Origin of the sequence: Streptomyces sp. NPDC048473, assembly GCF_043200155.1 — a bacterium.
In the GTDB taxonomy this organism is placed as follows: domain Bacteria; phylum Actinomycetota; class Actinomycetes; order Streptomycetales; family Streptomycetaceae; genus Streptomyces.
The window spans coordinates 370,024-426,084 of sequence record NZ_JBICXE010000004.1; the positions used below are offsets into that span (position 1 = coordinate 370,024).

The following is a 56,061-nucleotide window of genomic DNA, read 5'->3' on the forward strand; positions in this document are numbered from 1 at the left end:
GCGAGCGCAGGTGCTTGTCGCGCATGTCGTTGCCGGTGTCGATGCTGGCCGCGCTGATGACGGCGTCGACCCGGGACTGCTGGATGTCCTGCGCGATCTCGATCCGGCCGCCGAACCCGGTGAACCGGCCGTGCACGCTGGAGATCCCCAGGTGCTGCGCGACCGCACCCACCGAGGAGTGCGCCGGGTCCAGCGACCAGGCGCCCGGCGGCGGCAGCTCCACACCGCCCTGGCGGGCCAGCACCACCGTGCCGGCCTCGACCCGCCCGCTCGCGGTGACGAGGGCGGTGGAGGCGGCGGGGGCGTACCCGACCGCCGTGACGATCACTGTGTACGCGCCGGCCTGCAGGGGAGTGTCGGTCCGCACCGCCCCGTCCTCGTCGGCAGTGGCCCGCAGCACCTGCGCGCCGGTCGTGTCGGTGACCGTCACGACCGCGTGCTGGACCGCCCAGCCGTCCCGCGTCCGTACCTGTGCGCGAAGTCCCATCCCGTTTTCTCTCCTTGCTCAATGACTCAATGAGTCGGGCCCCGGGGCAGGGGACGGCAGGCCGTCCCCTGCCTGCCGTCCCCGCCACCGGGGCCCATTTCCACCAGCCGGTACAGCGTCTCCGCTCGAAACGCCGACCCGCCAGGGGTCTGTGGTTACTCGCCGGGGTGGGCGAGCTCGATGTCGTGGCCGTCGACGCCGCGACCGGCCACGGTCAGCGCGCCGGCCACCGGCGGGTAACCGGTCGCGATGACCGAGTACTCGCCCGCGTCCAGGTCGGCGAAGGCGTACGCCCCGTCGTCCCCGGTCGTCGAGGTGGCGACCACATTGCCCGCCGCGTCGACCAGCGTGACCCGGGCGTCCGGCAGCGGCCGCCGGCCGGAACCGGCCCGCACGACGCCCTGCACCAGCGCACCGGACTGCAGTGCGGCCTCGATCCGGGTGACGCCCTGGCCACCGATCTCCACCGGCAGCGCCATCGGACGGAACCCTGCGGCGTTCACCGCGACGGTCACCGAACCGGGGACCAGCTCACCGAAGGTGAACTCGCCCGTCGCACCGGACTTGCCGGTGGCCAGCACATCGCCGCGCACATCGGTCACGATGACCATGGCACCCTCGACCGGCGCAGCGGTCTCGGCGGTCCGCACGATCCCGGCCAGGCCGCTCGTACCCGAGAGCAGGATGTCGTACGAGAGCGGCTCCTCACCGACGACCACGGTGGACGCCTGCGGCTGGAAGCCGTCGGCGGACGCGATCAGGACGTAGCTGCCGGAGCCCGGCGCGTCCAGACCGTAGCTGCCGTCGGCCTGGGCGACGGAGCGCCCCAGCTGCCGGCCGGCCAGCGAGATCAGCGTGACGGCGGCCGCGGCGACGGGTGCGCCCTCGGCGCCGCGCACCACACCGTGCACGGCGGTGCCCTGCAGGGTGGCGACCGGGGCTTCCAGGGTGGCGACCGAGGAGACCGGGGCGGACGGGGCCGTTGCCCGGGAGACCGGTGCGGCAGCGGCGGCCGGCTCCGTGACGGGGGCCTCGGCCGTGGCCGGGGCGTCGTTCGCGGCGTTCGTCCTCAGCGCGACCTCCTTGATGAAGATGGTGATCAGGAAGGCGAGCAGCGCGGCCGGAGCGGCGTACAGGAAGACATCGCCGACACCGTGCCCGTAGGCGCTCTCCACGACCGTACGGAACGGCGCGGGCAGCTTGTCCAGGTCGGGGATGCCCCCGCCGCCGGTGCCGCTGTGGCCCATGGCCGCGCCCTTGGGGCCGAGCTCGGCGAGGCCGTCCTTGACGTAGTGGGTGACGCGGTTCGCCATGACGGCGCCCAGCGCCGAGACGCCGATCGCACCACCGAGGGAACGGAAGAAGGTGACGACGGAGCTGGCCGAGCCGAGGTCGGACGGAGCGACCTGGTTCTGCGTGGCGAGTACCAGGTTCTGCATCATCATGCCGATGCCGAGACCCATCACGAACATGTAGACCGCGATGTGCCAGTACGTCGTGTCGTACCGGATGGTGCCCAGCATCCCGAGCCCGGCGGTGACCAGGAAACCACCGCTGACCAGCCAGGCCTTCCAGCGGCCCGTCTTGGTGATGACCTGGCCCGAGATCGTCGAGGAGAGGAAGAGGCCGGTGATCATCGGGATCGTCATGACGCCGGACATCGTCGGCGACTTGCCGCGCGCCAGCTGGAAGTACTGGCTGAAGAAGACGGTGCCCGCGAACATCGCGATACCGACGAACAGCGAGGCCAGCGAGGCCAGCGTGATGGTGCGGTTACGGAAGAGACGCAGCGGGATGATCGGCTCGCTGGCCCGGGACTCGGTGAAGACGAAGAGCAGGGCGAGGATCAGGGAACCCGCGAGCATCACGCCGGTCTGCCAGGACAGCCAGTCGTACTTGTCGCCCGCGAAGGTGACCCAGAGGAGCAGCAGCGAGACGGCGGCGCTGATGAAGAAGGCACCGGTCCAGTCGACCTTGACCTCACGCTTGACGACCGGGAGCTTCAGGGTCTTCTGGAGCACGATCAGCGCGATGACCGCGAACGGCACACCTACGTAGAAGCACCAGCGCCAGCCCATCCAGCTGGTGTCCGTGATGACACCGCCGAGCAGCGGGCCACCGACGGTGGCGACGGCGAAGACCGCGCCGAGGTAGCCGCTGTAGCGACCGCGCTCGCGCGGGGCGATCATCGCGGCCATCACGATCTGCGCGAGGGCGGAGAGGCCACCCACGCCGACGCCTTGGACGACACGGCAGGCGATCAGCATGCCGCTGCTGGTCGACATACCGGCGACGACCGAGCCCGCGACGTAGATGACGAGGGCTATCTGAACCAGCAGCTTCTTGCTGAACAGGTCGGAGAGCTTGCCCCACAGGGGGGTCGTCGCGGTCATCGCCAGCAGCGAGGCCGTGACGACCCAGGTGTAGGCGCTCTGGCCGCCGCCGAGGTCGGAGATGATCTCCGGCAGAGCGTTGGAAACGACGGTGGACGACAGAATCGCGACGAACATGCCGAGCAGCAGCCCGGCGAGCGCTTCCATGATCTGCCGGTGTGTCATCGGCGTGCCGTCGGAGGGATCGGATGATCCCCCGTGCTTGGCGTGGCCGCCCCGCACACCGGTCGGTGTGGTCGTAGCCATTGAGTTCCTTGTCTTTGCTTCTGTTACACGGGTGTACGGGTGTGCGAGTCGTTGTTGCTGTCGGCAGGCCGGGAACGGCAGTCGCCGGTGTGCTTCCCGGGGGCGCACCCTCCGGGGCCGCGACAGGCGAAACTGTCGCGCAGCCGGGCCAACAGCGTGTTGAGCTGTCCGACGTCGTCGTCGGACCAGTCGGAGAGGTTGTGGATGAACATTTCGGTGGTCCGGCGGTTCAGATCGCTGAGCACGTCGTGTCCGGCGGGGGTCAGCCGCAGGATGCGGGACCGCTTGTCCGCCGGGTCCGAGGACCGTTCGATCCAGCCGCGCTCTGCCGCGTGGGCGACATGACGGCTGGTCACCGACATGTCGACGGCCATCAGCTCGGCGAGTCCGCTGATCCGCATTTCGCCGTGCTCACGGAGAAGTGCCAGTACGCCGGCGGAGCCGGCCGGGCACTCGGGGGGCAGCATGCGGGCGAGACCCCGCTTGACGGCCCCGATGGCGCTGAGCTGCCGGGCCAGTTCCTCGTACTGACTTCGTACGGCCACGGGCCCCCCAGACATCTCACCGAGTTCATCTTGTTGCTTAGGGCAACCATAGAAGCTGTTGGTTGCTGCAGGCAAACGAAACGGGACTTGCAGAAGTAAAGGAAAGCAAAAGGCTGAGTAGGGCTCGGGTCAAAGCCCCAGCGTGTGGGGTGTGGGTCGTGACTGGTGTGTCTCGTGCCACACCGGAGGTGCGGACGGTGGCCTCGAAACGGCAGTAGGCCCCGAGCGTTACTCGGGGCCCGGCCGTCGCCCCGTAGGGGCATAAGGTGCCGCCGGACCGCTAGGGTCCTGACCCATGGCACACGACCGTTCTTTGGCGCCCGGCGCGAGGTGCTGTGCGTCTGGCGGGCCATCCCGAACGGTCTTGGATGACCTGGTTCTCCGCTTTCGCACCCCGGCGGCGGCACGCGTCACGCGCGTGATCCAGTCCGTGGCGGGCAGAGTCCCTGGTGCGAGAGGGGTCGAGCGTTGGCCGCAGGCCCCTCTCCCACGTGACGACGCTACAGTTCCACAGGCTTCATATCGCAGTATCCGACGAGCACTTCACCCGATCGAGTGGGAATGCATTCATGCGTAATCAGCCGCCGGTAAATGGCAACCCCCAGGGCCCCGAGGGCAATTACGACCCCGCGGGCAGCACCCAGATGTTCCGCGCCTTCGTCGACGAGGGCGAGCCGCAGCGCCGGCAGCAGCCGGCCGCCTCGTCCGGACCGAAGACCGGGGTGATCGTCACCGTCGTCGCGGTGATCGTCGTCCTCGCGGCGGTCGCCTGGCTCGCGCTCGGCTGACCGGCGCCCAGGTTCCTCCGTACCTCCTGCCTCCACCTGTCACTTCAATACGGCGGTGACGTCCCGGGTCTCGACATGCATACCCAGGGGCACCCGCCAGGCGTCCACGCAGACGGTGTACGTCTTCGTCCGCGCCGCTCCCGCGTCGATCGGCGCGGGCAGCGGCCCGGACGACTCGATGGTCGCCCAGTCGATCCCCAGCCCGCCGATGATGTGCGTGGCGAAGGTGACAGTGCCCGAAAGCGCCGGTGATCCGCCGGTGTTGCGGAACTCCACGGTCACCTTTTCGCACCAGCGCTCGTCCGCGGCCGCCCGCTCGGGGGCACCCACCACCAGCACGGCAGGCCCCGCGGGCGTGGTGGTGCCGGGTGCCGACGGGGTTGCGGGGGCCGTGGAGCCGCCTCCGGGGCCGGTCGTACCACCTGTACCGCCGGCTGCATCGCCTGCGCCCGGTCCGGTTGTGCCGGACGTGCCGGGCGGCCGGGAGGTCCCGCCGCCCGCAGTGCTCGTCCCTCCGGAAGCGCTCGTTCCTCCGGAGTCGTCACCGTCGGCCGAGACGCCCGGCGAAGGCGTGCCGCCGTCGGCCCGGCCTCCGGCACTCCCGCTGCCCTTGCCGCCCCTGTCCAGCGGCACCAGTGTCACCTTCCCCGACGGCGCCACGGCTCCCGACGGCGCTCTCTCGGGGCCCGTGCCCGCCGCGCCGACCGCCACATAGCCGTCGTCCGCCGTCCCGCCACCGCAGGCGGCCAGCGCGCCGCCCAGACACAGCACGGCCGCCGAGGCGGCGATCACGGTGCCCCGGCGGCCGGTCGAGTCGAGTATCTGACGTCGCATCGCGCCAGTGTGGCTGACGGCCCGTCAAATCGGAACCCTCGTGCCACGGTGCGGCAGTCCGCGGCGGTCAGTCGGCGATGAGCCCCTCCCTGAGCTGGGCGAGCGTACGGGTCAGCAGGCGTGAGACATGCATCTGAGAGATGCCGACCTCCTCGCCGATCTGGGACTGGGTCATGTTGGCGAAGAACCGCAGCATGATGATCTGGCGCTCGCGCGGCGGAAGCTTGGCCAGCAGCGGCTTGAGCGATTCGCGGTACTCGACACCCTCCAGCGCCGAGTCCTCGTATCCCAGCCGGTCCGCGAGGGAGCCCTCGCCGCCGTCGTCCTCGGGAGAGGGCGAGTCCAGCGAGGAGGCGGTGTACGCGTTGCCGACGGCCAGTCCGTCGACCACGTCCTCCTCGGAGACGCCGAGTGCCTTGGCCAGCTCCGGCACGGTCGGCGAGCGGTCGAGCTTCTGGGCGAGTTCGTCGCTGGTCTTGGTCAGCGCGAGCCGCAGCTCCTGGAGCCGGCGCGGGACGCGCACCGACCACGAGGTGTCGCGGAAGAAGCGCTTGATCTCCCCGACGACGGTCGGCATGGCGAACGTCGGGAATTCGACGCCCCGTTCGCAGTCGAACCGGTCGATCGCCTTGATCAGGCCGATCGTGCCGACCTGGACGATGTCCTCCATCGGCTCGTTACGGCTCCGGAACCGCGCCGCGGCGTAACGCACCAGCGGGAGGTTGAGCTCGATGAGTGTGTCCCGTACGTAGGCACGCTCCGGGCTGTCCGTTCCATCGGGGCCCGGTGCGGGCCCCAGCGCGGCGAGCCGCAGGAACAGGGAGCGGGACAGAGTGCGGGTGTCGATGGCTTCCGGCGAGCTGGTGAGCACAACGGGTGCGGGTGCGCTCTTCGTGAGCGTGAGCACCTTCGAGCTGCCCTGTTCTGCGGACATGCCACCCCCTTGAGGTCGCGGACGGTCGCGTTGAGCCGCGACCATCGGAGGAACGCAGCCTCCACCTGAATACCGGAGGCGAGGCCACGGCAAACGCGGTTCCCGCAGAATGTCACATGTCGGCAACACGCTGTAGTGACATGTCGACAAGTCTTTGTGGCGTCTGTGCAGTTAACAGGGGGTGCGCGGCATTTCGGCCGTCCCGAACCGGACTTCGAGTGATCTACCCGTTCCGGTTACGCCTCGATCCTGTTTGCGGATCGAAGTCGGGCGAAACTACGGGCCAGCAGCCTTGACACATGCATCTGGGAGACCCCCAGTTCGGCGCTGATCTGTGACTGCGTCAGATTGCTGTAGTAGCGCAGCAGCAGGATGCGTTGCTCGCGCTCGGGCAGCTGTACGAGCAGATGCCGGACCAGGTCGCGGTGTTCGACCCCGGCGAGGGCCGGGTCCTCGTAGCCGAGCCGGTCCAGCAGGCCGGGCAGTCCGTCGCCCTCCTGCGCGGCTTCCAGTGAGGTCGCGTGGTAGGAACGGCCGGCCTCGATGCAGGCCAGCACCTCGTCCTCGGAGATCCTCAGCCGCTCGGCGATCTCCGCGGTGGTGGGAGAGCGGCCGTGAGCGGTCGTCAGATCCTCGGTGGCGCCGGTGACCTGGACCCAGAGCTCGTGCAGCCGGCGCGGGACGTGGACGGTCCGTACGTTGTCCCGGAAGTACCGCTTGATCTCTCCGACGACGGTCGGCATCGCGAAGGTCGGGAACTGGACACCGCGTTCGGGGTCGAACCGGTCGATGGCGTTGATCAGACCGATCGTGCCGACCTGGACGACGTCTTCCATCGGCTCGTTGCGGCTCCGGAAGCGCGCCGCGGCGTACCGCACCAGGGGGAGGTTCGCCTCGATCAGCGCCGCCCGTACGCGGCCGTGCTCCGGGGTCCCCGGCTCCAGGTTCTTGAGCTGCCCGAAAAGGACCTGTGTGAGCGCCCTGGTGTCCGCACCCCTGGTCCTGGCGGGCGGAGTCGTGCTGTCGGGCGTCTCGGTCTGGACGGTCTGTGCTGCCTCGACGGTCTGCGCTGCCTCGACAGTCTGGACTGTCTCAACGGTCTGGACGGTCTGGGGAGGCACTTGAGGCGCTGTACTGGCCGGCACGGTGACGCCACCCCTTTGCGGTCAACTTCGGTCAACTCATCCGTCAAAAGCGGTCATAGCATCACAAGACATGTCCACTGTGTGCAAGCACCGTATAGCGTCGTGTTGGGGTCAACTTGGTTTAAACACTAAGAAAAGCCCCTCGCCGTGGTGGCGAGGGGCTCAGGAGACCGGTTGTATCAGGCGGTTCGGCCGGACCGGGCGGATCAGAACGGATAGTCGGCGATCACCCAGGTGGCGAACGCGCGCCACTGCGCGGCGGCGGCCTGATGGGCGGGGTGCTCGATGTAGCGCTTCAGGGCGTTCTCGTCGGCGACCGCGGAGTTGATGGCGAAGTCGTACGCGATCGGCCGGTCGGTGATGTTCCAGGCGCACTCCCAGAACTCCAGCTCGGGGACCTGCCCCGCCAGCTCCTGGAAGGCCTTCGCCCCGGCGACGACCCGCGGGTCGTCCCGCTCGACGCCGTCGTTCAGCTTGAACAGGACCAGATGGCGGATCATGGGGTACTCCTACTTCACGAGCTCGGACATGAAGTCGCCGACGCCCTGTGCGGCACTCGAAACGCCCTCGAACCCTACCTGGACAAGATCCGCCGCCCGGGCCGGGGACGTGATGATCGTGTACAGCACGAAGACGACTATCACGTAGAGAGCTATCTTCTTCGCTTGCACCATCAGCCCCTGCCTCGCCTTCGATCCCCTGTGCAGTCGGGCGATTCTATCCGCACGAATGGCCGTATCCCTCTGATGTTTCCGACCACTCACACAGCTTTTAAGGACCAAGGGCCCGGTGATCGGGGCCCTTTGCCCACTCCTGAGGACTTCTGCGAGGCCGCAGGATGGACGGTGAGCCCAGCGGATCCGGCAGGAATCCGCAGGGCGAGGAACAGGACCTCACTGTGGGGTTCTCGCCGCGATCTTCCCCCCTGACTGCGGCGGGGGCTTGAGGGGCCTGTTCTCATCGGGGGAAGCGGCTTGTCCCCCCGATGCCGCTTCCCCCGACCGGACTTCGCGGACTGTGGTCCCGGGTACGACGACCGTCGCGCCCGGGACCACAGCTGTACCCGTACCCGTTCCGTGTTCGCGAGTGTCGGTGCGGAAAACTCGAAGGGCCCGACGCGATGCGCCGGGCCCTTCACAAGAGCGGTAGCGGAGGGATTTGAACCCTCGGTGAGTTTCCCCACACTCGCTTTCGAGGCGAGCTCCTTCGGCCGCTCGGACACGCTACCGAGAGAGAGCTTAGACCATCCCGGCCGTCCGCCGAAATCCGATTCACCGCAGCAGGCCGCGGCCGCGGGAAAGCCTGGTCAGAGGTCGCGGAAGAACGCCGTCAGCCGGTCGGCGCAGACGTCCTCCAGCACTCCGTGGATCACCTCGGGACGGTGGTTGAGCCGGCGGTCGCGTACGACGTCCCAGAGCGAGCCCGCCGCGCCCGCCTTCTCGTCCCGCGCCCCGTAGACCACCCGGTCCACGCGGGACTGCACCAGCGCGCCCGCGCACATCGTGCAGGGCTCCAGGGTGACCACCAGGGTGCATCCGGACAGCCGCCATTGGCCGAGCGCCGCTGCGGCCCGGCGGACGGCGAGGATCTCGGCGTGCGCGGTCGGGTCGCCGGTCGCCTCACGTTCGTTGTGTCCCGTGGCGAGCAGGGAGCCGTCCGGGCCGAGCACGACGGCGCCGACCGGCACATCGCCGGCCCGCGCCGCCAGGTCGGCCTCGGCCAGGGCGCGGCGCATGTGCGCCCGCCACGGGTCTCTCACGGGATCGTGCGGGTCTTCTACGGGATCGTGCGATTCGGGCGGTCCTTGCGGGTGCGGTGGTTCGCTCACCCGCGGACCCTAACGGACGGTCTCCAGGACCTCGGCCGCACCCAGCGCGTCCGCGATCTCCACCAGTGCGTCCGTGCGCAGCATCAGCAGCTCCGCCTCGGGGAGCCCGAGGTCGGCCAGGACCCCGGTGTCACCGAGCGGGCCCGCCGGTACCGCGTCGGCATCGAGTTCGTCGTCGTCATCATCGTCGTTGTCGTTGTCGTTGTCGGGGGTGATGTCCGGCTCGCCGTCCTCCGTACCGTCCAGGCCGACGAGCTCTTCGAGGGCGGCAATCGTGTCCTCGGCCCCGGGTTCGCGGCCGAGCAGTTCATCGGTGAGCAGGATCTCCCCGTACGAGGAGCGGGCGGCGGCGGTGGCGTCCGAGATGAAGATCCGGGGGTCCTCCTCACCGTCCACCCGGACGACGCCGAACCAGGCGTCCTCCTGCTCGATGAAGACGAGCACCGTGTCCTCGTCCACCGAGGCTTCACGGGCCAGATCCGTCAGGTCGGACAGGGTCTCCACATCGTCGAGTTCCGTGTCGCTCGCTTCCCACCCGTCTTCGGTGCGCGCGAGCAGTGCGGCGAAGTACACCGTGACTCTCCCACTGGTCATAGGGGTGTCGGTCCGGCGGGAGGGCAGTCGGTGGCCCGGCTGTCCTGCGTCCCGCCCATCGGAATCGTGGCAGAAACATGGGCTTCGCGAGAGGAGTTCGGACGTTGCGTCGGCCATCAGTTCTCCTGGACACCGCCACCAGGGGGACACCGGGCCGCCGTCCGACCTACCAGCGGAAGGTCCGCATCCGCATGGCCTGGCGCATCCGGGCCGCCCTGGCCCGGCGCGGCTGGACCCGGTCGCGGAGCGCCTTCGCCTCATGGAGCTCGCGCAGGAACTGGGCGCGCCGCCTGCGGCGCGCCGCGTCGGCCTCTTGCGGGTTCTGCTGGACCTCCGCGTCCCGCGGGGCCGGCGTGTCCGGCTGGCCCCGCTTCCGCTGTTCCCCGTCCGGCATCGGCTCATCACCCCAAGGCTGGGTCCGTATGCCCCCACCTTCCCTCCGAACGTGCGGTTGATGCCAGCGCACGGGTGCGGGAGGCCCGGTTACTGTTGAACCCATGCGGATCCACGTCGTCGACCACCCGCTGGTCGCGCACAAACTCACCACCCTGCGCGACAAGCGCACCGATTCCCCGACCTTCCGGCGGCTCGCCGACGAGCTGGTCACCCTGCTCGCCTACGAGGCCACCCGGGATGTGCGCACCGAACAGGTCGACATCGAGACCCCGGTCACACCGACGACCGGTGTCAAGCTGTCGTACCCGCGCCCCCTGGTCGTACCGATCCTGCGGGCCGGTCTCGGCATGCTCGACGGCATGGTGCGGCTGCTGCCGACCGCCGAGGTGGGCTTCCTGGGCATGATCCGCGACGAGGAGACGCTCCAGGCGTCCACGTACGCGACGCGGATGCCGGAGGACCTCTCGGGCCGCCAGGTGTACGTCCTGGACCCGATGCTGGCCACCGGCGGCACGCTGGTCGCGGCCATTCAGGAACTGATCAAGCGCGGTGCGGACGATGTCACCGCGGTCGTGCTGCTCGCGGCGCCCGAGGGCGTCGAGGTGATGGAGCGCGAGCTGGCGGGTACGCCGGTGACCGTGGTCACCGCCTCGGTCGACGAGCGGCTCAACGAGAACGGCTACATCGTCCCGGGCCTCGGTGACGCGGGCGACCGGATGTACGGCACGGTCGACTAGAGCTCCGAGCGGGATGTGCTGGGCTGCCGGGCCGACCCGGCAGCCGTCAGCAGGACGGTGCGGATGCCGGCTTCGCCAGGGCGGCGAGGGCCGCGGCGGCCGACCGGGGCGTGCTGAACGCCTTGAACTTCGTACCGAGAATCAGATCGACGTCCGCCGTCCTGCGGGCGTCGGTCTTCGGAACGACCCCCTGCAACTGCGTACCGAGGACCGGGAACGAGCCGTTCGTGGCCGACGGGGCGCCCAGCAGCACCCCCGGACCGGCGACCTTCTTGTCGTACGCGGCCGAGGCGTTCCCCACCTTGCCGATGGTGAAGCCGCGCTTCTTCAGCTCGTCGGCGGCCTGCTTGGCGAGCCCGCTGCGCGGTGTCGCGTTGTAGACGTTGACGGTGATCTTCGCGGGATTCGGCAGCGCCTTGGCGGGCGCGGACGGCTCGGCGGACGGGCAGTCCGTCCTGTGGTCGGCGGCGCCGGCTTTCCTGTCGCCGCCCGTGAAGACATCGATGAGCTGCAACGTGCCCCATCCGGCCAGCCCGAGGGCAACCACGGAAGCGGTGGCAGCGAGGATCAGTTTGCCGCGACGCCGGGGGCGGCGCATGCGCGGGTACTTGTCGCCCGTGATGCGGTACTTTCCGCCCATGCCGGGGGGAGTGAGCATGCTCATGGGCGCAGCGTAGTGCGACCCGGTGATGATGCCTACTAAATGATCAATGGATCGCACCCGTCCGGGTGTGAAAGCACCCGAACGAACCCGGAGCGGCCCGCAGGACTTGCGGGTCCGTGGACGGAATTCGCCGGGCTCCGTCAGCCGAGTTCGAGTACCCGGGCGTGCAGTACCTGGCGCTGCTGAAGCGCGGCGCGGACCGCGCGGTGCAGTCCGTCCTCCAGGTAGAGGTCGCCCTGCCACTTCACGACGTGCGCGAACAGGTCGCCGTAGAACGTCGAGTCCTCGGCGAGGAGAGTCTCGAGGTCCAGGTTGCCCTTGGTGGTCACCAGCTGATCGAGGCGGACCGGGCGCGGCGCGACATCCGCCCACTGTCGGGTGCTTTCCCGGCCGTGGTCGGGATAAGGCCGCCCATTTCCGATGCGCTTGAAGATCACACGGAAAGCCTACCGGGCAAGAGCCTCCGGGCGCAGCCATGGGGCGGGACTGCGATGCTGGCAAGAACGCTACAAAAGCGGGCATTCCGGAATAGGGGCCGTGATGAGTGACAGCGACAACGTGGGCGGAGGCACGGGTTCGGACACCGGCGGCGGTTCGGACGCGGTCGCGCCGGACACGGGCGTGGCGTCGGGTGTTGGTGCGGCGTCGGACGCGGGCGTGGCGTCCGGAGCAGGCGGCGGCGCAGGTGCCGGGGTTCTGCCGCAGCCGGCGCAGGAGATCGCTGCCGGGTATGCCGTCTCCGGGACCGACCTCGATCTGGGCGCGTTGCTCTGGGACGGTGCGTGCCTGCCGGATGCGCAGATCCGGATTCCGTTGGCGATGCTCAACCGGCACGGACTCGTCGCGGGCGCCACCGGCACCGGCAAGACCAAGACGCTCCAGCTGATCGCCGAACAGCTCTCGGCCAACGGTGTTCCTGTCTTCCTCGCAGACATCAAGGGTGATGTCTCGGGCATCGCCGCCCCCGGCGCACCGGGCGACAGGGTCACCGAGCGGGCTGGGCAGGTCGGACAGAAGTGGCAGCCCAAGGGTTTCCCGTGCGAGTTCTACGCGCTCGGCGGCATCGGGCCCGGCATTCCGCTGCGGGCGACGGTCACCAGCTTCGGCCCCGTTCTCCTGGCCAAGGTGCTGCAACTCAACCGGACACAGGAGCAGTCGCTCGGCCTGATCTTCCATTACGCCGATGCCAAAGGCCTGGAGCTGGTCGATCTCAAGGATCTGCGGGCCGTCGTCGCCTTTCTCGTCTCGGACACGGGCAGGGCCGAACTCAAGGAGACCGGCGGGCTCTCCACGGCAACGGCCGGAGTGATCCTGCGGTCGGTCACCGCCTTCGAGCAGCAGGGCGCGAGCGACTTCTTCGGCGAACCGGAGTTCGACACGGCCGAGTTCCTGCGGCAGGCGCCGGACGGGCGCGGGCTGGTCTCCGTACTGGAACTGGCGGCCGTGCAGGACAAGCCGCAGCTCTTCTCGACGTTCCTGATGTGGCTGCTCGCCGATCTCTTCCACGATCTGCCGGAGGTCGGCGACCTCGACCGGCCGAAACTCGTCTTCTTCTTCGACGAAGCACATCTGCTCTTCAACGGGGCCTCGAAGGCATTCCTGGAGTCGATCACCCAGACCGTGCGGCTGATCCGCTCCAAGGGCGTGGGCATCTTCCTCGTCACGCAGACGCCGCGCGACGTGCCCGGCGATGTGCTGGCGCAGCTGGGCAACAGGGTGCAGCACGCGCTGCGCGCCTTCACTCCGGACGATGCGAAGGCTCTGCGGTCGACGGTGAAGACGTTCCCGAACTCGCCCTACGACCTGGAGGAGTTGCTGACTCAGCTGGGCATCGGCGAGGCCGTGATCACGGTGCTGAGCGAGAAGGGCGCGCCGACTCCGGTCGCCGCGACCCGGCTGAGGGCGCCGCAGTCGCTGATGGGGCCGTATCCCGCCGCCGAGCTGGACGCGGCGGTGAAGGGCTCGTCGCTGTATGGGCGTTACGCACAGGCGGTGGACCGGGAGTCGGCGTACGAGAAGCTGAGCGCCGGACAGGAGGCGAAGCAGCGGGCCGAGGCGGAGGCCGCGGACAGGGCGGCGGTGGAAGAGGCGGTGAGGGGCGGGGGAAGGGCTTCATCGGCCGGGGGAAGGACTTCTTCGGGCAGGGGAAGGACTTCTTCGGGCAGGGCCCCGTCGGGCGGGTCCGGGAAGGCGTCCAAGGAGGATGCCTCGCTGGTCGAGCAGGTGGTGGCGAGCGGGATGTTCCGGTCGCTGGCACGGTCCGTCGGGACGCAGCTGGGGCGGGAGATCTCGCGGTCGCTCTTCGGTACGGCCCGCCGCAGGCGATAGTTCTCGGCGGCGGGCACGCGGGCCGCGTGCGTGTGGGCTGTGGCGGGCGTTTGGCAGGGCGTGTGGGCGGCGCTGTTGTTCGTCGGCTACTTGTCGGCTGCGCGTTTGGTAGCCCTGGCCGCCTGTTTGGCCTGCTGCTTGAACGCGCGGACCTCGGCGAGTGATTCAGGGCCGGTGATGTCGGCGACCGACCGGCGCGAACCCGCCTCGCCGTACGGCCCGGCCGCCTCCCGCCAGCCCGTCGGCCGGACCCCGAACTGCTTGCCCAGCAGCGCCAGGAAGATCTGCGCCTTCTGGGTGCCGAACCCTGGCAGGGCGTTCAGCCGTTTCCGCAGCTCGGCCCCACTGGAGACCTCGCTCCACACCGCGCTCGCGTCACCGTCGTACTCCGCCACCAGGTACTGGCACAACTGCTGGACTCGCTTGGCCATGGAGCCCGGATAGCGGTGCAGGGCCGGTTTGGCGGTGAAGAGTTCGGTGAAGGCCTCCGGGTCGTAAGCGGCGATCTCATGAGCGTCCAGGTCGTCTCCGCCCATCCGCCCGGCCAGGGTGTACGGGCCGGAGAAGGCCCATTCCATCGGCACCTGCTGGTCCAGCAGCATGCCGACCAGAGCGGCGAGCGGGCTGCGCGCGAGGAGCTCGTCCGCCTCCGGCTGCTGGGCGATCCGCAGGGTGTCCTGGTCCTTGTTGCTCTTGGTCATGTCTTCGATCATCCCGACGGCGGCGCGGCCCGGCCACACCACTGCTCGCCGATGCAGCCGTTTGCCGCCGGATTCCGTTCGAGGAGGCGACGCCACGGCGGCTGCCGAGTGACTGTCAGTGGCGGCCCGCAGTCTCGGAGATGTGGACATCGACAACTGGTAGTTCTTCCCGGAGCGTGGAGCAGGGGACGGTCAGCAGGTATACGGATACACGCCCGACGGCGACGTGCGCGCGACGAGGGGCACGCTGCCCGCGCCGCTCGGTGCGCTCCTGTCCGGTGGGCCCGCGCTCGACGCGATCGCTGATGTGTACGGAGTGTCATGAGTGGTTCCTCCTGCCGCGCTCATGGTCACAGAGCGGCCGGCGGACCCGGAGTGTGACATGCGGGGCGGCCGCGGGGCCGCCGGGCTTCGCGGGATTGTATGAACGGACCGGATGCCCGAAGGGGCAGCGCCGGCTGCCCTTGGCCGGCGGGGTCCGGGCTGGACGAGGCAGTGGCACGTCGTGAAGGTGGAGTGGTGGGGCCATCACGACGCGCCTTCGACCGGGGCGCGGTCAGGGGAGATGACGATGCACGCACAGGAATGGGACCAGGAACACGACCACGAGCGGGATCACGGGCACGGGCAGGAGCACGACGAAGCCCTGCACGCGTCGAGGGCGACCGAGGGCCGGGAGGCGGCGGACACCCCGCACCTCTACCGCGCGGCGGTCGCCGGGCGGACCGATGTGGTCGGAGCCGGCGGCATGAGCGTGCTCCAACGGGCGGTCGGCAACAGTGCCGTGGGGGCGATGCTCCAGAGGCGGGAGGAGGAAGAGCGCTCCCCCGTGCACGACGTGGTCTCGTCCGGCGGCGGGCAGCCCCTGGACACCGATACCCGCACCGATCTGGAGGGGCGGATGGGCGCGGACTTCTCCGACGTACGCATCCACACCGGCTCCGCCGCGCACGAGTCGGCGAAGGGCGTGGGCGCCCATGCGTACACGGTCGGCAACAACGTGGTCTTCCAGCGGGACGCGTACGATCCGTCCTCGCCGCAGGGCCGCACCACGCTGGCCCATGAGCTCACCCATGTGATCCAGCAGCGCAACGGCCCGGTGGAGGGTACGGAGGCGCCGGGCGGTATCCGGGTGAGCGATCCGTCCGACCGGTTCGAGCGGGAGGCCGTCGCGAACGCCGACCGGGTCCTGTCGGCCCCGGCCCCGGCCCCGGCTTCGGCGGCTGTGACAGGGGCGGCCGGTCATGACTCGTCCCCCGTCGCGACGCCTGCTGTGCAAAGGGCGGCGACGGAGGACGAGGACGAGCAACCTGCCGATGTGCAGGGCTCCTTCGTCCAACGGGCGGAGGAAGGCGCCGAGGAGGAGGAAGAGGCTCCGCCTGCTTGACGGGCCCGCGGACCGGCCGGCCCGATTCGTACGGTCCGTCCGTGCTGTCAGCCCGCGGTGTCCGTCCGCATCGTGCCGCCGAGGAACAGCGACTCCGCACACCGCGAAGGCGTCGGCGCGTTCACCGGCTTGCCCACCTTCCGGCAGTCGACGGTCATCGTGACCTTGCCGCCTGCGGGCACCAGGATCGGCGTGACGAAGTGGTAGTCGGAGTCCCGGAAGTTCTCCAGTGCCAGCCGGAGCACGGGCGCGTCCCGGCCGGAGGAGACCACGAGCGTTCCCGCGTCGCCCTGCGGGTTCTGGACCACGATGTCCGTCAGCTGGAAAGTGTGTCCGCTGGGCACCTGAAGGGCCGTCGAGGTGTTCGACCCGCCGCCCACCGAGTCCCTGACCTGCACCTGCGCACTGGTCGGGGCCGCGGCGGCCGGGCCGTCGGATGCGCCGGCGCTCGGTGAGGGGCTGGGCTTCGGTGAGCCCCCGTTCGCACCGGAGGAGTCGCCCCCGCCCGATCCCGTTCCGGCCGTCGAGCCGGTGTCCGGGGCCTTGCTCTTGTCGGCCGCGACGGCGGACCGGACCGCGTCCGGCGTGATCGCCTCCCGGGCCGCCGACTTCACGGCCGGCCGCAGCAGCGCGTACCAGAGCCCGACCAGCGCGATCAGCAGGACAGCCGCAGTGATGAGGGCCCTGGGAAGCCAGCGCGGCAGGATCGGCTCCTGCTGGTACGAGCCGTCCAGGACCACCGGTGCGACCGGGTCCTGACCGTCCGCCACAACCGGCGTGGCGACGACCTGGAAGGGATGCGTGACCGGCGTACCGCGCCACACGCGCTTGGCCGGCCGGATCCGCAGCTTCCCGAATTCCGCCCGGCCGGGCGCGATCTGCAGGGCGTCCGCCGCGAACGTGACCCGGGCCCGCTCCGTACCGGACTGCGCCCCCAACCGTACGGTCGCCGGGGTGTTTCCCCGGTTGTCGACGGCGAGTTGGTGCCTGCCGCGCCAGGCGCCGTGCGAGCTGCGCGGTACCAGCTCGGCGGTCGTCTCGGTGAAGGGGAGTACGGTCACCCGCCCCTCGGGCACCACCGTGTCGCCCTGCTCGCTGGTGGGCACCACCCGGATCCCGAAGGGCGTCTCCCCTGCGAGTACGGTCGAGTCGCGGGGCGGACGCAGTACGAGGGAGACCGTCTGCGAGTCCCCCGGATACAGGGACAGGGTCGCCGGCTCCACCGTCGACCAGGCGGCACACGCACCGACCACCTCGAAGCGGTATTCCTCGACGGTGCTGCCGGAGTTGAGGATCCGCAGAGGGAGAGCCGTCTCCTCGCCCGGTGCGGCAGTGACGGACGAATCGTCGAGGCTTGCCGTGAGACTCATAGGGCGCACCGTAGGGTCGGCGCCGAATGCCGGCATCGGCCGTGAAGGAACACTTCCGGGCAGATTCTGTGCCCGGATCGGCTTTTTTGTTTCCCTGTAGATGTACATGGGAATTGTTTGACCGTCTCAGGACGAATGAGGCACACGAAAGCAGCCGTGATGGTTGTGTTCAGTGTGATGCCATCGGCTGCTGCCCAGGGGGAGCATTGCCATGGAGCGCATCACTGTCGCATTACGGGCCCAGGATCCGATCTCGCAGGCGGGCGTGGCCAGTCAGCTGCGTACCCGTCCCGAGGTCAGCGTGACGGAGTGGGGGGAGGGCGACGCCTCACCTCAGATCGTGGTCGTCGTCGTGGACGCGGTCGACGAGGAGGTGCTGACGATGCTGCGTCACATTCAGCGCACCAGCACCTCACGCACCGTCCTGGTCACCACGGACATCGACGAGCAGAAACTGGTGAGCGCCGCGGAGTGCGGCGTCGCCGGTGTGGTCAGGCGCTCCGAGTCGACCCCGGAGCATCTGGTGCAGGTCATCAGAACGGTGGCGCGGGGCGAGGGCCATCTGCCCTCCGACCTGCTGGGAAGGCTGCTTGAGGAGGTGGGTCGCCTCCAGGGGCAGGTGCTCGGTCCGCGCGGCCTGCACTTCACCGGTCTCGCGGCGCGCGAGGTGGATGTGCTGCGTCTGGTCGCGGAGGGGTACGACACCGCGGACATCGCGACGAAGCTGGCCTATTCCGAGCGCACGATCAAGAACGTGCTGCATTCGGTGATGACCAGGCTGCAGCTGCGGAACCGGTCGCACGCGGTGGCGTACGCGATGCGGCAGGGGCTGATCTGAGCCGTCCGGTACGCGGGCATACGGCAGATCCGGCGGATCTGCCGTATGCCCGAAAGGGCAGCGGGGGCTTCCCGAGGGTGTGACTCCCACACCGCTGCGGGCCGGCTGCGTGTACGGGACCGTGGCGTCCGGTATGCCGATCGGCCGAGGGTGGGGGAGGACTTCCGTGCGCTGGTTCCAGCCGCTTCAGCGGGCGCCGCGGTCGCGGACGGGTCCGGCGGCCCGGCCCCGGTCCTCTGCCTCGCGCAGGACCCTCGCCGCGCTCCGTGTCCCGGCGCTGGCCCTTCTCCTCGTGGCCACCGGTATCGCTCCCGGCTCGGCCGTCACCTCCGGGCCGCCGGCGGCGGCGGTACCCGAGCCCTGGGTCACCCCTGCAGAGTTCACCGACGCGGTCGACCCCGGCGGCTCCACGGGCGTGGCCAAGCAGGTGCGTACGCCCGCGATTCCGCCGAAGCCGGATGTGATTCTGCTGGTGGACGGTACCGCCAGCATGGCCGACCCGATCAAGAGTGTGCAGGACAACCTGTCCAAGATCACCGACAAGATCCTCGCCGAGCAGCCCGACTCCCGGTTCGCCGTGGCCACGTTCGGCGATCAGGAGGGCGACGTCAATGCCGGTTTCAGTGTGCTTCAGGGGCTGACGGACGACCTCGACGCGGTGCAGGCGGGCGTCGACAAACTGGACACGGCACTGGGCGGCAAGAGCCGTGGTCCGTCCGAGGACTGGATCAACGGGCTGTGGCAGATCGCGAACGGGGCCGGCGGCCAGACCGTCTTCCGTGACGGGGCGAGCCCGGTCATCGTGCTGGTCGGCGATGCGTCCAGCCACGCCCCCAGCAACGGCCACAGCATCGACGACACGATCTTCGATCTCCAGGACCGGAGCGTCCGGGTGATCGGTGTCGACGTGGCGAGCACCATCGGCGACGGCCTGAATGGCAACGGCGATGCCGGCGACCCCGATTATGTCGAGGACCCGCCCACCACTCCCGGCCAGGCCACCCGCATCATCAACGCCACCAACGGCCGCCTGCTGGAGGGGATCGACGGGGACAAGGTCGCGGAGGCGATCGCCGAAGGCTTCAACAACCTCCCCACCACGGTCGGTTACCGGCTCGACAACTGCGACCCGTCCCTGACCGTCACCCTCGATCCCCCCACCCGCAGCGTGACCAGTGGCGACATCGCATCGTTCGCGGAGAACATCGACGTCGCCGCGGACGCGCCGCAGGGCACCACCCTGACCTGCACCGTCCAGTTCCTGCTGGGCACCCAGGTTCCCGGCACGGATGCCATCGGACCTGCGGCGGCCGCAGACCCGGACTTCCAGGAGCAGATCAGCATCGATGTGAACGACATCGACGCGCCCGTCGTCACCGTGGACGATCTGACCGTCCGGGCCAAGGACAAGAAGGGCGCGCTCGTGACGTACGACGCCACCGCCCAGGACGCCACCGACGGCACGCTCCCGGTGAGCTGTACCCCGCCCTCCGGCTCGCTCTTCCCGGTCGGCACCACCACGGTGACCTGCTCGGCCACCGACTCGGCGGGCAATACGGGTACGGACACAGCACAGATCGAGGTCCTTGAGGCTCCCGCGCCGCCCTCCGCGGATGTGGCGATGAAGGCCGACGTCAGCCCGGACCGTACGTACACCGGCCGCCCGGCCCGTGCCCGCTTCACCGTCACCAATGCCGGACCGGACGCGGCGACGGGCGTGGTCATCGGCTCGGCCTGGCCGAAACCGTCCGAGGCGAAGGACCGCAGCCTGCCCGCCCTGACCCGCTGCACGGCGGCCAACCCGTGCACCATCCCGGCCGGTGGCCGCATCGAGGTGACCCAGACGGCGACGTACCGCGCGGCGGTCACCGGGGACGTACGGGCCACCGTGCGCGGCACGCTGCCCGACCGCCAAACGGCCAACAACCAGGACACCGACCGGCTGCGCGTCCTGAAGCCCTCGCTGACCGTCACGCCGCAGGTCGCCAAGCCGGGCCAGCCGGTGCTGGCCCGCGGCAAGGACTACCCGCCGGGCGCGACCGTACGTTTCACGTGGAACACCGGCATCACTCCCGAGGGATCGGTCGCCACGGTGGGCCGCGACGGGACCTTCGAGGTGCAGGTCCTGGTCCTGCGCAAGGACAAGCTCGGCCCGCGCCGACTGCGGGCGGACTCGCGCGACCTCGACCGGCTGCAGAAACCGGTCCTGGTGGTCCAGCGGAATCTCCAGCCACCGGACTTCGCGGGCCGCGCATGAGCGCCGGCGACCGTACGGGAGTGATCGGGTGATCCACGAGGTCGACGACGTACTGCGGGCCCTGATCAGGGCGGAGGTGCTCGAAGGCGGCCAGATCGCGGTGGTCTTCGATGCCCCGACCCGTGAGTGGGCGGCGAAGGTCAACGCACCCATGGTCAACCTCTACCTCTACGACATCCGCGAGGACATGCGGAGGCGTGAGCGAGGTCTGCACAACGAGTACGACGAGCGCGGCGCGATCATCGCGCGCCGCCGCCCGCCCCGCTTCTTCAAGCTCTCGTACCTGATCACGGCGTGGACGAAGCGCCCGGAGGACGAGCACCGGCTGCTCTCGTCGCTGCTCGGTTGCCTGCTGCGTTACGAGGCGCTGCCTCCGGAGCGGCTGACGGGCACCTTGGCGGAGATCGGGGCGGCCGTACCGATGTCGATCGCACTGCCGCCGCCGGAGGACCGCTCGTTCGCCGACGTATGGAGCGCGCTGGGCGGTGAGTTGAAACCCTCGCTGGACCTGGTGATCAGCGTGCCGGTGACGGCGTCGCCGAGCTATGTGGTCGGCCCGCCGGTGGGGGACGAGGGGTTGCAGGCCCGCTTCGGGGACGTGCCAGAGGAGGCCGAGCCGTTGTCGGAACCGATGCCGGGGCGCGGAGGGCTTCCGGTGTACGGAGGCCGGCCGGGCCGCCCGGACCGACCGGGCGGGGGCGTTTCCCGTACCCCCGATGCGGAACGGCGACGTGGCCTGTCCCTCCGTATCACCGAGAACCGCAAGGCAGCTGCGGCGGACGGTACGCAGGGCGGCGGGACGGATCAGTCAGGGGACGAGACGGAGGACGGCGCCGAATGACAACAGCGGGCGACCCGAACCTGCGCCATCTCCTCGCCCGCACGGTAGCGGTGGAGCAGCGCATCCGACGAGCGGTCGAGGCCCGGCAGCTCACCGACCCGGACCCGGACGACGCCTTCCGCGGCCTCTACCTCACGGACGAGAACATCGCCCGTCTGCTGGACGCGGAGGAGGCCCGCGCCTTCCCGTCCCCGGTTCCGTCCCCGGTTCCGTCCTCCGATCCGGACTACGACGAGACGCCGCGCGAGACGCCGGTCGAGACGCCGGTCGAGACGGCGGTCGAGACGTCGGCCGAGACGTCGGTCGAAGCGTCGGTCGAAGCGTCCCGATTGATCTCCCTGGCCCGTGAGTTCGGCCTCACCGCCCTCGACACCGAGATCCTCCTCATCACGCTCGTACCGGATCTCGACGACCGCTTCGAGGCGTTCTACGGCTACCTGAACGACGACGTCACCCGCCGCCGCCCGTCCATCGGCCTGGCCCTGGGCCTTTGTGGTCTGTCCCCCGCCGACCAGGTGGCGCGCGGCCGGCTGTCGGCCCTTGCACCGCTCCGTGAGGGCCGCCTCCTCCTCGTCGAGGACCTGGACCGCCCGTTCCTGAGCCGTGCGCTCCGCGTCCCCGACCGGGTCACCGCGCACCTCCTGGGCGACGACACCCCTGATCCGCGTCTTGCCGATCTCCTCGCCCCCTGGCACGCCGTTCCGGGCGTCGGCGACCCGGCCCCACTGGCTGCGGCCCTCGTCCGAGGCGCCTCGCTCGCCTACCTCCGCGAGGACCAGGGCGGCGCGGGCACGGCCCTCGCGGCCTCCGCGCTGACCCAAGCGGGCAACCGGGTCCTGGGGCTGGACCTGGCGCGGCTGGCCGAGGACCCGTCCCCCGCCGAGGCGGTCCGTTCCCTGGTCCGCGAGGCCCGGCTGACCGGCGCCGGCCTGGTCTGCGCCCCGCTCGACGCGGTCTCCCGCGAACACCCGGAACTCCTCCGGCTGCTCACCGGTACCCCGGTCCCCACGATCCTGGTGGGCCGGGCCCCCTGGGACGCGGCATGGTCCGCCGCCCCGCCCCTCCTCCTGCACGCCCCACGCGTGGAACCCTCGACCCGGGCCGCCCTCTGGACCGACGCGTACGACGCCCCCGTCCCCGGAACCATCGACGTGGACCGCCTGCTCTCACCGTTCCTCCTCACCCCGGAACAGATCACCCGCGCTGCCCGGGGCGCCGCCCAGACCACCTACCTGGACGGCGGCACCCTCACACCCGACCACGTCCGCCAGGGCGCCCGCGCCCAGAACGCGGCAGGCCTGGACCGTCTGGCCCGCCGCATCGAACCCACCGTCACCTGGAACGACCTGGTCCTCCCTCCGGGCACCCACGCCCAACTCCGCGAACTGACCGCCCGCGCGCGCCATCGCGACCGGGTCCTGGGGGAGTGGGGCATGCGCCCCGGCGGCGGCAGGGGCCGAGGCGTATCGGCCCTCTTCGCCGGTGACTCGGGCACCGGCAAAACGATGTCCGCGGAGGTCATAGCCGCAGACCTGGGCCTGGACCTCTACACGGTCGATCTGGCGACGGTGATCGACAAATACGTGGGCGAGACGGAGAAGAACCTGGAACGGATCTTCTCCGAAGCCGCAGGCGTGAACGGAGTCCTCCTCTTCGACGAGGCGGACGCGATCTTCGGTAAACGCTCGGACGTGAAGGACGCCCACGACCGCTACGCGAACGTCGAGAGCGCGTACCTGCTCCAGCGCATGGAGTCCTTCGACGGCCTGGCCATCCTCGCCACCAACCTCCGGGCCAACCTGGACGACGCCTTCACCCGCCGCCTGGACCTGGTGATCGACTTCCCGGTCCCGGACCCCGAACAGCGTCTCCTGCTGTGGGAACGCTGCCTGGGCCCCGTGCTCCCCCGGGGCAAGGACCTGGACCTCGCCTTCTGCGCGGAGAACTTCGAGCTGGCGGGCGGCAACATCCGCTCGATCGCGGTGACAGCCGCGTACCTGGCGGCGGACACGGGCGAGCCGGTGACGATGCCGACACTGATCCACGCGATCCAGCGCGAGTACCAGAAACTGGGCCGCCTGACGCTGGCGTCGGAGTTCGGCCCGTATCTGGGACTGCTGGCGTGACGCCGCCGGCCTGACATCGGGCGCTGGTGCGTGGGCCCTTGCGCGGGCCGGTGGTTGCCGCCACCGTGGGCGGGGTCGGGCCGGTGACCGACCGGTCCGCTCCGTACGGTGACGGGAGTCAGCGTGACCTCATTGCCCCTGCCCCACGGACTGCACGGCGACGGCTCGCACAAGGTGATCGCGGTACACGGCTGGTTCGCCGACCGCTCGGCGTACGACCCGGTGCTGCCGGATCTCGACCTCGGTTCGTTCCAGTACGCCGTGGTGGATCTACGGGGATACGGCGAGGCCAGGGACGCGAGCGGTACGTACACGACATCCGAGGGCGCCGCGGACGTGCTCGCGCTGGCCGACCGGCTCGGCTGGGAGCGGTTCTCGCTGATCGGCCACTCGATGGGCGGCTCCGTCGCCCAGCGGACGCTGGCCATCGCACCGCAACGGGTGCGCAGAATCGTCGGGGTGTCGCCCGTGCCCGCGTCCGGCCTGCCCCTCCCTCCCGACCAGTGGGAACTCTTCTCCGCCGCGGCGCACACCCCTCAGAACCGTCGGACCATCCTCGACATCACCACCGGAGGCCGACGCCCCGCAGGCTGGCTGGACCGCATGGTGCGTCGCTCGCTCGAATGCAGCGATGCCAAGGCGTTCCGTGCCTGGCTTGATTCCTGGGCGGGCGAGGACTTCCACGACCGGATCGACGGTTCGCCCGTGCCGGCCCTGGCCGTCGTGGGCGCGTTGGACCCGGCGCTGTCGGCCGATCTGCAGCGCGCCACGTGGATGCGCTGGTTCCCGCGGGCCGAACTGGTGGAGCTGCCCTCGTGCGGTCACTACGCGATGGACGAGGCCCCGCTCGACCTGATCCGCGTGATGGAGGACTTTCTACGAGCCGATGCGGAGGACGGCGAGGTGAAGGCATGAACGCGCCCGTACCGGACGTGTTCGACCCCAGGCAGTACGCGCAGGGCATCCCCCACGACCGCTACCGCCACCTGCGTGATCACCACCCCGTGGCGTGGCAGGAGGAGCCGGAGGTGTTCGGCTGGCCGGCGGGCCCCGGCTTCTGGGCGATCACCCGGCACGAGGACGCCGTGCGGGTCCTGAAGGACTCCTCGACGTACTCCTCGTACCTGGGCGCCACCCAGATCCGTGACCCGGACCCCGCCGACCTGCCGTTCATCCGCCGCATGATGCTCAACCAGGACCCACCGCACCACCGGCGACTGCGCGTACTGGTCAGCCGCGCGTTCACACCGAAGCGCGTGGACCGCTTCGAGACAGTCGTCCGTGAACGCGCCCGCTCCCTGCTCACCCGGGCAGTCGCCGAGGCACGGGCCACCGACGGTACCTGCGACCTCGTCACACAGGTCACCGACGACTACGCCCTGCTCAACCTCACGGACCTGCTGGGCGTACCGGACACCGACCGCGGCCTCCTCCTCCACTGGACCCAACGCGTCATCGGCTACCAGGACCCGGACGAAGCCGGCACACCGGTACTGGGCCCGGACGGCAAGCCGGTCAACCCTAGGTCTCCGGCGTCACTGCGCGACATGTTCGACTACGCGCACGCACTGGCGGCGCACAAGCGTCGATACCCTGCCGACGACGTAATGACGGCGCTCGCCACCGACCCCGAACTGACCGGTCCCGAACTGGAGATGTTCTTCTTCCTGCTGGTGGTGGCCGGGAATGACACCGTACGCAGCGCAGCCCCCGGCGGCCTGCACCTTCTGGCGGAAAACCCCGACGCGTATCGCCGCCTGCGCGACGGCGAGGTGAAACTCGCCACGGCCGTGGACGAGCTGCTCCGCCGTCACCCCCCAGTCCTGACCTTCCGCCGCACCGCTGCCCGGAACACGGACCTTGTGGGCACCCGCATCCGCACCGGCGACAAGGTGGTCGTCTTCCATGCCTCGGCCAACCACGACGAACGCGTCTTCCCCGACCCGTTCACCCTGGACCTCTCCCGCTCCCCCAACCCCCACATCTCCTTCGGCGACGGCCCCCACGTCTGCCTGGGCGCCCACTTCGCTCGCCTGCAGCTGAGAGCCCTGTACGACGAGGCGCAACACGCCCTGCCACCCGGCCCACTCCAACTCGCGGCCCCACCAGGCCGCCTGGTGTCGAATTTCATCAACGGGCTGAAGTCGCTGCCGGTGAGGGTGGCCAGCTCCTAACAGGTGGCCACCCGCACAGGACGACGAGGAACGGAGCACTGCCCATGGACATCCACGGGAACCACATGACGACTGTGATGAAGCCGTACGCCTGGCGCAACTTCAGGCAATCACCACGCGGGAACCATTGAAGTTGGCCACGAGCTCCAGCTGTCCACCCAGAGCTGCAATGTAGGCCGCGATCGTTCCCACTTCCGTGGCGGTCGTCCGCCCACGTTCGATGGCGGACACACGCTCTTGCCGCACGTGCATGCGGTCAGCCATATCGCTCTGTGTCAGCCCGAGCTCCTTGCGCATCTCGACCAGTCGGTGCGCTCGCGCCTCAGCGACCATGCGCCTGGCACCGACCTTGATCTCTTCGAGGTCCTCGGCATCGAAGACCTCGTGCTTCACTTCGTCCCAGGAGTGGAAAGTAGTCATTCCGAAGTGCCTTTCTGCCGTTGTGCGATGTGTGCCAACCACTCGTCGTACCGTGCCTCGGCCACGGGGACCGACCGGCGGTACCACTGGGTCCATTGTCCCGACTTGTCTCCGGCGACCAGGAGCACGGCACAGCGCTCAGGGTCGAAGGCGAACAGAATCCGGATCTCGCTCCCTCCTGTAGAACCCGGCCGGAGCTCTTTGAGGTGATGGATCGACGCCCCCTTGATCCTGTCCACCAGTGGACGCCCCAGGTCTGGCCCCTCCTCGACAAGGGCCTGAATCGCCTGCCCCACGAGGCGGGCTGTGCCGCGATCGTCCTTCCTGAGCTGGAGTAACCATTCGCGAACCTCTCCCACCATCTCAAGACGCCACAGCATGGAACCCCACCCAATAGTACGTATATATACTAGGACGCTGGCATACTGAAGACGAGGTGGGACTAAGAACCAGCGCCCATCCCTCGAAGGAGTGAGGCGTCGATACGCGGATCAGGTCCCGGCCCTGCTCAGTACGTATCAGAACGGAACGGGGGGCCGCCGTGTACCTCGCGGTCTCGGGAATGCGGGTGTCCATGCAGTGACGGTCCCAGCGTGGAGCCTGTCGGGAGAGGACAACCTCTGACATGGAGTTGATCACGCACGCCGTGGCGATTACGGGGACACGGTCCACAGGCCACCGGCCGCGAGTCGAATACGCGACGCTCTTCGCCACATACCTTGGAGCGTTCGCCAACAGCGCTTTCTACGGCGGTGGTGCGAAGGGCATCGATTCGCTGGCGTTGCCGTGGCTGGCGGAGAGTACGAGCACGATCGTCGTTCCGGGCACGGTTGCCCAGCAGCCGGAAGCTCAACCTTGGGAGCGGCGGCGCTGAAGAGGCTGAGGGCTCGGTGCGGCCTGTCTCTGGCCGACATGGCACGTGCTTTGACGCAGATTGATCAGGACCTGGGCATACCGAGGCTGCCGCAGGTTTCGAGGTGTCCAGCGTTCGATCGCGCGCTGGGAGTCGAAATCAGCGACGATGCCGGACGATCGCTACCAACTGCTGCTTGCCCATCTGTACGCGACCACGCCTCGCGGAAGCCGCTCGCTCGGAGCCGGGTCGGACTTCGCGCAGTACCTCGATGCGTTGGGAGAACTCGGGGAGAGCGAACATCGAATCGCGGAGTTACGGAGCACTCTGGTCCGGGCGGTGACGGAGGACGGCGGCGGTCTGTTCGCGCTGCTGGCGCCCCAAGCCGGTGTCGGATTGGCCCGAGCCCTCGCGGATTCGTCGCTCTTGGATGCGGAAACCGTCTCAGGGCTCGCCTCTGTTGTTGCGGATGCCAACGCGCAGGTAGGGAGCCTCCCCTTCGTACGCCTGCAACTGATGCTCGTTCCGGCGTTGGAAGCCTGCCGGCGGCTGATGACCTGCGGACCACCGGAGCCGGTGCTTGAGCTTTTGCGGAGCACGTGGGTGGAGGCAGCGATGCTGGCAGGCCGCCTTGCGTTCGAGACGCGCGACGATGCCGCCAGTCGGGCCCTGCACGAGGAGGCGACCAGGGAAGTCGGCTGCCTGGGACAACCGTGGCGACCGGCCACTGTGTACCCGAGCCATGCGCTCACCGTCCTCTACTCGATGCCCGATATTGCGCAAGCGGCTCGGCTCGTCGAAAGTGCGGTGCGAGCTGCTGGGGGTGGCGAGAGCCCTCTTCTCCGCGCGCGTGCGACGCACTGCAGGCGGAGGTCGCAGCTCGGTCGGGGCAGGGCCGACAATCCAGCGCTGCGCTTGATCTGGCCTGGTACGACATCGAGAGGGAATCTACCGGCGAACCCCTCTCCGGTGCGTTCTCTGCGGAGTACTTGCGCGGTTTCGAGGGCGTGTGTCAGTTGTACGTGGGTGACCCGGCCGTCGCTCACGACCAGTTTGCGGCCTTGGCGGGAGCATTGAGAGCACCGCGGCAGAAGGTTCAGCGCATCATCGTCACCACGGATCAGGCGCTCGCGAGAATTCAGCTCGGCGAACCACGGGCAGCAGCCGACCTGCTGCACGAATGCGTGACGGCGGCATCCGCGACGGGCGGGCGGGTGCCGTTGATCCGGCTGCGGAGGGCCCGCCAGGAACTTCGACCATGGCGCCGGGAGAACTTCGTAGCGGACCTGGACGACCACCTGATGGAAGCGCTTGGCCGGTAGCTATTTGTCACGGCGTTTAGGTCTGACCCGCCGAAACGATGCTGCCATCCGCGAATTTGAATCCCGAGATATGCGACAACATTCGAGAGTAGGAGATGAATGCAGGCTGGTTTGACCCCTCCAGCGATTCGCCATTGAAGGACATGTCCCAGTAATCCGCTCCTGAGAACTCATGGATTCTTCTGTCGTTCGAGTCTCTCAGGTTGATCGCAAGGTACGACTGATCCGTTCCAAACCATGTCGCAATAGGATATAAGCCTGCCTGGTCAACGAAAAGATCTCTGTCGTCTTCCCCCATGACCCCTATTTTTAATTGATACCATTGGACTTCTTCCGAGTCGGACATGTTGCAGTCGTAGTCGGATGTGTCGAATCGGGCGAGAATCGGAGGATGAGTGAGGGTGGCAGGGTGTACGAAAGCTAGGGTTTCTCGAATATGCCGGAACCAGGAAGGGATCCGCACCCGGTCCTTTCTCTCGTGCCGACTAATTTCTTCGGTGGCGTCTTGAAAGAAAGAAAAATTAGGATAGTTTGTGACAAATTTTTTAAGGTTTGCTTTGTCCTCGATGCGGAGCGACGATGCCGAGATCCAGTAGAGCGCATCCTGGTAGCCACCGATCCGGCCGGGAGCTGTGCCTGAGTTCATTCTCGGTCCTCACTCGATCAGGGTTTCGATTTTGTTGATGATTTGCGTGTAGTTACCTTGCTGTCGAGTCGCAGTTATCTGTTCCCCGTTCTTGTCCAGGCATTCCGGGTGTACTTCGTACGGGTAAGGTCGACTGCCGCTCCATATCCACTTCTCGGCCATGGCCTTCAGATTTGTGGCAACTACGGATATATCGCTGGCGTCATTGAATACATTACGTGCGGCGTTGTGGAACTTGTTTTCATATTTCGTCTTTTGGTCACCTTTGTAGTAAACTGCTCCTACGTGTCCGGTCGGGATGGAGAATTTCTGTCTTCTTCCGTCTATGGTGTCCTCGTCGACCCCTGGAGGGGCCTCGGCCAGGTTGTGGAACACAAGTAGCGAGGTGTCGCTGCGCAAGTCGTGATGGTCATCAATCCATTTCTCTCCGGCAACAATGGTCTCCGCGTTCTGGGCGCGTTCGATTACGATGAGAATGTAGTCACTCGGAATCCATTCGTGATGACCTGGTGTTGCATCCCTAAATCGTTTCTTTATGAATCCTCGCGCCTGGCCGTATGGTTTTTTGTCCCATGCTTTTTTGAAAAATTCCATGTCTACTTTTATTTGAGACCCCTCGTACTCCACGGTCTCGGAGCCGTTCTTTGCCAGCTTCTTCAGGAAGGGGACGATGTCGGCTGCCCCAGGTATCGCTTTTCTGAGGATTAGCTTGTAGTCCTTACTGGTAAGTTCCACCCTTGCCTGGGCGACTGGTGTAGGCGGGCTCGCTTTTGCGACGATGGAGAAGTTCTCTGAACCTCCACCTGCCGGTTCCGTGTGAAGCTGCTTGAGCCCCTTCGGGCGTAGTCGCGTCAGGGTATCGGTGACTATCGTGTCGAGTGCGGATTTGGTCGGCAGGGGTTTGGCTGTCCGCGCAGCGAGTTGATCCTTTGCTTCCTTTTTTACATCCAGACTTTTTTCGGTTTCTGGATCCCCGGCTTCCTCTTTTTTGTTTGGCTTGCCCTTGAGTTTGTCCCAGAGCTTTTTTCCCGCCTTCACTATGAAACCCACGATTTTGTCGATGGCGCGGTTTACCGGGCGGGCGACGGCGTGGAAGACGCTCTTGACCTTGTTGGCGAGGCTGCCGATGCCCAGCAGTGAGGCGAGGAAGCCGATCAGGAGCGGGACGCTGGCGGCGAGTGCGGCTTCGACCATCTTGGGGACGCCCGCCGAACCCCCGTTGGCGATGGCTACGACGGCGTCGAGGACGGCGTTGACGAACTCCACTATCTGGGCGCCCTGGTTCACGATGAACGTGACGATGTCGATGATTCCCTTGACCGCGCGGACGAACGCGGAGGCGGGGTTGAGGAGGGAGATGATCCAGGTGATCCCGGCGACGATGACGGTGGGGATCAGGTAGCTGGTGAGTTTTTCGAGGATGGTGGCCTTGAGGTCGCCCGCTTCCTCGGTGATTTCCTTGACGGCGCCCGCCGGGCCCTCGCGGGCGAGGGTCTGGGCGACCGGGACGGACTGTTCGACCGCGGTCATCGCCTGGTCGGGGATGCCCTTGCGGGTGATGCGGGCGCGGATGTTGGCCCAGGTCAGGCCGAGGAGGGAGGCGATGAGCTGGATGATGCCCTTGAGGTCGAACTTCTGGGGGAGTTCGAGACCCGCCTTGACCGCGGTGCCCAGCAGCCAGGACACGACGCCGGTCTTGAGGTGGTCGGCGACGTTGGTGATGAAGAGGTTGAGACCCGCTCCTACCGCCTTGACCAGGTTGCCCAGGAAGCCGATCGGGTCCTTGATGATCTTCATGATCGCGGAGGCGGCCTTGGCGAGGATGCCGAGGAGGAGGTTCTTCAGTTCGTTGATCGTCTTGATCGCGCCGACGATCGCGTCCTTCGCCTTGTCGATCAGGCCCTTGTTGGCCTCCTGGAGCTTCTTGATCTCCTCGTCGATCTTGTTCAGGGCCGCCGTGTACTTCGTCGCGAGGTCCTGGACGAGCTGTTCGGACTTCTCGTTGACGGTGGCTTCCAGGTCGTCGAACTTCCCCGCGAAGTCCTTCGCCGCGTCCTCGCCGAACTGGCGCAGGTCGGCGGGGAGTCTGTCGACCTCCGCCTTGAGCTCGGCGCGGCCCTTGGCGATGCGGGCCTTCGCCTTGCCGAGTTCCGCGCCGATGATGTCGGCGACGGACGAGATGACCGTCTGCATCTGGGCGACGTAGAGCTTGCGGGCCTCCTGGTAGAGGTTGTTGGCCTCCTTCGGCAGGCCGGCGAACTTGTCCTTGACCCAGCGGGCCTTGCCGGTCCAGCCCGAGTACCGCTTGTCCTTGTAGGCCTTCATCCGGCGCTTGTGGTCGGCGGTGAACGCGTCCCGGGCCGCCTTCTCACCCGTCGTGAATGCGGTGTCGACCTTCTTGTCCAGGCCGGAGAGGGTCTCCTCGACGTCCTTCTTCGTGCCGTCGTAGACCTTCTGCAGCTTTGCCGTGACCTCGGCGCGTTTCTTCTCGTCCTTCGACTTCGTCTCGCCCTTCCCGCCGTCGACCTGTTTCCCGGCCGAGGCACGGGTCGCGGTCAGGGCGGTCATGGCCTGGGCGCCGGAGGCCGCCGCTCCTGCCTTCGCGGTGGAGAGTTGCTGGGCCTCGGCCGCCTTGCCTTTGGCGGGGGCCTTCGCGGAGTCCGTCTCGGCGGTCTTCTTCGCGGACAGGGCCTGGTCGAACTCCGGCTCGTTGCCCTTGGTGAGCTGGTCCTCGGTGACCTCGGCGTCCGCCATGGCCTGGTCGTTGGCGGCCAGGCCCTGGGAGAAGTCCGTTACGGAAGCGGGCTGTTGGGCGGGAACGGCGTCCGCTGCGGACGGGGCGCCCGGATTGGCCGGGGGTTGGTCCGGGGTCATCGGGGTGACCGGCTTGTCCTTGGCCGCCGACGTGTCCGGCGGGGCCTTCGTCGCGGTGTCGATGTCCTTGGCCGAGGACTCCTTGCCGTCCGAGACCTTCCCGTCGACCTCCGACTTGATCTTGTCCGCCTTGCCGGACTTGGAGAACTTGTCGGCGTCGTCGAGGTTCTTCGGGGCCTGCGCGTCGATCGCCTTGTTCACCGCGTCGATGAACGCCTGCTTGTTGAACTCGCCCGGCTTCGCGGCGTTCATCTTCTCCGCGTTCGCCGCCTTGCCCTGCGCCTCCCTGTCGTCAGGAGGAGCCACCGCTGCGTCCTGCGCCGACTTCGACTCGGCCGTGGCGGGGGCATGGACCGCAATCCTCGTCCGCTTCGCCGCCACATCCGCCTTGACCTTGCGGAACCCGGCTGCCTGGGCCGGGGACGGTTTCACCGGGGCCGTGTAGCGCTGGGCCACCAGGCGGGAGACCGCACGGTTGCCGGCCGCGTGTTGCAGGCGTTGCAGGCTGCGGGGGTCGGGGGCGGGGCGGTCACCCGGCGGGCGGTGGGGCGGGGGTGTCTGCGAACGTGACACTTCGGGCGTGACTGTCGCATCGTCGGCACGGGGGATACCTCCACGGTCGGACGCGGAGACAGGATCCTTCTCCGGAACCGCCTTCATCCGCCCTCCCGGCCCACCACTTCCCCGGACAGTCGGCACTCGACGCACATGGCCCTGCCGCCGTCCCAGGGTGCGGGGGCGGGCATCGCGTACGCAGCGCGTGGGGACGGGGCCGGGGGCAGTGCGCGCTGACACGTACAGCGCGGGCGCGTTGCCTGATCGGGCAGTGGCCGGTGCACGGCAGGGCGGCCGTGTGTCCGTTCCCGGTGATCGCCGCTGTCACGAGAATTGCGGGCGTTCCCCGGCCAAGGAGAGACTCACATGCCGTCGTACCTGTCCCCGGGCGTCTACGTCGAAGAGATCGAGTCCGGATCCCGGCCGATCGAAGGGGTGGGCACCTCGGTCGCCGCCTTCGTCGGCTTCGCGCAGAAGGGCCCGTTCGACGAGCCGACGCTGATCACGAACTGGAGCCAGTTCGCCGGAACCTTCGGTGACTTCGTCGACGGTACGTATCTCGCCTCCGCCGTCTACGGGTTCTTCTCCAACGGCGGCGGTGTCTGTTACGTGGTGCGCATCGGTGATGGCACCGAGCCCCCGGCCGAGGACGAGAGCAACGGGGCCGCCGGACAGCTGCCCGCCGGATCGGAGACGCAGCTCGGGCCGTACGCGGTGAAGCCCCGCCCCGGCGCGGCCGGAGAGATCACCGTCGAAGTGACCGAGGTGGAGGGGGACGATCCGCCTTCCGATGTCTTCCAGCTGATCGTGAAGCGGGACGGGCAGGTCGCGGAGACGTACCCGAGCGTCACGACCAAGCGCAGCAAGGAGAACGTCGCCACCCGGGTCAACGCCAAGTCGGAGCTCATCGAGATACGTGAGTCCGGGCGCGGGGCGGCTCCGGCCAAGCCCGAGCTGCAGACCGTGACCCTGGCCCCGGCGGCGCCCGCGTCACCCGGTGCCGGGGCGCTGACCCCCGAGTTGTACGTCGGCGATCCCGACCGCCGGACCGGCATCGGCGGGCTCGAAGCCGTCGAAGAGGTCACCACGATCGCCGTGCCGGACCTGATGAGCGCATACGAACGCGGGCTGCTGGACCTGGAGTCGGTCGTCGCCGTGCAGCAGGGGCTGATCAGCCACTGCGAGCTGATGGGCGACCGCGTCGCCATTCTCGACCCGCCGCCCGGACTCAGCCCGCAGCAGATCCGCGCCTGGCGCACCGACGGCGCCAACTTCGACTCCAAGTACGCCACGCTCTACTACCCCTGGATCCGGGTTGCCGATCCCTCGTCGGGGCGCGCGCAGCTGGTCCCGCCGAGCGGCCACATCGCCGGGGTCTGGGCGCGCAACGACGAGTCGCGCGGTGTGCACAAGGCCCCCGCCAACGAGGTCGTACGAGGGGCAGTCGCCCTGCAGACCCAGCTGACCAAGGGCGAACACGATCTGCTCAACCCGATCGGGCTGAACTGCATCCGGTCCTTCCCCGGACGCGGCATCCGGGTCTGGGGCGCCCGCACGCTGGCCTCCGACCCGGCCTGGCGCTATCTGAACGTCCGGCGCCTCTTCAACTACCTGGAGGAGTCGATCCTCGCCGGTACGCAGTGGGTCGTCTTCGAGCCGAACGACGACGCCCTGTGGGCCCGTATCCGGCGCACAGTCTCGGCGTTCCTGGTCAACGAGTGGCGCAAGGGAGCACTGTTCGGGCTCACCCCGGAAGAGGCGTTCTACGTCAAGTGCGACCGCGAGACCAACCCGCCGGAAAGCATCGACGCAGGTCAGGTCATCTGCGAGATCGGGGTGGCACCGGTCAGGCCGGCCGAGTTCGTCGTCTTCCGCCTCTCCCAGCTGACCGGGGGCACCGGCGGCGTCGACGAGTAGCGCCGTCGGGAGCCGGGCCGTAGCAGCGCGGCCGTCCTGAGGTCCACCAAGCGGTAAAAGCCGTAAAGGAGCCTGTTGTGCCACTTCCCGATCTCGACAGCACCGTCGGGGCCTCCTTCGGCCTCGAATTCGACAGCGTCGTCATCAAGCAGATCACCGAGGTCAGTGGTCTGAAGATGGAGCAGGACGTCATCGAGCTGAAGCAGAACACCGCCGACGGCCGCTACGCCATCAAGAAGCTCCCCGGCAGGCCGAAGGCCGGCGAGGTGACCGTGACCCGCGGCCTCACCGAGGACAACAGCTTCGAACGGTGGATCAAGGACTCCCGGTTCGGGCGGATGACCGCGGCCCGCCGCAACGGCGCGGTCATCGTGTACGACCACGAGGGCATCGCCATCAAGCGCTACAAACTCATCAACGCCTGGCCGAAGTCGCTGGAGATCGGCACCCTCAAGGCCGGTGACACCTCGGTCCTCACGGAGAAGCTCGCGATCACTTACGAGAGCATGGAACTCGACTGATGCGACGTACGGCACAGGCTCCGGATCCGGCCGAGGCTCCGGAACGGCCGGACGCACATCTCCCGGCCGGCAGGAGCGGGCGGTCCGGCCAACGGGAGCCGCTCCGCACCGAGTTCACCTTCGAGCTGCCGCGCGGGTACGTCGACGAGACGGGCGCCGTGCACCATACGGGCGTCATGCGGCTCGCGACCGCGCGCGACGAACTCGTGCCGTTGCGGGACGACCGGGTGCGTGAGAACTCCGCGTACCTCTCGGTCGTGCTCATCGCCCGGGTCGTCACCCGGATCGGCACGATCGACGACATCCACCCCGGCATCATCGAGGACCTCTTCGCCTCCGACCTGGCCTTCCTCCAGGACTTCTACCGGCGGATCAACGCCGAGGGGCACACCCGCGCCGCCGTCACCTGCCCGTCCTGCCAGGAGGAGTTCGCGGTGAATCTCGCCGGTGGCCGCCTGGGGGAATCGTGACGTACGCGGCCGACCTGCTCTACGAGGAGGTCGCGTACCTCGCCTATCACTTCCACTGGCCGCTCGATGAGCTGCTGGACCTGGAGCACCCGGAACGACTGAGGTTCGTCGCACAGATCGCTCGCCTCAACGGGCAGTAGCGAACAGCGCAGGGAGGGCGAAAGAATCCATGGGCCTGATGTCATGGCTGCGCGGTGGCGGGCGCACGGAGACGGGTACGGGTACGAGCAGCGCGAGCGCCGCTCCGCCGGCCTTGCCGCGCGAACGAGTCGATCTGGCCGAACTGCCGCCCATCCAGCGGACCCTGGGCGCCCAGGATCTGGTCATCGACCCTGCCGGATTCCAGGGATCGCTCTCCACTCGGCAGGACCACTCGCTCGGGACACCTCTCGGGCATCTGGTCAGCCCGGACGCGCCCACCGGGCTGGTGCACGGGATCACCGCACCGGCCCCCGTGGACCGTCCGTCGCCGGTGCAGCGGTCCGTTCAGCGTCCGGTGGAGCTGCCGGACCGTGCCAGGACCGTGCCCCTGTCCGTGCCCATGCAGCGCACTGTCGCGGGTGGTGCGCCCGCGATGACGTCGGCCGGGGAGCCGGCCGTGGCGGAGCTGCCAGTACGCCAACTGGTGGGCGAGCAGCCCCTTGTGGCGGTGCCCGAACCGGCCGCGCCCGAACCGGCCGCGCCTGGGTCCGCGACCCCGCCGCCACCCGTTCAGCGTTCGGTGATGCCGCCGGTCGCGGGCCCGCCCCGGCGGGCACCCGGTCTCGGCGCGCCCATGTCCGCGCTGCCGCCCACGGCACAGCGACAGGCTGCCCACGCCGGTCCGGAGGTGGAGGGGGCGGCCGGAGTGGTTCCGGTTGCCCGGAGCGTGGCGGACGACGGTGCCGGTGAGGTCCCGGAGGCCCCTGAGGTGCCCGCGGCCCCGGAGTCGGCCCCCGAGTCCGACGGGCCCACTGCTCCGCTGCTCGGTGACGATCCGCTGCTCCCTGCCCCGTCGGAGTCCGCACCCGCGCCCACTGCCGCCTCCTCGTCCGCCCTGGCGGAGTCCGCACCCGCGCCCACTCCCGCCTCCTTGTCCGCCCCGGCGGAGTCCGCACCCGCGCCCACTCCCGCCTCCTCGTCCGCCCCGGCGGTGCAGCGGACTCCCGCCGTGCCCGCGCAGGCTCCCCTGTCACCGCCCCCGGCCACCGCTCCGGTCGCGCCCCTGCTCGCCGACCGGCCCTTGACGCTCCAGTCCGGGCAGAGCGGTGGGGCGGGCGTCGTACAGCGTTCCGCCGTGGACGGGGCGGCGGCATCTTTGTCGGGTGGTGCGGGTCCGGTGCCGGGTCCCGGGCTGCCGTCCCTGCCCGATGCCGTTCCGGTGCGCTGGACGTCTGCCGGGGCGGGTGCGCCTTCGGTGGCGCCGACCGCATCTCTGCCGGCAGCTCTGCAACGTACCGCCGCGCCTTCGGGGGCTGCGCCGGGTGTGCTTCCTCCGCCGCCTCCCGCCCTGCAACGTCAGGCAGCCGGCGGGCCGCCGGTGCCTCGTTCGTTGCCGGGTGCCGGCAGCCGTATCGCACCCTCCGCGTCCGCCGCCTCCTCGTTCCCCACGGCAGGTTCGGTTGCCGTGGCCGCGGGGGTGGCCCAGCGGATGGCCGACGGCAGCGTCGTCTTCGGCTCGCCGCCACCGCCGTACTCACCACCCGTCGTCCAGCGCGAGACGGAGACCGCGGAACCACCGCCTCCGGAGCCTCCCCAGGAGCCCGAACCGGTACCGGCACCGGAACCGGACCCCGGGCCCATGGCCGAGGACCACGGCGCACCGGGCGCTTCCGCCACCGCCCCCGCCTCCGGTGGGGCCCCCGTCGTCACCGACGAGCTGGTACGCGCCCTGTACGCACCGCTCAGCAGGCTCTTCAAGGCGGATCTGCGGCTGGAACGCGAACGAGCGGGATTTCTCATCAACACGCGGCACTGATGAACGGCAGCGACAACACAGGGAATTGAGAGGTACGTGCCATGGCCACCGCCCAGGACAACGATCCCGCCGTCAGCGTCTGCTTCGTCGTCACGATCGACGACATCGAGCTCGGGTCGTTCAACACATGCGACGGGCTGGGCTGTGAAGTGGTGCTCGAAACACGCGAGGAGGGCGGCAACAACGGGCATCTGTGGCAGCTGCCGACCCGCCTGAAGTACTCCAACGTGAAGCTGTCCAGGCCGCTGACCAAGGAGACCGAGAAGGTGGCCCGCTGGTTCGCCACCATGACGACCGGGTTCAGCCGCAAGACGGCGCACATCGAGGCGCGTACCGGGGACGGGCAGAAGGTGGCCCAGTGGGGGCTGCTGGAGGTCGTGCCCGTCCGCTGGACCGGCCCCTCCTTCACCCCGGAATCGCCCAAGGTCGCGATGGAGACGATCGAGATCGCCCATCACGGCTATGTGATGGAGGGCTGACCGTCGTGAGTGGCGCAGGTCCCATCGCTTTCAGCGCCGCCGGTACGTCCGGGGCGTCGGCGGCGGCGAAGGCGGGCAGAGGAGGTTCGGCCCGGCCCAAGCTGGAGCACGCCTATCTGGAACTGCGGACGCCGCCGACCGGCGGTGGCCTCACGCCCGGTGGTCCGTGCGGACGGATCGACTTCCAGTTCAACCCCAAGGAGCTGAGCCTCACCAAGGCCGCTTCCTGGAAGCGGAGTCCGGCCAAGGGTGCCAAGAGTTCGGGGCCGCCGGAGTACCAGGGTTCGCAGCCCAGCAAGCTCACGGTGGAGATGTTCTTCGACGCCAGCGACACCCAGGACACCCGGGTGGTGACCTCGGTGGAGCAGCTCTTCGCGTGCTGTGTGCCGACGAGCGAGACCCGTCAGCAGCAGCGTTCGTCGCCGCCGTGGGTGGTCTTCCACTGGGGCGGGCTGACCGGGTTCCCCGGCTACGTCAGTCAAGTGCAGGCGAAGTACACCCTGTTCACCACATCGGGCGTGCCGATCCGGGCCGTCTGCCAGGTCACGATGGAGGAGATCAGCGGCGACACCCCGGGGCAGAACCCGACCTCGGGCGCTCTCGCGGCCCGTCGGGTCCACCGGCTGGACGCCGGGGACTCGCTGCCGTCGCTCGCCCAGCGCGAATACGGCGATCCGGCGGCCTGGCGGGTGATCGCGGAGGCGAACGGGATCGACGACCCGATGCGACTGGCCCCTGGACAGCAGCTGCTGCTCCCCGCACTGGACGAGCTGAACCGGCTCGAAGAGACCCGGGACGGGGGGCGGCCCTGATGGCGCAGCCGGGCGTCGCGACGGCGCTGGTGGTGGAGTTCGGCGGCCGGCCGCTGCCGCCCAAGTTCGTGAACACGCTGGTCGAGGGGTACGTCGACGACAGCCGGACGCTCCCCGACCTGTTTCTGCTGCGCTTCCGCGATCCGGACCGGGTACTGCTGGAGCAGACCGGGCTGAAGATCGGCAGCGAGGCCCGGCTGCTGGCCCGCGCGGGCGGCGACACAGCACCGAAGCCGCTGCTGAAAGGGGTGGTCACCGCCCTGGAGGTCGAGCTCGACGAGACCGGCACCTTCACCGTCGTACGCGGGCTCGACGAATCGCACCGGCTGTTCCGGGGACGCCGGGTGGCCAGCTACCAGAACATGACGCTCGCCGACATCTGCGCCCAGGTGGCCCAGCGCGCCGGGCTGAAGCCGGGGACGGTGGACGTGGCCGGCCCCGTACTCGAACACATCGCCCAGCCCAACGTCACGGACTGGGAGTTCGTGCGTGATCTCGCGGAGGAGGCGGGCGCGCAGGCGTACGTACTCGACGGGCAGCTGCACATCACCAGACCCGCGGAGGCGAGCGGCGCACCCGACGGTTCGGCGCGTGCCGACCGCAATCCGCTGGTCCTGGAGATGGGCAGCAATCTGCTGCGCTGCCGGGCCGGGGTGTCCTCCGCGGAGCAGGTCTCCGAGGTCGAGGTGCGTGGCTGGGACATCAAGACCAAGCAGCCACTCGTCGGGCGGGCGCCCGCGGGGAAGTCGGCGACGCTGGAGCTGGGGGTGAGCGCGGCCGAGGTGTCCGCGCCGTTCGGCGAGGCGCGTTTCGTGGTCACGGACACGGCGTACGGGGCACAGGCGCAGGTGGACCAGGCGGCGAAGGCCCTGGCGGAGCGGATCGCCGGATCGTTCGCGGAGCTGGAGGCGGTGATCCGGGGGAACCCGGAGGTGCGGGCGGGCAGTGCGGTGGCGCTCAACGCGGTGGGTGCGCCTTTCGAGGGGCGGTACACGGTCACGTCGTCGCGACACGTCTTCGACCCGGTGCGCGGGTACGAGACATGGCTCACGGTCTCCGGGCAGCAGGAGCGTTCGCTGTTCGGGCTGACCGGCGGAGGGCCGGGGTCCGGCGGGACCGGAGCAGGGTCCGGTGGCGGGTCGCGCTGCGTGGGGCTGGTCAGCGGGACGGTCACGGACACCCACGATCCGGAGGGCTCGGGCCGGGTCAAGGTGCGCTTTCCATGGCTGTCGGACGAGTACGCGAGCGACTGGGCGCGTACGGCGCAGTCGGGCGGGACAAGTGGCGGCGAGGCGTTCATCCCCGAGGTCGGGGACGAGGTCCTGGTGGGGTTCGAGCACGGGCATCTGGACCGTCCGTATGTCCTGGCCGGTCTGTACAACGGGAAGGACCGGCCGTCACAGGGCAGCAGCGGCGGCAGTGGCGGCACCGGAGGGCCGGGCGGGGGTGCCGGTGGCGCGTCCGGGCCGGGTGCCTCCGGGCCGGGTGCCGGAGCCGTCCCGTCCGCCGTCGCACCGGCCACCGGGTCGTCCGCGGAACCACCCGCCCCAGGAGGTGAGCTGGTCGACCCGACCACCGGGGCGGTCAACCGGCGTTCGATCGCCTCCAAGAGCGGAAACCAGCTGGAACTCCTGGACGGCGCCAACGGACCGCAGGGCGTACGCCTGCTCACCGGCGACGGAAAACTGAAGATCGATCTCGACCGCAGGGGCACCGTGATCGTGATCAACAGCGACGGCAGCGTGAACATCGAGGCCAAGCAGCAGGTGTCCATCAAGGCGGCCCGCGGGGTCGCGCTGGACGGCGGGCAGGGAACGCTCGAACTGAGCGGCGACAGCGTCACGTTGACGTCCCGCAGCGGAGTGCGGGTCGACGGCGGAAACGGCGAGGTCAAGCTCTCCACCGGCGGGACGGTGGACGTCCAGGGCGCCCGGGTCGCGGTCAACGGAACACAGCGGACCGACATCAAGGGCGGCAGCTCCCTGGCCATCAACGCACCCCTGGTGAAGATCAATTGAGATCAATTGACGGCGCGGACGCGCTGAGCGAGCCGAGCGAGAGGACCGGACTTCCATGTCAGCAGCCGCGGCCGCAGCCGCACGGGTCGGCGACCCCACCGGACACCCGGGCACGGTCGGGCCGCCCGGTGTCCCGTCTGTGCTCATCGGCGGCCTCCCCGCCGCCACGGTCGGCACCCCGCACCTGTGCGCGATGCCGCCGCCCGCGGTGCACCCGCCGTCCGCGATCGCGCCGCCCGGCAGTGCCACGGTGCTGATCGGCGGGCAGCCCGCCGCGCGCGTCGGGGACCTGGCCGGCTGCGGCTCACCCGTCGTGTCCGGTTGCCCGACGGTGCTGATCGGAGGCTGAGCGTCCATGGGTCAGCAGTTCATCGGCGCGGGCTGGGCCTTCCCGCCGCGTACGGACGCCACGGGTTCCATCGCCCTGGTGCGCGGCGAGCACGAGCTGGAGGAGTCGATCCGGCTGATCCTGGCGACGTCGCCGGGCGAGCGGCCCATGCGGCCGGAGTTCGGCTGCGCGGTCAACGACTACGTGTTCGCCCCGGCGGACGCGGGCACGGCCGGGCAGCTGGCGTACGAGGTGCGTCTGGCGCTGGACCGGTGGGAGCCCCGGATCGAGGTCACCGAGGTCGTCGTCCGGTTCGACGAGGTCGACAACGGGGTCCTGTACATCGACATCGGCTACACCGTACGGGGCGCCAACGACCCCCGGAATCTGGTCTTTCCGTTCTATGTGATCCCGCAGCACGAGGAGGTGGACGGCGCGTGACGCTGCCCAGTCCGTATCTGGACGACCGCCGTTTCCAAGGCCTGGTCGACGAGGCGAAACGGCTCGTCCAGCAGCGCTGCCCCGAGTGGACCGACCACAATGTGTCGGACCCCGGCGTGACCCTCATCGAGGCCTTCGCGACCATGGTCGACCAGCTCGTCTACCGGGTGAACCGGGTTCCGGAGAAGAGCTATCTGACCTTCCTCGACCTGATCGGCGTCCGGCTCCACCCGCCCACGGCCGCCCACACCGATGTGACGTTCCGGCTCTCCGCGCCGCAGCCCGAACCGGTACGGGTGAGGGCCGGTACGGAGGTGGCCACCGTCCGTACGGAGACCGAGGAAGCGGTCGTGTTCACGACGGGCCGCGAACTGACCATCGTGCCCTGTGAGTTCGCCCATATCGCCACCTGGCCGACGTCCGGCGACGCAGCCGACCGTACCGAGGAACTCACGCTCGGCCGGGCCGTCCCCTGCTTCGACACCACGCCCACGCCCGGCGACGCCCTCTATGTGGGCCTGTCGGCCGCCGTTCCGTCGGGAGTCGTCGTGCTGCGGCTGGACTGCGCGGTCGAGGGCGTCGGTGTGGACCCGCTGCGGCCACCGCTGCTCTGGGAGGCCTGGGACGGCAGCGCCTGGACGGTCTGCGAGGTCGAGAAGGACGACACCGGCGGCTTCAACCGGTCCGGGGAGCTGATCCTGCACCTTCCCGAGGGACACACTCCGGCCGTCGTCGTGCGCCGGACCGGCGGCTGGCTGCGCTGCCGCCTGGTGGAGGCCACCCCCGGACAGCCCACCTATATGGCGCCTCCGGTGGTGCGCCGGATCACGGCGTTCACGATCGGCGCGACCGTCGGGGCGGTCCACGCCGAGACCGTGACCGACGAGGTGCTCGGCCCGGCCGAAGGCGTACCGGGACAGACGTTCACGGTGAGCCGCCCGCCGGTCGTCCCCGGCGACTTCGTCGTCGAGGTCGCGGATCCGGCGGGGGGCCCGCAGGGGACGGAGTGGACCCGTGTCGACGACTTCGCGCACTCCGGACCCGACGACCGGCACATCACACTCGACCCCAACTCGGGGCGGGTCGAATTCGGTCCGGCGGTACGGGAACGGGACGGCTCCATCCGCTACTACGGTTCGGTACCGCCGAAGGGCGCCACCGTACGCGTGCGTTCGTACCGCACCGGCGGTGGTCTGCGCGGCAATGTCGCCCGCTCCACGCTCCGGGTGCTGCGCAGCGCCATCCCGTACGTGGCCCGGGTGGAGAACCGGCGCCCCGCGCTCGGCGGAGTCGACGGCGAGACGGTGGACAGCGCACGGGTGCGCGGGCCGATGACCCTGCGGACCCTGCACCGGGCTGTCGTACCGCACGACTACGAACTGCTGGCCCGAGAGGTCGCACCCGACGCATCCCGGGTTCAGTGCATCCCGGCGGGCGGGGACTCGGACGTCGAGGCGGGCGGGGTGCGGCTGCTCGTCGTACCGGCCGGGCGCAGCGACGAGCAGGGCCGGATCCAGTTCAACGAGCTCATCCCGCCGCAGCACACCCTCGCGCTGATCGCGGGCCATCTGGACGAACGGCGGCCCATCGGTGCCCGGTTGGTGGTCGAACCGCCCTACTACCAGGGGGTCACCGTGGTCGCCTCGGTCCAGGCCCGCAGGGGTGTCGTGGTGGAACGGGTACGCGAGGAGGCGCTGGCAGCCCTCTACAGCTACTTCAACCCGCTGAGCGGCGGACCGGGCGGCGACGGCTGGCCGTTCGGCCGGCCTGTCCAGTCGGGCGAGGCGTTCGCCGTACTGCAACAGGTGCCGGGGGTGGACCTGGTGGAGGACGTACGCCTCTTCCCCGCGGACCCCGTGACCGGGCAGCGCGGCGAACCCACCACCAAGATCGCACTGGACCGGCACGCGCTGGTCTTCAGTTACGAGCACCAGCTCCGGGTACGGGAGGCCTGACCGCCATGCGTACAGCCGTGACCGGCCTGCCGACACCGCACCCGCTGATCGAGCAGCTCCCGGCGGTCTATCTGGAGCAGGACTTCCTGCGACGGTTCCTGGCCGCGCTCGACGACGTACTCGCCCCGGTCCTGCTCTCCATCGACAATCTGCCCGCCCACCTCGACCCCCGCAGCGCGCCGGAGGACTTCCTGACCTGGCTGGCCCAGTGGGTGGCCGTCGACACCCGCGCGGACCACCCGGTCGAGCAGCGGCGCGCGGCGGTACGCGGCGCGGTCGAGCGGCACAGCAGACGCGGCACCCGGCGAGGGCTGGCGGAGGCGGTGTTCCTGGAGACGGGGATCGAGCCGGACATCGTCGAGAGCGGCGGCACGGCGTGGTCCTCGACGCCGCACACACAGTTCCCGGGCGGCCCGCGGCCGTGGGTGAGCGTCCGGGTCCGGGCCGCGCAGCCGTACCAGGTCGACCGGGTGCGGCTGGAGGAGCTGATCCGTACGGAGATTCCGGCGCATGTGGGCTTCGACCTGGAGGTCTCGTGATCTGTGAGGCGTGCGGGCAGAGCAATGCGCCGGGGACGCAGTTCTGTACGTCGTGCCAGGCGTTCCTGGAGTGGGAGGGGGAGGAGGCGCGGGGGGCTGGTGGTGCCGGGGGCGGTTCCCCTGTTTTCCCCGTTACCGCACCGCAGCCGCAGCCGCAGCCGCCGCCCCGGCCTCAGCCGTCCCCTCAACCCCAACCCCCCGTCGTTGCGGCCGCGGCCCCGCGTCGCCCCGGTGACGAGCCGGACGAGTCGGTGCCGGGGCCCGAGGCGCTGCCCGACGTACCGCCGGGCCCCACGAACACACCCCCGGGTCCGCCTCCCGCCCCACCCATCCGCTGCCCCAACTGCCGTACGGAGAACGCCCCGGACCGCACCCTGTGCATCCGCTGCGCACTCCTCCTGGACCCGGGTCCGCCGCCCGAGGTCCGGCCTCCGTGGTGGCGCCGGATTCTCCGTCGGCGTCCGCGTCAGGCGCCCACTGCCGGTACCCGGCCGAGGCGTCGGCTGTGGCGCCGCCCCGGCCTTGCGCTTCCGATCGTGCTGATCGTGGTGGCGTGCGGCGTCTGGTTCGCTCTTCCGCATGTGCCGGGCTGGTTCGGCTTCGCCAAGGACGAGACCGGGACCCCGGAGGCGGTGCCGCCCACCCGGTTCCGGGCCTCCAGCAGGGCTCCGGGTCATCCGGCGGGTGCGGCGTTCGACGGTTTCAACAACCGTTACTGGGCGCCGTCGGCCGCAGGTCCCGACACGGGTGTGGGCCAGTACCTGGAGTGCGACTTCGAGCAGCCGGTACGGGTGCTGAAACTGGTCGTCTTCTCCGGTACGTCGGCCAAGATGGACGAGTTCCTCACCCAGGCCCGCCCGGCGAGGATCACCGTCCTGCTCACCTCCGCCGACGGAAGCGAGGTCAGCAAGAAGCTCAGGGTGAAGGACCAGCCCGGCCAGCAGACCTTCGATCTGCGTGGTTCGGAGATCGTACGGGCCCGCCTGACGACGGACTCCGCCTATGGAGCGGGTCCCGGCCGTCGACTGGCCGTCGCCGAGGTCGAGTTCTTCGGCCGAAGGCCCTGACAGCCGAGGGCGCGGTTCCACCTGTACGGGCGAGGATCAGATCGCGCGCAGGGCCACCAGCGCGCCCGCCTGCGCGAGGCCGCTCTCCTCGACGACCTCGCGTACGCTCTGCGCCTCGCGTACGAGCGCGAAGTGCACCCGCCCGTCGGCACCCGTCCGGTAGCCGTACACGGCGGGCCGAGGCAGCGAGTTGTACGAGAAGTGCGACGAGAAGTAGTACGCCCCGGTGTCGTGGAGCGCCACCACGTCGCCGGGCTCGATGACCGGGAGCTCGCGCCCGGCCGCGGTCAGGTCCCCCGCGAAACAGCACGGGCCCGCGATGTCGACGCTCTCGGTCGGGCCCCGCTTGGGGCGGCCCGCGGCGTCGAACACCCCGACGCGCAGGGGCCAGGCGTCGGGCATGAACACCGTACGGGTGGCCACCTGGGCCCCCGCGTGCGTGACGGCGATCTGCCGCCCCCCGGCCGACTTGGTGTATTCGACGACCGTTGCGACCGTCCCGCTCTTGGCCAGCAGGGAGCGGCCGAACTCCGTGATCAGGGTGTAGCGCCCGTCGAAGAGACCGGGTACGGCGCCACGGAGTTCGGCGACGTAGTCGGCGTACGTCGGCCGGTCGTCCTCGCTGTCGAAGTTGACGGGCAGGCCGCCGCCGATGTCGAGCCCGGTGATCTGGGCCCGGCCCAGCTGGGCGTTGATGCGCTCGGCAAGTTCGTATGCGACGCGGATACCCCGGGCGATGAGCGGCAGCGGGCAGCCCTGGGAACCGACGTGCGCGTGCAGGCGGTTGAGCCACGGCCGGCGCGCGAAGGCGTCGATCACCGCGTCGACGGCCCCCGGATCGCGCAGCGCGACGCCGAACTTCGAGGTCGCCGTCGCGGTGCTCATCGCATCGATGGCGCCCGCCCCCACCTGGGGGTTCACCCGCAGCCCGATCGGCCCGGCGGCTGGTTGTCCGGCCAGCAGCCGGTCGACGCGGGCCATCTCCTGGAAGTTGTCCAGGTTGATCGCGATGCCATGGGTGAGGGCGAACTCCAGCTCCTCGACCGTCTTCGCGGGGCTGTCGAAGACCAGCCGGTCGTACGTGAAGCCGGCCGCCAGCGCCTGTTCCAGTTCACCGGGCGACGCCACCTCGCAGCCCATCCCGGCCTCGGCGAGCAGCCGCAGCACGGGCACCAGGCCGCACGCCTTGGCCGCGAACGTGTGCCGTACCGGGGCGGGCCCTTCGAACGCCTCGTTCAGCGCGTCGACGGCGGCGAGCACACCGTCCACGTCGAGGAGGCCGGCCACGGGCGTGTGCGGACCGATCAGCCCGTCCTCGACGGCACGCGCCAGCGCCGCCGCACGCCGCGTACCACGCTGCTCGGCTGCCGGCTGGGCTGCCGAGCCGGAAGTCATGTGAACCACAACAACAACCCTCCATCTGTCACGTCGGCTGTACGGCTGCACGGCTGTACGGACAGCTTCGACGCGGAGGGGAAGGCGCGTCTTCGACCGACACGACGATGCCTGCCCGATTTCTTTGTCGCACCGGACAGCTCAACGATCAACGGCGGCTCGACCCGTGCGCTCCGCGAGCCGGGATCCGCAGCCCGATGTCCGCCAGGAGCCGCACGGCCGGGTCGGCCAGATCGACGCCGAACAGCTCCCGGGCCCGGCGCAGCCGGTACCGCAAGGTGTTGGGGTGCACGCTCAGGTGCCGCGCGGCCGTGCCCGTATCGCCGAACGCGCCGAGGTAGGCGGCGACCGACTCGCCGTACTCCGAACCGTGCGCGCGGTCGTGCTCCACCATCGCGTGCACCGGCCCCGACAGCGACTTCCACAACGGCTCGATCCGGTCGAGCACCCGGAGCACCGATGTATCGGCGACCACCTCGCCGAATGCCGCCACTGCCGACACCACCTCCGCGACCGGCAGCCCCGCAGCCCGCTCCCGCAGCACCCGCACCACCAGCTCCGCGGCTTCCCGCGACGCGGGCAGCCCCGACAGGTCCGCAGCCACCGGCCCGACGCCCGCGAACACCACACTGCGTGGCACCGAGCGGGCCGTCGCCAGCAGGGTGCGCGCCGGATCGGCCTCACCGTCCCCCGCCGGGACCAGGACGTACAGCCGCCGCCCGGACCGCGCGGTCACACACCCCGGCCGGTACGCGGCGGCCTGCAACGCGAGCACATCCAGAACCCGCTGCTCGGCGCCGGCCCCGGCTCCGCCCCCGGACGCGGCGCCGACCGCCCGGCTGTCGTACGCCTCCGCCACCATCACCGCGTACGGCCGGTCCGCCGCGATCCCGGCATCGTGCGCGGCCTGCGCCGCGTGCGCGGCCCCGTTCAGGAGCGCGTGCACCGCCCCCTCCCGCGCCCTGGCCGCCGCCCGGCCCCACGTCCGATGGTGGGACAGATGCGGTACGGCGGCCCGGGCCGCCGTGCGCAGAGCCGCCGCCGCACCCTCGGCGAGCGGCCGCCCGTCGGCGGCGGCCCAGAGGGAACCGAGCACCTCGGACCCGTGGCGCACCGCGATGGCCAGCCGCTCGGCGGACCGGTCGTCGGCGGGCCGGCGCACCACGTCGTCGGTGCTCCACAGCGCCTGGAAGAAGCCGCTCTCGCGCAGTTCGTCGACCCGCCAGCGAGGGACCTCCTGCCCGAGGATCGTCAGCCGGCGCATCGGATCGGGTTCGTGGTCCATCCGCGAGTACGCCAGCACTCGCGACTGCGGATCCTCGATCGTGATGGCACCGCCGACCAGGTCCGCCACGGTATTGGCAAGCCCCGACAGATCACCGAGCCGCAGTCCGCCCACTCCGCCCACTCCGCCCACTCCGTCCGGGCCGGCCGATTCGGTGGCGGAACAAGCCGGGGCAGTCTGCACCAGAGCGGTCCGCAACTGTCCGAGCACCTCCGTCCACCCCCGCCCCGGCCCGGTCCGCCGGGCCAGCAACGCCGTACGCCCCCGGCCGGCCGCCTCCACCAGTGCCGCCCGCGGCCCGCGACCGCCCCGCCGCATCACCACGGCCGCGGCCCCGGCCCGGTCGGCGTCGCGCAGCACGTCGACCGCCTCGGGCGAGGCGACCTCCACACCGACGGCGAGCAGGATCAGCCCGGACGCCGCCCAGGCATCGTCGTCCCGCTCCTCACCGGGATCGTGCAGCACCACATCGGCGACCGGCACGCCGGTACCGCGCGGCGCCACGACGACATCGAGCATTCCGGGGGCGATCAGCCCGAGGATCTGCTGCAGCGAGGGCCCGGTGTCGCGCCGGTCCGGTTCATGCGTCGGCATCCGCCCATCATGGTCGGCGTTTCCCGGCAGGAGCCATGGGCCGGACACCCCCTGTGCCGGGAGCCATGGCCCCGGACACCCCCTATGCGTGGAATCCGTCGAACGCGATGTTCAGGTGGCGGGGGCCGCGCAGCACGGCGTTCTGGCGGTACGGGGGCGGGTCCTCCACCAGGCGGGGGCTGTTGAGCCTGCGGGCGAGCTCGGTCAGGGCGAGCTGCGCCTCCAGGCGGGCGAGGGGTGCGCCGAAGCAGTTGTGGATGCCGCTGCCGAAGCCGAGGTGCTGGTTGTCCTTCCGGTCGGGGTCGAAGCGGTCGGGGTCGGGGAACCGTTGCGGATCCCGGTTGCCGGAGGCCAGGACGAGCCAGACGGAGGCGCCCTTGGGGATGGTGACGCCGCAGATGTCGATGTCCGCGAGGGTGGTGCGCTGCGGAAGCAACTGCACGGGCGGCTCGAAGCGCAGGAGTTCTTCCACGATCGGGAGGGCCAGCCCGGGGTCGTTCCGCAGCCGCTCCAGGACGTCGGGGTTGCGCAGCAGGGTGAGCATCCCGTTGGTGATGAGGTTGACCGTGGTCTCGTGACCGGCGATCAGGAGCAGGGCGGCCGTGCTGAGCACTTCCATCCGGGTCATCTGCCCGTCCGCGCCGTGCTGGGTGACCAGGGCGGAGAGCATGTCGTCGCCGGGTGCGCCGCTGCGTTCGTCGATGAGCCCGGACAGATACTTCCCCAGTTCGGTGCGGGCCTGCAGGGTGACGCGGCGCCGCTCGCCGGGGTCCTGGTCCGGGTCCGGGTCGAGGCCGGCGGCGATGGTGTCGGCCCAGGAGTGGAAGAGCGCCTCGTCCTCGTGCGGAATCCCGAGCAGCCGGCAGATCACGGTGACGGGGAAGGGGTACGAGAAGTCGTCGACGAGGTCGATCTGGTTCCGGTCCCCGAAACCGTCGATGAGGTCGGAAACGATCCGGGCCAGTTCGCCGTGCATGTTGTGGACGCGCCGGGGGGTTTCCGGCGGCCCGAACGGGCGCATCGTCATACGGCGCAGCCGGTCGTGCTCGGGAGGGTCGAGCCTCAGGAAGGCGGGCGGCAGGGACGACGCCTCCTCCTGGAGGAGTGTGCCGGCGGCACTGGGGGAGAGGTTGCGGGCATCCGAGCTGATCCGTGGATCGTGCAGCAGACTCTTGATCTCCCAGTACGTGCTGACGACGAACAGTTCGTCCCCCTCCTGAAGCACCGGCGTCTTGCGGAGCTCGGCGTACAGCGGGTAGGGGTCGGCGCGGCTGGAGTAGTCGGTGATCTGCCGCAGGAGCGTGTCTTGCGTCATGGTGGCGGTCCTTGGTGGCGCTCTTGTGGGCGTTCTTGTGGGCGTGGGGCAGTGGACTTTCCGGGCTGTGGTCAGGCTCGGGCTGCGGTCAGCCTCGGGCAGGGACGAAGGTGATCCGCTGGTCGGTCGGTGAGTAGCCGCTCACGGTGACGGACGGCCCGTGGGTGGGCAGGGAGGGGTCCGGGAATTCGGCCGGGACCGGCCGCAGACCTTCGGGACGGCGGTCCACCGAGGGGTAGTCGGGCGGGAACGGCGCAGCCGATTCGATCTGCCGCTGGTAGAACTCCAGCCACTTCGTCTGGTCGAAGGTGACAGCGGCGATGACACGGCCCTGGTATCCGTACACACAGGTGAAGCGGCGGTCGGAGAGCGACCCCTGGGCGACGATGACCTCCTCGCCCAGGGACGGGACACCGACCGACTTGATGTTGACCCCGAACTGGGCGGACCAGAAGGCCGGCACCCACAGGTGAGGGCGGCGCTCCGAGCTGCTGCTGATCATGTTGTGGGCCGCGGTCTCGGCCTGTGCGACGGCGTTGCCCCAGTGTTCGAGGGACAGGAACTGGTACCCGAAGAGCGCGTGAGGGGACCGTGCGACGTCACCGGCGACGAAGACGTCGTCGGTGACGATGCCGCGGACGTCGAAGGCCCGGCATCCGGCGTCGCAGGCGATTCCGCGCGGGCCTGCGCCGAGCCCGGAACCGGCCAGCCACTCGGTGTTCCGCTTCGCGCCGAGCGAGATCACCGCGACGTCCGTATCGATGGTGGTGCCGTCGGACAGATGGGCGCGCCGCAGGCGTCCTGCCGGGTCGCCCTCCAGGCCCGTGACCATGATCCCGCAGCGCAGGTCCACGCCTTGTTCGCGTTGCAGCTCCGCGGCCACTCGGCCGATCACGCCGCCGAGCGCGCCCACGAGGGGCGCGTCGGCGCGCTCGGCGACGGTCACCGGCAGCCCGCGCTCGCGGCAGGCCGAAGCGATCTCCGAACCGGTGAAACCGGCGCCGATGACGAGCACCCGGCGGGGCGATGCCGCCAGCCGCCGCTGCAGCCGGGCCGCGTCGTCACGCGTACGCAGTACGAAGACCCCGTCCAGCTCGGCCTCGGAATCGTGCGGCCAGGGCCGGGCGTGAACGCCGGTGGCGATCAGCAGCCGGTCGTACTCCACTTCGTTCCCGTCGGCCAGCCGCACCCGCTTGGCCGCCATGTCCAGCCCGGTGGCTGCGACGCCGAGCCGCCAGTGCGCGTCGAGCGCCAGGCGCCGGGGCAGCGCGGTGTGATCGGCGGTCGCGTGGCCCAGCAGGACCTGCTTGGAGAGCGGTGGCCGGTCGTACGGTTCATGGGGCTCGTCACCGATCAGCGTGAGCGAACCGGTGAAACCCTCCTTCCGCAGGGTCTCCGCAGCCCGGAGACCGGCCAGCGAGGCGCCGACGATCACGATCCGCCCCTCGCGCCTCAGCCACGCCAGAGCCCCGTCACTGGACACCGGACAGCCCCTCTCGCACAGCGCCCGGCGCTTCGCACACGTCACCCAGGTCGTCCACCAGGATCGCCTGCACCGGACACGCGGTGGCGGCACGAAGCACCTGCTCGCGCTGCGTCTCGTCGGCGTGCGGGTTGTACAACAGCGCCTCCTCCTCGCCATGCATGGCGAAGACATCGGGTGCGAGGAAGGCGCACTGTGCGTACCCCTGACACCGGTTGAGATCGACGACAAGCCTCATCAAGGGCCGCCCTTCCAGTAGTACTCCCGCCTCAGCCTGCGAGTACTGCTGTGGTTCCGCGAGCAATGGCGGACCAATGGAGTCATCGGCGCGCGTCGGGCGGGTCGCCGGCAGGTTGTGGGCGAACCGTCCGCGCGAAGTGTCCGCCGAAGGCGCACGGTTGCGGCCCGGAGCCGGTTTCGTACGCCAAGGCCGTAGTAATGCGGAAAACATCAAAGGGCCTGGGCCTTCGGCGTAATGCTCGGTGAGAGCAATTGCGGAATACCCGAGATGCAAATTTCTGAGGGGCTGTCCCCAACATGATTTCTAAATGTTCGTCCCGGGTTGCGGGGGCAGTCGGGGGTGTTCTGGTCCGTGGGGTGCGCATGGCATGGTCTACGACGCGTTCCTCCTCGCTGCGGCCGCCTGCTGTCAGGACCCGGCAGGCATCCGACAAGTCGGGATGGCCGTGCGACCCGTAGGGGCCGCCCACCCTGCAGGGACCTGGTCGGGTGGGTTGTCAGTTTTCCGGTTCCGCTGGCGGACGACCGGGAAATCGGCCAGGGTGTCTGGTCATGGACGCTGGATTATCTGCTGTACTCGGCGCGATGGTGACAGCCGTGGCAGCTGTTGGGGCTGCATATGCTTCAGGGTGGTCGGCCCGTCAACAGGTGAGGCTTGCGGCTCGTGCCGAGCACCGAAGGCAGCGCGTAGAACCACGTGAGCGGGCTTACGAGGAATTCCTCGGGCTAACCCTTTCTTTAAGGGATCACCTCGGCTTGCTGCATTCTGAGTATTTCCGAGCCCGCTATGTGGACGAGGGCTTTACGGTTCGAGCGGAGACACTCGCCGGACAAATATATGAGCAACAACCAAAGATTCTCCTTGCGGGCCCCGGGGACGTCTCTTCGGCGGCTCAGAGAATCATCACGAACGCTGACTCTCTGTCGCTCAGCGTGCGTGCGTTCTACGTGACGCGCTCCTACGGGCACGCCCCAGTGGATCTCTACCATTTGATGTGCGACCAAGCTCGCGATCTCCATGGCAACGTGAACACCTTTGCGGAAGTCGCCCGACTGGCCCTGGACGAGAACGACGGCAGCTCGGCGCCGACTCGGGTACGGGCACGGGGTTTGCTCGGAGCCCGACGGTAGATCAGACCGTTTACGCCGCCGTACGGGCGCACGCGCTACCCGCTCAGCGAGTTCCCCTCGGCGGGCGAAACCCTGGCGAAGGCCGGCACGGACTCGGCATGGTCGGCCCCGACACTGGACACCGCACGGCTGCTGTCGAGGTGGACGCCGACGCGGATATACGAGTTCAGCGAGCGCGACACACCGTGGTTCAACGGCTACCCGACACCGAGCTTCGACCAGCCTGCCCAGCACATGTCCGGGCAGGCCTGCCTGTTCGACCTGGCCCTGTTCCAGGACGTGAAGGACGGGCAGGCGCAGTTCAGCGACCGGATGATCAGCACATGGGTGGGCTTCGCCCGCACGGGCCGGGCGGACTGGCCGGGCTTCCGCGGCGCAGGGGAACGGGAGGAACGCCCGAGGCGACAGCCGATGAGTCTTGAGGCGGTTCGCACATTCAATGGACCCCGTTCCGTGTGTACCGGCAGGATTGTGTGATGTGAGTGCGCGGTTGTGCGCCGTCCACCCGCACCGACGCGGTGGGGGTGGAGGGAGCAGCTGCGATGCGCGTGCCGGATCGCGGACAGGCTGGGGGAAGAGTGGTCACGCAGACCGGGGAAGAAGAGTGGCCCGCGCGCAGTCTGCTGGGCATGCTTTCGCCTCCGGCGCGACGGGAACTGCTCGGCCTGGGCGCCGGGGTGCGGTTCGAGGCCGGCTCCGTGCTGCTGAGCGAGGGCGCGCGCGACCGGCACGTCCTGCTCCTGCTGACCGGCTTTGCCAAGGTCACGGCCACCGTGGAGAACGGTGAGAACTCGCTCCTTGCGGTGCGGGTCGGCGGCGACACGGTCGGCGAGATGGCAGCCATGGACGGAGCACCGCGCTCGGCTACGGTGACCGCCTGCGGCCCGATGACGGCGCGGGTACTTCAGCGCAGCGCACTGCACGAGCTGCTGATGCGGCGCCCCGAGGTGTCCATGGCCCTGACCGGGATCGTCTCGGACCGGCTGCGCTGGGCGAACCGGCGGCGGCTGGACTTTCGCGGGTATCCGGCCAAGGTGCGGCTGGCCCGGCTGCTGGTGGAGCTCGCCACCTCCTACGGGCGTCCGGTGAGCGGAGGCGTGGTCGTCGGCTGCCGGATGACGCAGCCGGAGATGGCCGCGCTGACCGGCGCCGCCGAGACGACGATCCACAAGGGGCTGCGCGAACTGCGCGAGGAGGGGCTGCTGGAGACCGGCTACCGTTCCACCACCATCCGTGATCTGCCCAGGCTCAGAGAGCTCGCGGATCTGGCACACGAGCTGCCGTAGCACCCTGAAGTCAAGCCAGCACCGGCCGCAGGACCACGCTCAGCCCGGCGCTCGTGCCCATCACGGCTGTGCACACCACCGCTCCGGTGAGGCAGCGGTACTTGAGCACGGCGACGCGGGCGAGGAACCGTATGACCTGCGACAACTCCCGTCGGTCCGAGGCCTCATCCGAGCCCGCACCATCCGCGCCCGCGCCATCGGTGGGCAGGATGTCCGGGCCCGACGAGAGGTGGACGAAGCTGTACCGGTTGGCGGCGGGGGGCCGCAGCACCCGGGGCCGCAGCGCCGCCGCCAGACAGCCCGCGCCGCCGAACAGCCCGCAGACGAAGAGTGTCAGCAGTGCTCCGGCCAGTGCCCCCGCCGCACCGCCCTGCTCCCAGGCGTGCACGGCCTGACGGCTCCACACGTCTGCTGTGCCCACCAATGCCACCTGCGCCGCCGCCAGGATCCCGGCTTTCGAGTCCGCATGCTGATGGGTCGTCTGCAGCGTGGTGAGCATGCACTGCGCAGGGCGGCTGTCCGGGGTGGCGCCGGTCGGTGTCATCGGTGTCCTCCTTGAGAGTCGGGGTGCGGTCCGTCCAGTAACCGGCAACCGCGCCGGCTGAACCAGTCACTTCTATGGATTCCGGCATCCCGTATTTCCACGGGTTGAGGGCCGGACCTTCGGTGTACGACTGGCAGTACCGGCGCCTGCGCCTCGGGGGAGCAGGCGCCGGTGTGTCCACGAGAGCGCCTCGGGTGTTCTTTACGGATGAGTAGTAACTCCGTTTATTGGCATGGGAGTTGAGCCATACGGCATCCTTTCCCTCCCTGAAGCGCGCACACGAGGGGTGTCATGACAGTGAACAACGTGGGTGGACCGGGCGGCATGGCGACGTTCGGACGCAGACTGCTTCTGGCGGTCGACGCGAAGGGGTACGGCGGCGTCGATGTACTGATGCAGACCCAGTTCCAGGAGGCCATTTTGCGGCTGCTCGGCGAGGCGGCCGACGCGGCCGGACTGGACCGTGAACGGTGGGTGACACAGGAAGCCGGGGACTCCGTGTTCGCGGTCCTGCCCGAGGGTGCCTCCGAGCCCGCGCTGGTCGACACGTTCATGCGCGCCCTGGACACCGGTCTGCGGGCCTTCAATCACGGGCGCGTGCAGGAGGCGTGGCTCAGACTCCGGGCGGCGGTGCACTTCGGCACGGCTTCGCCGGGAGCCAACGGTTTCGTCGGCAAAGCCCCGGTCGAGATCGGCCGGATCCGCGACAGCGCAGCGCTGCGTACAGCCCTCGCCTCGGCATCGGGCGCCTGCCTGGCGGTCGCGATCTCGGCCACCGTCTTCAACGACGTGGTCCGTGAGGCGTACACGACCATCCGGGCGGAGGAGTTCCGGGAGGTGCGGATCAAGGAGAAGGAGTACTCGGGGCGGGCCTAGATCTGGGTGCCCGGCTATGACGTACGAGGGTTTGATCTGGAGGGCGCCGGTTCGAGTGGCCCGGAGGATCCCGCCGGTTCGCGCGGAAGCGGCGCAGTTGAGGCGGCCGCCGAACCATCCGAGGGTGCCCCAACTGGCCGGGCAGACACGGTAGTTCAACGGTTCTATGGAACCGTCAATGCCGAGGGCGCCGTCTTCGGAGTCTCAAAGTGACTTCAGATGGCGGTCGGGGATGAACGAGGAACAGCGCGAACAGCAGGAGGGGCCGGCCCAGGCGGAGCAGGAGACTGCCGAGCCGGCGGCCGCCGCCACCGAAGAGGGGGATGCCGACGCGACGCCCGGGCCTGACACCTCCGCGGAGGGCCCCAGCGGCCCCCGGGGCCACGAGAAGCCGCCTCCTCCCGGGGATGCCGATGCCGACCGGCCCGCCTCGGTCCACCACAACAACGTCAACCAGTTCTTCTACGGAGCGCTGAACGCCCCGCAGGCGCACTTCGGTATCGGCGGCGCGGCTTCCCCGGGCGGTCGCCGCCGGGCCACGGGGTGGCTCGATGCCGGGGAGACCGACCTGCTCCTGGAGTCCTATGTCGAACCCCCTTGCTTCGACGGCGCGGTGACGGCGCTCCAGTCGGACAGCGTGGTGGTCCTGGTCGGACCACCGGGATCGGGCAAGCGCTCGGGGGCGGTCGCCCTCCTCAAGGAGGTCGCCGAAGGCGCGGAGTACGTGGTGCTCTCCCCGGATCTCAGTCTGGAGCAGCTTGCCGAGCGCGCCTTTGAGAGGGGCGTCGGCTATGTGCTGCTCGACCGGATGAACGAAGGCTCGGCGGGGAAGGCGGACTTCGACTGGCGGCGAGTGCGGGACCAGGTGCGCGGCAAGGGCGCGCACCTGGTGGTCACCACGATCCACGAAGTCGAAGGGGCGCCGCCTGAAGCCGTACGGCATGTGCCGTGGCAGGCACCTGACTTGGCGGGTGCGCTGCGGCTGCGACTTCTAAAAGGAGGATGTGCCCAGTCGGTCGTCGAGGAGGCAGTCGGCCTGCTGCCCGCCGGGTGCCGGATTGCGGAGGTCGCCGTGGCGGCCGGGCGGATCGCCCAGGGCGCCGATCCTGACAGCGCCTGGCAGGG

Annotated in this window: 54 protein-coding genes and 1 tRNA gene (2 of these 55 cut by a window edge); 29 read left to right on the plus strand and 26 right to left on the minus strand. The window is 69.5% G+C overall.

Translation table 11 applies throughout. From position 1 onward, the window contains the following. From ACGFU7_RS10200 to ACGFU7_RS10210, 3 genes are all read right to left on the minus strand, one after another. Positions 1-487, minus strand: the 5' portion of a protein-coding gene (locus tag ACGFU7_RS10200) for a YceI family protein (protein WP_393694159.1). 329 nt of this gene lie to the left of the window's left edge; 487 of the gene's 816 nt are visible here — the first part of the coding sequence; it begins with the start codon at positions 485-487; the stop codon falls past the left edge of the window. 155 nt (positions 488-642) lie between these two features. After that, positions 643-3,126, minus strand: coding sequence for an MFS transporter (locus ACGFU7_RS10205; RefSeq protein ID WP_393694161.1), 2,484 nt, complete (start codon positions 3,124-3,126; stop codon positions 643-645). Between the two features lie 23 nt (positions 3,127-3,149). Beyond that, on the minus strand, positions 3,150-3,671 hold the full coding sequence (locus ACGFU7_RS10210) for a MarR family winged helix-turn-helix transcriptional regulator (RefSeq protein WP_393694163.1): 522 nt from the start codon (positions 3,669-3,671) through the stop codon (positions 3,150-3,152). 569 nt (positions 3,672-4,240) lie between these two features. Between ACGFU7_RS10210 and ACGFU7_RS10215 the strand changes: the two genes are divergently transcribed. After that, positions 4,241-4,459: a hypothetical protein gene (locus ACGFU7_RS10215; protein ID WP_393694165.1), complete on the plus strand. Its 219-nt coding sequence runs from the start codon at positions 4,241-4,243 to the stop codon at positions 4,457-4,459. A 39-nt stretch (positions 4,460-4,498) separates the two neighbouring features. Here ACGFU7_RS10215 and ACGFU7_RS10220 read toward each other — a convergent pair whose 3' ends face one another. The 9 genes from ACGFU7_RS10220 to ACGFU7_RS10260 form a co-directional block, all read right to left on the minus strand. Further along, positions 4,499-5,293, minus strand: coding sequence for a hypothetical protein (locus tag ACGFU7_RS10220; RefSeq protein WP_393694167.1), 795 nt, complete (start codon positions 5,291-5,293; stop codon positions 4,499-4,501). 67 nt (positions 5,294-5,360) lie between these two features. Next, positions 5,361-6,227, minus strand: coding sequence for an RNA polymerase sigma factor SigF (locus ACGFU7_RS10225; RefSeq protein WP_266747420.1), 867 nt, complete (start codon positions 6,225-6,227; stop codon positions 5,361-5,363). Positions 6,228-6,463: 236 nt separating this feature from the next. Further along, positions 6,464-7,372 (minus strand): RNA polymerase sigma factor SigF, encoded by a 909-nt coding sequence (locus tag ACGFU7_RS10230; protein WP_393694169.1) that lies wholly within the window; start codon positions 7,370-7,372, stop codon positions 6,464-6,466. Between the two features lie 206 nt (positions 7,373-7,578). Next, on the minus strand, positions 7,579-7,872 hold the full coding sequence (locus ACGFU7_RS10235) for a Dabb family protein (protein WP_393694171.1): 294 nt from the start codon (positions 7,870-7,872) through the stop codon (positions 7,579-7,581). Positions 7,873-7,881: 9 nt separating this feature from the next. Further along, entirely contained in the window at positions 7,882-8,046 is a 165-nt protein-coding gene (locus ACGFU7_RS10240) for a hypothetical protein (RefSeq protein ID WP_176729265.1), read from the minus strand. A 469-nt stretch (positions 8,047-8,515) separates the two neighbouring features. Beyond that, positions 8,516-8,600 (minus strand) — tRNA-Ser (locus ACGFU7_RS10245). Between the two features lie 78 nt (positions 8,601-8,678). After that, a complete protein-coding gene (gene tadA, locus ACGFU7_RS10250; protein ID WP_393694273.1) occupies positions 8,679-9,107 on the minus strand; it encodes a tRNA adenosine(34) deaminase TadA in 429 nt (142 codons plus the stop codon). 102 nt (positions 9,108-9,209) lie between these two features. Next, positions 9,210-9,773, minus strand: coding sequence for a hypothetical protein (locus tag ACGFU7_RS10255; protein ID WP_393694275.1), 564 nt, complete (start codon positions 9,771-9,773; stop codon positions 9,210-9,212). 187 nt (positions 9,774-9,960) lie between these two features. Beyond that, positions 9,961-10,188: a hypothetical protein gene (locus ACGFU7_RS10260; RefSeq protein ID WP_393694173.1), complete on the minus strand. Its 228-nt coding sequence runs from the start codon at positions 10,186-10,188 to the stop codon at positions 9,961-9,963. Positions 10,189-10,291: 103 nt separating this feature from the next. Between ACGFU7_RS10260 and upp the strand changes: the two genes are divergently transcribed. After that, positions 10,292-10,927: a uracil phosphoribosyltransferase gene (gene upp, locus ACGFU7_RS10265; protein ID WP_359131778.1), complete on the plus strand. Its 636-nt coding sequence runs from the start codon at positions 10,292-10,294 to the stop codon at positions 10,925-10,927. Between the two features lie 46 nt (positions 10,928-10,973). On the opposite strand, the gene ACGFU7_RS10270 is transcribed toward upp, so the two are convergent. Beyond that, on the minus strand, positions 10,974-11,567 hold the full coding sequence (locus tag ACGFU7_RS10270; protein WP_393694277.1) for a LytR C-terminal domain-containing protein: 594 nt from the start codon (positions 11,565-11,567) through the stop codon (positions 10,974-10,976). Positions 11,568-11,731: 164 nt separating this feature from the next. Then, positions 11,732-12,028: a type II toxin-antitoxin system VapB family antitoxin gene (locus tag ACGFU7_RS10275; RefSeq protein WP_072488263.1), complete on the minus strand. Its 297-nt coding sequence runs from the start codon at positions 12,026-12,028 to the stop codon at positions 11,732-11,734. 103 nt (positions 12,029-12,131) lie between these two features. Between ACGFU7_RS10275 and ACGFU7_RS10280 the strand changes: the two genes are divergently transcribed. Beyond that, a complete protein-coding gene (locus ACGFU7_RS10280; protein ID WP_393694175.1) occupies positions 12,132-13,919 on the plus strand; it encodes a helicase HerA-like domain-containing protein in 1,788 nt (595 codons plus the stop codon). Positions 13,920-14,005: 86 nt separating this feature from the next. On the opposite strand, the gene ACGFU7_RS10285 is transcribed toward ACGFU7_RS10280, so the two are convergent. Next, on the minus strand, positions 14,006-14,620 hold the full coding sequence (locus ACGFU7_RS10285) for an HhH-GPD-type base excision DNA repair protein (protein WP_393694177.1): 615 nt from the start codon (positions 14,618-14,620) through the stop codon (positions 14,006-14,008). A 565-nt stretch (positions 14,621-15,185) separates the two neighbouring features. Between ACGFU7_RS10285 and ACGFU7_RS10290 the strand changes: the two genes are divergently transcribed. Then, complete coding sequence (locus ACGFU7_RS10290; RefSeq protein WP_393694179.1) at positions 15,186-16,007, plus strand: DUF4157 domain-containing protein; 822 nt, start codon at positions 15,186-15,188, stop codon at positions 16,005-16,007. A gap of 47 nt (positions 16,008-16,054) precedes the next feature. On the opposite strand, the gene ACGFU7_RS10295 is transcribed toward ACGFU7_RS10290, so the two are convergent. Beyond that, positions 16,055-17,377 carry a hypothetical protein gene (locus ACGFU7_RS10295; protein ID WP_393694181.1) on the minus strand — a complete coding sequence of 441 codons (1,323 nt, stop codon included), beginning with the start codon at positions 17,375-17,377 and terminating at the stop codon, positions 16,055-16,057. 211 nt (positions 17,378-17,588) lie between these two features. Here ACGFU7_RS10295 and ACGFU7_RS10300 point away from each other — a divergent pair, with 211 nt between their 5' ends. The 6 genes from ACGFU7_RS10300 to ACGFU7_RS10325 all read left to right on the plus strand — a co-directional run bounded on the left by ACGFU7_RS10300 (position 17,589) and on the right by ACGFU7_RS10325 (position 25,613). Continuing rightward, positions 17,589-18,215 carry a response regulator transcription factor gene (locus ACGFU7_RS10300; RefSeq protein ID WP_393694182.1) on the plus strand — a complete coding sequence of 209 codons (627 nt, stop codon included), beginning with the start codon at positions 17,589-17,591 and terminating at the stop codon, positions 18,213-18,215. Between the two features lie 166 nt (positions 18,216-18,381). Next, complete coding sequence (locus ACGFU7_RS10305) at positions 18,382-20,472, plus strand: HYR domain-containing protein (protein WP_393694184.1); 2,091 nt, start codon at positions 18,382-18,384, stop codon at positions 20,470-20,472. Between the two features lie 28 nt (positions 20,473-20,500). Further along, positions 20,501-21,313, plus strand: a complete 813-nt coding sequence (locus tag ACGFU7_RS10310; RefSeq protein ID WP_393694186.1) for a DUF4255 domain-containing protein — start codon at positions 20,501-20,503, stop codon at positions 21,311-21,313. Next, entirely contained in the window at positions 21,310-23,439 is a 2,130-nt protein-coding gene (locus ACGFU7_RS10315; RefSeq protein ID WP_393694188.1) for an ATP-binding protein, read from the plus strand. The genes ACGFU7_RS10310 and ACGFU7_RS10315 overlap by 4 nt, the downstream gene beginning before the upstream one ends. A 123-nt stretch (positions 23,440-23,562) precedes the next feature. Beyond that, positions 23,563-24,354, plus strand: a complete 792-nt coding sequence (locus tag ACGFU7_RS10320) for an alpha/beta fold hydrolase (protein ID WP_393694190.1) — start codon at positions 23,563-23,565, stop codon at positions 24,352-24,354. Continuing rightward, positions 24,351-25,613: a cytochrome P450 gene (locus ACGFU7_RS10325; protein WP_393694192.1), complete on the plus strand. Its 1,263-nt coding sequence runs from the start codon at positions 24,351-24,353 to the stop codon at positions 25,611-25,613. Before ACGFU7_RS10320 ends, ACGFU7_RS10325 begins: the two co-directional genes overlap by 4 nt. Before the next feature lie 102 nt (positions 25,614-25,715). On the opposite strand, the gene ACGFU7_RS10330 is transcribed toward ACGFU7_RS10325, so the two are convergent. Together ACGFU7_RS10330 and ACGFU7_RS10335 are read right to left on the minus strand one after the other, a co-directional pair. Continuing rightward, positions 25,716-26,033 (minus strand): helix-turn-helix domain-containing protein, encoded by a 318-nt coding sequence (locus tag ACGFU7_RS10330; RefSeq protein WP_393694194.1) that lies wholly within the window; start codon positions 26,031-26,033, stop codon positions 25,716-25,718. After that, on the minus strand, positions 26,030-26,413 hold the full coding sequence (locus ACGFU7_RS10335) for a type II toxin-antitoxin system RelE/ParE family toxin (protein ID WP_393694196.1): 384 nt from the start codon (positions 26,411-26,413) through the stop codon (positions 26,030-26,032). Before ACGFU7_RS10335 ends, ACGFU7_RS10330 begins: the two co-directional genes overlap by 4 nt. 245 nt (positions 26,414-26,658) lie before the next feature. Here ACGFU7_RS10335 and ACGFU7_RS10340 point away from each other — a divergent pair, with 245 nt between their 5' ends. Together ACGFU7_RS10340 and ACGFU7_RS10345 are read left to right on the plus strand one after the other, a co-directional pair. Then, the gene (locus ACGFU7_RS10340; RefSeq protein ID WP_393694198.1) at positions 26,659-26,907 is read left to right on the plus strand and encodes a hypothetical protein; all 249 of its coding nucleotides are present in this window, start codon (positions 26,659-26,661) and stop codon (positions 26,905-26,907) included. A 968-nt stretch (positions 26,908-27,875) separates the two neighbouring features. Next, a complete protein-coding gene (locus ACGFU7_RS10345) occupies positions 27,876-28,208 on the plus strand; it encodes a hypothetical protein (RefSeq protein ID WP_393694200.1) in 333 nt (110 codons plus the stop codon). A gap of 16 nt (positions 28,209-28,224) precedes the next feature. Here ACGFU7_RS10345 and ACGFU7_RS10350 read toward each other — a convergent pair whose 3' ends face one another. Both ACGFU7_RS10350 and ACGFU7_RS10355 read right to left on the minus strand, forming a co-directional pair. After that, on the minus strand, positions 28,225-28,854 hold the full coding sequence (locus ACGFU7_RS10350) for a hypothetical protein (RefSeq protein ID WP_393694202.1): 630 nt from the start codon (positions 28,852-28,854) through the stop codon (positions 28,225-28,227). 9 nt (positions 28,855-28,863) lie between these two features. Continuing rightward, a complete protein-coding gene (locus ACGFU7_RS10355) occupies positions 28,864-32,388 on the minus strand; it encodes a hypothetical protein (protein WP_393694204.1) in 3,525 nt (1,174 codons plus the stop codon). Positions 32,389-32,649: 261 nt separating this feature from the next. On the opposite strand from ACGFU7_RS10355, the gene ACGFU7_RS10360 reads away from it, so the two are divergent. From ACGFU7_RS10360 to ACGFU7_RS10420, 13 genes are all read left to right on the plus strand, one after another. After that, on the plus strand, positions 32,650-34,200 hold the full coding sequence (locus ACGFU7_RS10360; RefSeq protein ID WP_393694206.1) for a phage tail sheath family protein: 1,551 nt from the start codon (positions 32,650-32,652) through the stop codon (positions 34,198-34,200). A gap of 77 nt (positions 34,201-34,277) precedes the next feature. Beyond that, positions 34,278-34,721: a phage tail protein gene (locus ACGFU7_RS10365; protein WP_072488539.1), complete on the plus strand. Its 444-nt coding sequence runs from the start codon at positions 34,278-34,280 to the stop codon at positions 34,719-34,721. Beyond that, positions 34,721-35,191, plus strand: coding sequence for a hypothetical protein (locus ACGFU7_RS10370; RefSeq protein WP_393694208.1), 471 nt, complete (start codon positions 34,721-34,723; stop codon positions 35,189-35,191). Before ACGFU7_RS10365 ends, ACGFU7_RS10370 begins: the two co-directional genes overlap by 1 nt. Next, entirely contained in the window at positions 35,188-35,331 is a 144-nt protein-coding gene (locus tag ACGFU7_RS10375) for a DUF6760 family protein (protein ID WP_093896703.1), read from the plus strand. The genes ACGFU7_RS10370 and ACGFU7_RS10375 overlap by 4 nt, the downstream gene beginning before the upstream one ends. Positions 35,332-35,360: 29 nt before the next feature. Beyond that, positions 35,361-37,148: a hypothetical protein gene (locus ACGFU7_RS10380; RefSeq protein ID WP_393694210.1), complete on the plus strand. Its 1,788-nt coding sequence runs from the start codon at positions 35,361-35,363 to the stop codon at positions 37,146-37,148. Between the two features lie 41 nt (positions 37,149-37,189). Then, positions 37,190-37,627, plus strand: coding sequence for a phage tail protein (locus tag ACGFU7_RS10385; protein ID WP_093549687.1), 438 nt, complete (start codon positions 37,190-37,192; stop codon positions 37,625-37,627). A 5-nt stretch (positions 37,628-37,632) separates the two neighbouring features. Next, complete coding sequence (locus ACGFU7_RS10390) at positions 37,633-38,439, plus strand: LysM peptidoglycan-binding domain-containing protein (protein WP_393694212.1); 807 nt, start codon at positions 37,633-37,635, stop codon at positions 38,437-38,439. Then, complete coding sequence (locus tag ACGFU7_RS10395) at positions 38,439-40,457, plus strand: VgrG-related protein (protein WP_393694214.1); 2,019 nt, start codon at positions 38,439-38,441, stop codon at positions 40,455-40,457. Before ACGFU7_RS10390 ends, ACGFU7_RS10395 begins: the two co-directional genes overlap by 1 nt. A 55-nt stretch (positions 40,458-40,512) precedes the next feature. Continuing rightward, a complete protein-coding gene (locus tag ACGFU7_RS10400) occupies positions 40,513-40,806 on the plus strand; it encodes a PAAR domain-containing protein (protein WP_393694216.1) in 294 nt (97 codons plus the stop codon). A gap of 6 nt (positions 40,807-40,812) precedes the next feature. After that, complete coding sequence (locus ACGFU7_RS10405; protein WP_327368814.1) at positions 40,813-41,226, plus strand: GPW/gp25 family protein; 414 nt, start codon at positions 40,813-40,815, stop codon at positions 41,224-41,226. Next, positions 41,223-43,181: a putative baseplate assembly protein gene (locus tag ACGFU7_RS10410; protein WP_393694218.1), complete on the plus strand. Its 1,959-nt coding sequence runs from the start codon at positions 41,223-41,225 to the stop codon at positions 43,179-43,181. Before ACGFU7_RS10405 ends, ACGFU7_RS10410 begins: the two co-directional genes overlap by 4 nt. Positions 43,182-43,186: 5 nt before the next feature. Continuing rightward, entirely contained in the window at positions 43,187-43,720 is a 534-nt protein-coding gene (locus ACGFU7_RS10415) for a phage tail protein (protein ID WP_393694220.1), read from the plus strand. A gap of 536 nt (positions 43,721-44,256) precedes the next feature. After that, positions 44,257-44,787, plus strand: coding sequence for a discoidin domain-containing protein (locus ACGFU7_RS10420; RefSeq protein ID WP_393694222.1), 531 nt, complete (start codon positions 44,257-44,259; stop codon positions 44,785-44,787). 36 nt (positions 44,788-44,823) lie between these two features. On the opposite strand, the gene ACGFU7_RS10425 is transcribed toward ACGFU7_RS10420, so the two are convergent. From ACGFU7_RS10425 to ACGFU7_RS10445, 5 genes are all read right to left on the minus strand, one after another. Then, entirely contained in the window at positions 44,824-46,182 is a 1,359-nt protein-coding gene (locus ACGFU7_RS10425) for a diaminopimelate decarboxylase (RefSeq protein WP_393694223.1), read from the minus strand. A gap of 148 nt (positions 46,183-46,330) precedes the next feature. Continuing rightward, complete coding sequence (locus ACGFU7_RS10430) at positions 46,331-48,061, minus strand: PucR family transcriptional regulator (protein WP_393694225.1); 1,731 nt, start codon at positions 48,059-48,061, stop codon at positions 46,331-46,333. Positions 48,062-48,143: 82 nt separating this feature from the next. Then, the gene (locus tag ACGFU7_RS10435; RefSeq protein ID WP_393694226.1) at positions 48,144-49,376 is read right to left on the minus strand and encodes a cytochrome P450; all 1,233 of its coding nucleotides are present in this window, start codon (positions 49,374-49,376) and stop codon (positions 48,144-48,146) included. Between the two features lie 88 nt (positions 49,377-49,464). Beyond that, positions 49,465-50,859 carry an NAD(P)/FAD-dependent oxidoreductase gene (locus ACGFU7_RS10440; protein WP_393694228.1) on the minus strand — a complete coding sequence of 465 codons (1,395 nt, stop codon included), beginning with the start codon at positions 50,857-50,859 and terminating at the stop codon, positions 49,465-49,467. Continuing rightward, a complete protein-coding gene (locus ACGFU7_RS10445) occupies positions 50,849-51,097 on the minus strand; it encodes a ferredoxin (protein ID WP_393694230.1) in 249 nt (82 codons plus the stop codon). The genes ACGFU7_RS10440 and ACGFU7_RS10445 overlap by 11 nt, the downstream gene beginning before the upstream one ends. Before the next feature lie 1,205 nt (positions 51,098-52,302). On the opposite strand from ACGFU7_RS10445, the gene ACGFU7_RS10450 reads away from it, so the two are divergent. Next, positions 52,303-52,707 carry a hypothetical protein gene (locus ACGFU7_RS10450; RefSeq protein ID WP_393694279.1) on the plus strand — a complete coding sequence of 135 codons (405 nt, stop codon included), beginning with the start codon at positions 52,303-52,305 and terminating at the stop codon, positions 52,705-52,707. Positions 52,708-52,859: 152 nt separating this feature from the next. Beyond that, a complete protein-coding gene (locus ACGFU7_RS10455) occupies positions 52,860-53,516 on the plus strand; it encodes a Crp/Fnr family transcriptional regulator (protein ID WP_393694232.1) in 657 nt (218 codons plus the stop codon). 10 nt (positions 53,517-53,526) lie between these two features. Here ACGFU7_RS10455 and ACGFU7_RS10460 read toward each other — a convergent pair whose 3' ends face one another. After that, positions 53,527-54,060 carry a Pycsar system effector family protein gene (locus ACGFU7_RS10460; RefSeq protein ID WP_393694234.1) on the minus strand — a complete coding sequence of 178 codons (534 nt, stop codon included), beginning with the start codon at positions 54,058-54,060 and terminating at the stop codon, positions 53,527-53,529. A gap of 291 nt (positions 54,061-54,351) precedes the next feature. Between ACGFU7_RS10460 and ACGFU7_RS10465 the strand changes: the two genes are divergently transcribed. Together ACGFU7_RS10465 and ACGFU7_RS10470 are read left to right on the plus strand one after the other, a co-directional pair. Beyond that, entirely contained in the window at positions 54,352-54,936 is a 585-nt protein-coding gene (locus ACGFU7_RS10465; protein WP_393694236.1) for a hypothetical protein, read from the plus strand. Between the two features lie 232 nt (positions 54,937-55,168). Next, a protein-coding gene (locus tag ACGFU7_RS10470) for a hypothetical protein (RefSeq protein ID WP_393694238.1) crosses the window boundary here: on the plus strand, positions 55,169-56,061 show its 5' portion. The gene runs 1,297 nt beyond the window's last position; 893 of the gene's 2,190 nt are visible here — the first part of the coding sequence; the start codon lies at positions 55,169-55,171; its stop codon lies beyond the right edge, outside the window.

What these genes read in the sequence shown, in the direction of transcription:
- ACGFU7_RS10415 (WP_393694220.1), top strand. Translation starts at nt 43,187, where the DNA reads ATGCGTACAGCCGTGACCGGCCTGCCGACACCGCACCCGCTGATCGAG.
- ACGFU7_RS10315 (WP_393694188.1), top strand. Translation starts at nt 21,310, where the DNA reads ATGACAACAGCGGGCGACCCGAACCTGCGCCATCTCCTCGCCCGCACG.
- ACGFU7_RS10340 (WP_393694198.1), top strand. Translation starts at nt 26,659, where the DNA reads ATGGAGTTGATCACGCACGCCGTGGCGATTACGGGGACACGGTCCACA.
- ACGFU7_RS10300 (WP_393694182.1), top strand. Translation starts at nt 17,589, where the DNA reads ATGGAGCGCATCACTGTCGCATTACGGGCCCAGGATCCGATCTCGCAG.
- ACGFU7_RS10280 (WP_393694175.1), top strand. Translation starts at nt 12,132, where the DNA reads ATGAGTGACAGCGACAACGTGGGCGGAGGCACGGGTTCGGACACCGGC.
- ACGFU7_RS10370 (WP_393694208.1), top strand. Translation starts at nt 34,721, where the DNA reads ATGCGACGTACGGCACAGGCTCCGGATCCGGCCGAGGCTCCGGAACGG.
- ACGFU7_RS10235 (WP_393694171.1), bottom strand. Translation starts at nt 7,872, where the DNA reads ATGATCCGCCATCTGGTCCTGTTCAAGCTGAACGACGGCGTCGAGCGG.
- ACGFU7_RS10260 (WP_393694173.1), bottom strand. Translation starts at nt 10,188, where the DNA reads ATGCCGGACGGGGAACAGCGGAAGCGGGGCCAGCCGGACACGCCGGCC.
- ACGFU7_RS10425 (WP_393694223.1), bottom strand. Translation starts at nt 46,182, where the DNA reads ATGACTTCCGGCTCGGCAGCCCAGCCGGCAGCCGAGCAGCGTGGTACG.
- ACGFU7_RS10460 (WP_393694234.1), bottom strand. Translation starts at nt 54,060, where the DNA reads ATGACACCGACCGGCGCCACCCCGGACAGCCGCCCTGCGCAGTGCATG.
- ACGFU7_RS10285 (WP_393694177.1), bottom strand. Translation starts at nt 14,620, where the DNA reads ATGACCAAGAGCAACAAGGACCAGGACACCCTGCGGATCGCCCAGCAG.
- ACGFU7_RS10385 (WP_093549687.1), top strand. Translation starts at nt 37,190, where the DNA reads ATGGCCACCGCCCAGGACAACGATCCCGCCGTCAGCGTCTGCTTCGTC.
- ACGFU7_RS10270 (WP_393694277.1), bottom strand. Translation starts at nt 11,567, where the DNA reads ATGGGCGGAAAGTACCGCATCACGGGCGACAAGTACCCGCGCATGCGC.
- ACGFU7_RS10290 (WP_393694179.1), top strand. Translation starts at nt 15,186, where the DNA reads ATGACGATGCACGCACAGGAATGGGACCAGGAACACGACCACGAGCGG.
- ACGFU7_RS10455 (WP_393694232.1), top strand. Translation starts at nt 52,860, where the DNA reads ATGCTTTCGCCTCCGGCGCGACGGGAACTGCTCGGCCTGGGCGCCGGG.
- ACGFU7_RS10215 (WP_393694165.1), top strand. Translation starts at nt 4,241, where the DNA reads ATGCGTAATCAGCCGCCGGTAAATGGCAACCCCCAGGGCCCCGAGGGC.
- ACGFU7_RS10435 (WP_393694226.1), bottom strand. Translation starts at nt 49,376, where the DNA reads ATGACGCAAGACACGCTCCTGCGGCAGATCACCGACTACTCCAGCCGC.
- ACGFU7_RS10400 (WP_393694216.1), top strand. Translation starts at nt 40,513, where the DNA reads ATGTCAGCAGCCGCGGCCGCAGCCGCACGGGTCGGCGACCCCACCGGA.
- ACGFU7_RS10335 (WP_393694196.1), bottom strand. Translation starts at nt 26,413, where the DNA reads ATGCTGTGGCGTCTTGAGATGGTGGGAGAGGTTCGCGAATGGTTACTC.
- ACGFU7_RS10355 (WP_393694204.1), bottom strand. Translation starts at nt 32,388, where the DNA reads ATGAAGGCGGTTCCGGAGAAGGATCCTGTCTCCGCGTCCGACCGTGGA.
- upp (WP_359131778.1), top strand. Translation starts at nt 10,292, where the DNA reads ATGCGGATCCACGTCGTCGACCACCCGCTGGTCGCGCACAAACTCACC.
- tadA (WP_393694273.1), bottom strand. Translation starts at nt 9,107, where the DNA reads ATGCGCCGCGCCCTGGCCGAGGCCGACCTGGCGGCGCGGGCCGGCGAT.
- ACGFU7_RS10330 (WP_393694194.1), bottom strand. Translation starts at nt 26,033, where the DNA reads ATGACTACTTTCCACTCCTGGGACGAAGTGAAGCACGAGGTCTTCGAT.
- ACGFU7_RS10220 (WP_393694167.1), bottom strand. Translation starts at nt 5,293, where the DNA reads ATGCGACGTCAGATACTCGACTCGACCGGCCGCCGGGGCACCGTGATC.
- ACGFU7_RS10465 (WP_393694236.1), top strand. Translation starts at nt 54,352, where the DNA reads ATGACAGTGAACAACGTGGGTGGACCGGGCGGCATGGCGACGTTCGGA.
- ACGFU7_RS10395 (WP_393694214.1), top strand. Translation starts at nt 38,439, where the DNA reads ATGGCGCAGCCGGGCGTCGCGACGGCGCTGGTGGTGGAGTTCGGCGGC.
- ACGFU7_RS10430 (WP_393694225.1), bottom strand. Translation starts at nt 48,061, where the DNA reads ATGCCGACGCATGAACCGGACCGGCGCGACACCGGGCCCTCGCTGCAG.
- ACGFU7_RS10445 (WP_393694230.1), bottom strand. Translation starts at nt 51,097, where the DNA reads ATGAGGCTTGTCGTCGATCTCAACCGGTGTCAGGGGTACGCACAGTGC.
- ACGFU7_RS10325 (WP_393694192.1), top strand. Translation starts at nt 24,351, where the DNA reads ATGAACGCGCCCGTACCGGACGTGTTCGACCCCAGGCAGTACGCGCAG.
- ACGFU7_RS10360 (WP_393694206.1), top strand. Translation starts at nt 32,650, where the DNA reads ATGCCGTCGTACCTGTCCCCGGGCGTCTACGTCGAAGAGATCGAGTCC.
- ACGFU7_RS10225 (WP_266747420.1), bottom strand. Translation starts at nt 6,227, where the DNA reads ATGTCCGCAGAACAGGGCAGCTCGAAGGTGCTCACGCTCACGAAGAGC.
- ACGFU7_RS10205 (WP_393694161.1), bottom strand. Translation starts at nt 3,126, where the DNA reads ATGGCTACGACCACACCGACCGGTGTGCGGGGCGGCCACGCCAAGCAC.
- ACGFU7_RS10380 (WP_393694210.1), top strand. Translation starts at nt 35,361, where the DNA reads ATGGGCCTGATGTCATGGCTGCGCGGTGGCGGGCGCACGGAGACGGGT.
- ACGFU7_RS10240 (WP_176729265.1), bottom strand. Translation starts at nt 8,046, where the DNA reads ATGGTGCAAGCGAAGAAGATAGCTCTCTACGTGATAGTCGTCTTCGTG.
- ACGFU7_RS10295 (WP_393694181.1), bottom strand. Translation starts at nt 17,377, where the DNA reads ATGAGTCTCACGGCAAGCCTCGACGATTCGTCCGTCACTGCCGCACCG.
- ACGFU7_RS10405 (WP_327368814.1), top strand. Translation starts at nt 40,813, where the DNA reads ATGGGTCAGCAGTTCATCGGCGCGGGCTGGGCCTTCCCGCCGCGTACG.
- ACGFU7_RS10350 (WP_393694202.1), bottom strand. Translation starts at nt 28,854, where the DNA reads ATGAACTCAGGCACAGCTCCCGGCCGGATCGGTGGCTACCAGGATGCG.